This is a genomic window from Lysobacter sp. 1R34A, assembly GCF_051217035.1.
Taxonomy (GTDB): Bacteria; Pseudomonadota; Gammaproteobacteria; order Xanthomonadales; family Xanthomonadaceae; genus Lysobacter.
Genome location: NZ_JBPKJP010000018.1, coordinates 1 through 50,789, shown reverse-complemented (window position 1 = coordinate 50,789; position 50,789 = coordinate 1). Strand labels below are relative to the sequence as shown.

The following is a 50,789-nucleotide window of genomic DNA, read 5'->3' as shown; positions in this document are numbered from 1 at the left end:
GGCGCTGGTCGGGCGCGGCCGCGCCTGCGGAACCTGCCCGTGCAGGGCGCTGGCCGCGGCGTTCATCGTTTGACGCGCGCCGCCGTGGCCACCGCGGCGGCGGCGCGTTCGAGCGCGGCTTCGAGGTCGGCGATCAGGTCGTCGACGTGTTCGATGCCGATCGACAGGCGCAGCAGACCGTCGCTGATGCCGGCGGCGGTGCGCGCTTCCAGCGACATCGCGGCGTGGGTCATGGTCGCCGGATGGGCGATCAGGCTTTCGACGCCGCCCAGCGATTCGGCCAGGGTGAAACAACTCAGCCCTTCGACGAAGGCCCGCACCGCCTCCTCGCCGCCTTCGATCTCGACGCTCAGCATCGCGCCGAAGCCCTTCTGCTGGCGCGCGGCGAGCGCATGGCCGGGATGCGATTCCAGGCCCGGGTAATGCACGACGCGCACGGCCGGATGGTTGTCGAGCACGGTCGCGATGGCCCGGGTGTTTTCCTGGTGCACGCGCAGGCGCGCATCGAGGGTGCGCAGGCCGCGCAGGGTCAGGAAGGCATCGAACGGCGAGCCGGTCAGGCCGAGCGCATTGGCCCACCAGGTCAGCTGCTGGTGATGCTCCGCGCTCTTGGCGACCACCGCTCCGCCGACGACGTCGCTGTGGCCGTTGATGTACTTGGTCGTCGAATGCACGACCAGGTCCGCACCGAACGCGATCGGGCGCTGCAGCGCCGGCGACAGGAAGGTGTTGTCGACCACGGTCAGCGCGCCCTGGGCGTGTGCGGCCTCGATCACGAAGCGCAGGTCGGTGATGCGCAGCAGCGGGTTCGACGGAGTTTCGATCCAGACCACGGCCGGCTTGGTCGCCAGCGCTTCGGTCAGCGAGCGCGGGTCGGTCAGGTCGGCGGTGATCAGTTCGAACGCGCCTTTCGCCGCCAGCGCATTGAACAACCGCCAGCTGCCGCCGTAGCCGTCGTGCGGCACGACGATGCGGTCGCCGGGCTTGAGGAAGGCGTGCAGCACCAGGGTGATCGCCGACATGCCGGTCGAGGTGACGACGCCGCCGGCGCCGCCTTCGAGTTCGGCCAGGGCTTCGCCGAGCAAGTCGCGGGTCGGATTGCCGCTGCGGGTGTAGTCGTACTGGCGCTTGTCGTTGAAGCCGGCGAAGCTGAAGTTCGACGACAGCACGATCGGCGGCGTCACCGCGCCATAGGCGATGTCGCGGTCGATGCCGGCGCGCACCGCGGCGGTGCAGGTGCTGCGGATGCTGGTCGTGCTGGGGGTCGTGGTCACTGGTGCCGCTCCGTTGTTCTGAGTGCTCATGCGGCCGCCTGCGTACAGTCGGCCAGCGCTTCGCGCAGGATGGTGTCGATGTCGGATTCTTCTTTCAGGCACGCGTCGTGCCCGTAGATGGAGCGCAGTACGCGCAGGCGGGTTTCGCCGCGCAGGCGTTCGATGAGGTCGTAGGACTCGCTGAGCGGGATCAGGCGGTCCTCGCTGACCGCGACCACGGTGACCGGCACGCGGATCGTCGAGGGATCGATCTGCTGCAGGTCGATCGATTCGGACAGGCGCAGGAAGGCGGTGGCCGGCGTGCGCGCGACGTACTTGTTGCCGCAGTGGTCGAGGTAGTCCTCGGCGGCGACGCGGACGCGGCCGTCGCGCACCTCGGCGTTGCCGAAGCGTTCGGCGAACTCTTCCGGGGTGCGATAGCTCAGCACCGCCAGTTCGCGCGCCAACGCCAGGCCCTGGCTCTCGTCGCACTGCAGCGCACCGAGCGCGACCGCGCGGCGCTGCAGCGCGCGCCAGGCGGCGGCATAGGGATGGGCGCGGTGGGTGCCGCTGATCGAGACCAGCTCGCCCAGGCGCGCGGCATGCCGCGAGGCGAACTGCAGCCCGACCATGGCGCCGTAGGAATAGCCGATGAAGGCCTGCAGGCGTTCGATGCGCAGCGCGTCGAGCAAGGCGGCGATGGCGTCGGCCTGATCGGCCGGGTCGAGTGCGATGTCGAGGGTCCCGTCGGCGCCGATCCAGTCGAACGAGACCAGGTGGTGCCGGGCCGGATCGAGCGAACGGCCGGGCCCGACCTGGCTCTGCCACCAGCCTGGCTCGCCGAATTCGCGGCTCGGCGCCAGGTGGCGGTGCGCCGAAATGCCGCCGGCGACGAACAAAGCCGGCAGGCTGCGGTCGCCCTGGGTTTCGTAGCGCAAGGTCAGGCGGCGGCGGCCGGCGTGGCGCAGGTCCAGTTCGACCTCGATCTCGCCGCGGATGGCGGCGGCACGGCCGCTGCGCTCGAACACGTCGGGGGAAACGATCGCGGGCGAAGCGTAGGAAACGAAGCTGTCGCTGCGTTCGAACGTGGCGGCGGGGCTGTTGGCGAAGCTCATGGCGGTCATCCGAAGTGAACGGGCCACCGAGCTGCAAGTCGCAAGTGCGCCGGAAGCGCACTTCGCAACCATCTTCCGACCGACGCCATGAGGCGGGCCGCAGGAATTGGCACCTTCACGCAGCTTGCGCCGCGTTGGGTTGCCCCGGCTTCTAAGGGCCTGTCCCTCAGCCGGTCTCGATGGATGGCCTCAGTCTGCCGACCGGCGGCAGGCGTGTCAATCGCTTCATCCGCATATAGCGATTTATCATGTAGCCCCACTCGACCGTCACGGTGGCCACCCCGTTGCCACCGCCCGCGCATACACTTGGGATGATGAATAGCCGCCTCGTTGCCGCCGTCCTGGCCACCGTCCTGCTGTCGGCCTGCGCCACCCGCCCGGTCCTGGAATCGGAAACCCGCACGACCAGTGCCGGTCGGGCCGGAGTGCGGATCGTGCCCGAACGCTTCGTCTCGGCCGAAAGCCCCGAGGACGAACTCGATTCGCTGGCCACCTGGCCGACCGAGGACGGCGCCACCTGGCTGATCGCCAGCGCCAAGTCGACCCATCGCCTGGCGGTCTACGACGCCGGCAGCGGCCAGCGTCTGCGCACGGTCGGCGGCAAAGGCCAGGCGCTCGGCCAGTTCAAGCGCCCGAACGGGCTGACCGTGTTCGGCGACCATCTGTTCGTGGTCGAGCGCGACAACCACCGCGTCCAGGTACTGCGCCTGCCCGACTTCGTCCCGCTCGGCAGCTTCGGCGACGCCGAATTGCGCAGTCCCTATGGCGTGTGGATCAACGAGATCGCGCCCGGCGAACTCGAGGCCTACATCACCGACAGCTTCATGTACGGCGACAAGCACGACCGGGTGCCGGAGCTGAGCGAGCTCGACCAGCGCGTGCGCCGCTACAAGATCCATTTCGACGACGGCGATGCGATGCGCAGCGAATATGTCGGTTCGTTCGGCGACACCAGCGAGGAGGCCGCCCTGCGCGTGGTCGAGTCGATCGCCGGCGACCCCGCCAACGACCGCCTGCTGATCGCCGACGAGGACGCCCGCCGCCTCTCGACCTTGCGCGAATACACTCTGGCCGGCCGCTACACCGGCCGCCGCCTGCCCGACCGCAGCTTCGACGCCCAGGCCGAGGGCGTGGCCCTGTGGAGCTGCCCGAACGGCGCCGGCTACTGGATCGCCGTGGACCAGCTGATGCCGCGTACGATCTTCCACGTTTTCGACCGCGTCAGCCTGATGCCGCAGGGCAGCTTCAGCGGCGAGGTCACCGCCCACACCGACGGCATCGCCCTGCACGCCGCCGGCACGAGCGCATTCCCGACCGGCGCCTTGTACGCGGTGCACGACGATCGATCGGTGACTGCGTTCGACCTCGGCGACATCGCCCGCTCCCTGCAACTGCAGTCCGGCTGCCTGAATTGACCCTCCAGACCTAGCCACCGCCCAGACCTCGCTCACGCTGCACCGACGCCGCCCTACGAACCCGACCATGCCGCGCCTTACCGCCCTGATCGCCGCCTGTCTTTGCACCAGCCTGCTCGCCGTCCCGGCAGTGCAGGCCGCCAAGCTCTACCGCTGGACCGACCGCAGCGGCATCAGCCACTACGGCGATCGCCCGCCCGGGGCCGCGCCGCCCTCGGAAGTGCAGGTCATCCCGTTCCGTGCCGAACCCGGCGCGATCGCGCGCCTGCGCGTGCAGCAGGACGGCGACCGCTACCTGGCCTGGGCCGACAACAGCCTGTCCGGGCCGATCGAGGTCCGCCTGGATTTCACCCACAGCAACAACATCGCCGGCTCGCCATCGCTGCCCGCCTTCGCCACCGTGGGCGCTCGCGGCAGCGCCGTGGTCGCGGTGCTCAGCGCCCAGGACCCGACCCGCGGCGGCGACTTCGAGCTGAGCCTGCGCAGCACCCCGGGCGACCCGGCCGCGCGCGCGCAAAACGTGGACTACCTGCTGCCGCTGCAGCAGCAGCAATTCCGCATCGACCAGGGCTATGGCGGCCATTTCAGCCACACCGAACCCGAACACCGTTATGCGGTCGATTTCGCCGCCGACATCGGCACCCCGGTGCTGGCCGCACGCGACGGCTCGGTCATGCAGGTCGAGTCCGATTTCGACAAGGCCGGGCTCAACCTGGAAAAGTTCGGCGACCGCGCCAACTTCGTCCGCATCCTCCACGACGACGGCAGCATGGCCTTGTACGCCCACCTCAAGGCCGACGGCGGCGTGCTGGTGCGCACCGGCCAGCGCGTGCGCGCCGGCCAGCAGATCGGCCTGTCCGGCAACACCGGCTTCAGCACCGGCCCGCACCTGCATTTCGCCGTGCAGATCAACCGCGGCATGAAGCTGGAATCGATCCCGTTCCGCATGAGCGGCCCGCAAGGCCCGCTGCGCCTGAGCGGCGGCACGCGCTGAGGTCGGCCGGTTCTGGGCAGAGCGGCGCGAGCCGCGGCCACGTCCCTCGCCCGCAGCGACGCCACCTGCGGCAGCCCTGCGGTCGCGGCTCGCGCCGCTCGGCCCCGATAGTCCGCCCCGGCGATCCGGCCATCGCCCGGCGCCCGCCGGCCCAGGCGCGCCGCCCGGGTATACTTCCGCCCTTCCTCTTGCCTCCCGACGCGCCCCGGGCGCGCCGTTCCCATGTCCGAAGTCTCCCAAGAAGCCCTCCGCCGCCGCACGTTCGCGATCATTTCGCACCCCGACGCCGGCAAGACCACGTTGACCGAAAAGCTGTTGCTGTTCGGCGGCGCCATCCAGATGGCCGGCTCGGTCAAGGGCCGCAAGGCCGCGCGCCATGCCACCTCGGACTGGATGGCCCTGGAAAAGGAACGCGGCATCTCGGTCACCTCCTCGGTGATGCAGTTCCCCTACGAGGGCCGCATCGTCAACCTGCTCGACACCCCCGGCCACGCCGACTTCGGCGAGGACACTTACCGCGTGCTGACCGCGGTCGACTCGGCGCTGATGGTCATCGACGTCGCCAAGGGCGTCGAGGAACGCACGATCAAGCTGATGGAGGTCTGCCGCCTGCGCGACACGCCGATCATGAGCTTCATCAACAAGCTCGACCGCGAAGGCAAGAACCCGATCGAGCTGCTCGACGAAGTCGAATCGGTGCTCGGCATCCAGTGCGCGCCGATCACCTGGCCGATCGGCATGGGCCAGCGCCTCAAGGGCGTGGTCCACCTGCTCAGCGGCGAGGTGCACCTGTACGAACAAGGCCGCAACTTCACCCGCCAGGACTCGACCATCTACGCCTCGATCGACGACCCCGCGTTCGAAGCGCGCATCGGCGCGCCGATGCTGGCCGAACTGCGCGAGGAGCTGGAACTGGTCGAAGGCGCCTCGCATCCCTTCGACAAGGCCAAGTACCTGGCCGGCGAGCAGACCCCGGTGTTCTTCGGCTCGGCGGTCAACAACTTCGGCGTGCAGCTGCTGCTGGATTTCTTCATCGAGCACGCCCCCGCGCCGAAGCCTCGCGAGACCACCACCCGCGAAGTGCAGCCGACCGAAGACAAGCTCAGCGGCTTCGTGTTCAAGATCCAGGCCAACATGGACCCGCAGCACCGCGACCGGGTCGCCTTCATGCGCATCTGCTCGGGCAAGTTCAGCGCCGGCATGAAGGCCTTCCATGCCCGCACCGGCAAGGAGGTGAAGCTCGCCAATGCCCTGACCTTCATGGCCAGCGACCGCGAAATCGCCGAAAGCGCGTTCCCGGGCGACGTCATCGGCATCCACAACCACGGCACGATCTCGATCGGCGACAGCTTCAGCGAAGGCGAAGCGCTGTCGTTCACCGGCATCCCGAACTTCGCCCCGGAACTGTTCCGCCGCGCGCGCCTGCGCGATCCGCTCAAGCTCAAGCAGTTGCAGAAGGGCCTGGCGCAGTTGTCGGAGGAAGGCGCGACCCAGTTCTTCCGCCCGCTGATGAGCAACGACCTGATCCTCGGCGCGGTCGGCGTGCTGCAGTTCGACGTCGTCGCCTACCGCCTCAAGGACGAGTACGGCGTGGACGCGAGTTTCGAGCAGGTCGGCGTGGCGACCGCGCGCTGGATCCGCTGCAACGACGCCAAGAAGCTCGAAGAGTTCCGCGACAAGAACGCGCTGAACCTGTCGGTCGACGCCGCCGGGCAGTTGGTCTATCTGGCGCCGACTCGGGTCAACCTGCAACTGGCCCAGGAACGCGCGCCCGGCGTCGAATTCCTCGCCACCCGCGAACACGCGCACGCAGTGGCGCTGGATTGATGCAGGCGCTGCAGCGATGGTGGCGGCATTTGCCGAGCACGCGTTGCTGAGCAAGCGCAACGAAGTCGCCGCGCTCGACTGCAAGGACGCCTATCCGGTCAAGGCGGTGCTGGACATCCCTCGCCTGCGCAGCGGCAAGGCCCAGGCGGTGGCGCCGCTGCATGCCCTGCATCCGATCCACCGCATCGACCGCGACTCGGCGCTGCAGGCCACCCGCGCGCGGGCTCGGGCGCTGCGGGCGCGACGCGAGGACGTGCCTGCTCGCGGGGGCTGGACCTGACGATGTTGAACGACATCGTCCCTGCGGTCTCGCAGATCAAGTCGTGCGCGACGGCGAGCGCTGGTTCGCCTCCGAGGGCAACGGCCGCCTCTACGCGATGCGCGAGGCCCTCGGCGAAGACAGCGCGGTGTTGATCGAAGTCGAGGAATACCGATTCGACCGCCCGCACAAGATCCAGCGCCGGCTGCTGCGGGTGCGCCGCTTGAACTGACCCGGATAAGCGTCGACCGGCGCCGTGTGGATATCCGGCCCACGCATCGCGCCGTCGCTCGCTGTCGCCCTGTCCTGCGATCCGAGGCCCCTCACCGGACTGCGCCGTTCTTCGCGTTTCGCCGATGCTGCGCGGCAGCATCGACTAGGATCGGCCGGCCGGGCACTCGAGCCGGCATCAACCAGGAGGGGGACGTATGTATTACTTGGGCATCGTGTTGTGCCTGATCGGCGGTCTGTGGATCGTCGTCAACGCGTTTCGCAAGAGCATCTGGTGGGGACTCGGTTCGCTGCTGATCCCGTTCGTGGCGGTGATATTCGCGGTCATGAACTTCGCCCAGAACAAGATTCCGCTGATCATCTACATCGTCGGCATCGTCCTGCTGATCGTCGGCATGCCGTCGATGAGCCAGATGGCGGCCGTCCCGGCGGCCTGAGCCGCCGCCGCGATCCGGCCCGGGCCCCAACGCCTCGGCCGGGTCGCTCGCCCTGCGCCGGCCTCCAGGCTTGCGCCTCCTGCGGGCCGCGGGCGTTCTGGCCCCTCCCCGCGCCCGTGACCCGGGTCGCGAAACCGGACCGCCGGCACCTTACCGTCCCTGTCCTTTCATCCTGACTGCGGGCATTTGCCCCAGACCGCGCTAGGATGCCGGAACCATGCCACTCGCCCATGCCCCCGCTCACGGCGAACACTCGATCCGCGAAGAGATCGCCAACGCACTGACCCACGGTCTCGGCGCCACCGCGGCCTTGGCCGGCGGCGCCGTCATGATCACGCTGACCGCGATCTACGGCGACGCCTGGCAACTCGGCAGCGCGATCGTGTTCGGAATCAGCCTGCTGCTGCTGTATCTGGCCTCGACCCTGTACCACGCGATCCAGCATCCCGTGCTCAAGGGCCGGCTCAAGGTCTTCGACCACTGCGCGATCTATCTGTTGATCGCCGGCACCTACACGCCCTTCACCCTGATCGGCCTGCGCGGCCCATGGGGCTGGGGCCTGTTCGCGGCGATCTGGGGCCTGGCCTTCGCCGGCATCGTGTTCAAGCTGTTCTACACCGGCCGCTTCAAGCTGCTGTCGACGATGATCTACATCGCGATGGGCTGGCTGGTGCTGGTCGCGATCAAGCCGCTGCTCAACGCCCTCGATGCCTGGACCCTGAGCTGGCTGCTGGCCGGCGGCCTGTGCTACACGCTCGGCACGGTGTTCTATCACCGGCCCTCGCTGCGCTATTCGCACGCGATCTGGCACCTGTTCGTGGTCGCCGGCAGCATCTGCCATTACATCTCGGTGTTCGCCCAGGTCGTCCCCTCGCCGGCCTGAACACCGCACGCCGCGTCCACGGCGTATTCACCTTCGCTTTACCGGCCTGCCGCAATGGTGAGGGCATCGTAGCGAACAGGTCCCGCCGCGCGGGCCGATGGCGAACGCATCGCCGGCATGATCGGCCTCCGCGCTTGATGCAATGAGCGCGTCTCCCACTCCTCCCGTATCTGCGTCCTCCCCTGCCGATTCTTCGACTTGGCGGACGAGTCTGCGTCGCCATCCCTGGCGCGCCGCATTGGCGTTGCTGGCCCTCGGCATCGCCGCCTTGCTGTGGCTGTGGGACTGGAACTGGTTCAAGGGCCCGATCGAACGCCAGGTCGAGGCGCGCACCGGCCGACGCCTTGAGATCGCCGGCGACCTCGACGTCGATCTCGGGCGCGTGCCGGTGATCCGCGCCGACGGCTTGAGTTTCGCCAATGCCGACTGGGCCCAACAGCCGCTGATGGCTTCGGCGCAGCGCCTGGAACTGGCGGTCGAATTCTGGCCGCTGCTCAAGGGCGAAGTGCGCATCCCCGACATCCGCCTGACCCGTCCGCAGCTGAATCTGCAGACCGACCCCAAGCACGGCGGCAACTGGAAATTCGGGCGCGACGGCGGCGGCGAGCTGCCGGTGTTCCGCCGCATCTGGATCCACGACGGGCGCTTGCGTTTTCTCGACGCCGCCGGCAAGACCGACATTGACCTGGCCGTCGCCAGCCGCGAGGCGCGGCGCGAGGACGCCGCGCCGCCGGTCGAGGTCGAAGGCGGCGGGCGTTGGAAGAACAATCGCTTCACTCTCGAAGGCCGGGCCGAATCGCCGCTGGAGCTGCGCGACGCGCAACGTCCGTATCGGATGAACCTGCGCGCCGTGGCCGGCGCCACCCGCGCGCACGCCCGCGGCGAACTGGTCGACCCCTTCCATCTGGGCGACTTCGAGCTGCAGCTCGCCCTGGCCGGCAAGAACCTCGCCGACCTGTATCCGCTGCTCGGCATCGCGCTTCCGCCGACCCCGCCTTATGCGCTCGACGGGCGCCTGGGCCGCGACGGCGTGCGCTGGAACTACGACCGATTCACCGGCAAGGTCGGCGACAGCGATCTCGCCGGCAGTGCCAGCGTCGACACCAGCGGCGCGCGGCCGTATCTGCGCGCCGACCTGGTGTCCAAGCGCCTCGACATGGACGATCTGGCCGGCTTCGTCGGCGCGCCGCCGCAGACCGGGCGCGGCGAAAGCACCAACCCCGAACTTGCCGCCGAACATGCGCGCCTGGATGCCAGCGCGAAGCTGTTGCCGGACACGCCGTACCGGCTCGACAAACTGCGGGCGATGGATGCTGACGTGAAACTCAAGGCCGCTCGCATCAACGCGCCGGGCTGGCCGATCGAGGACATGCAGGCGCACCTGCTGCTCGAAAACGGCCTGTTGAAACTCGACCCGCTCAACTTCGGCGTCGCCGACGGCGACATCCGCTCGGTCGTCAGCATGGACGCACGCCGGTCGCCGATCCGCACCCGCGCCGAGATCACCGCGCGCAAACTGACCCTGGCCAAGCTGCTGCCCAAGGTGAAACTGGCCCAGGACGCGGTCGGCAAGGTCGGCGGCCGCATCGCCCTGACCGGCAACGGCAATTCGGTCGCGAGCATGCTCGCGACCAGTGACGGCGACGTCGCGGTCGGCATGGGCCAGGGCCAGATCAGCAACCTGCTGATGGAATTCGCCGGGCTCGACCTGGCCGAGATCCTCAAGTTCAAGCTGACCCACGACCGCAAGATCCCGATCCGTTGCGCCTTCGGCGATTTCGCCGTCGCCGACGGCGTCATGACCGCGCGTTCGCTGGCCTTCGACACCAGCGACACCATCCTGGTCGGCAGCGGCACCATCGACCTCGGCGACGAGCGACTCGACCTGCTGATCCGCCCGCGCCCGAAAGACCGCAGCCTGTTCGCCCTGCGCACCCCCCTGACCGTCACCGGCACCTTCAAGCAACCCAACGCCCGCCCCGACTTCAAGCGCCTGGGCCTGCGCGGCGCCGTCGCCGTGGCGCTGGGCAGCATCGCCCCGCCCGCCGCCCTGCTGGCCACGATCGAACTCGGCCCAGGCAAGGATGCCGGGTGCGCAGCGCACGTGGTGAATTGAAGGACGTGGGTTCTGACGCACCACCCGGCCAACCGCCTAAGGCTGCCGCTGTGCCAGTAACGGTTGCCGTGTCACCGTCGCTGTTACCCCTTCTGCCACATCCAGATTGACCGCAAGCGTCAAGTCACCGCCGTTGTGATTGTTGATGTCGCTGTCGCTGTGGTTTCGCTATCGCTGTTGTTGCGGTTGCTGGTGCCGTTGCCTTGCTGCGGTTGCGGTTGCCGTACGTAGCCTGGCGCTAGCGACGGCTAAAGAAGACCCGGAGGGCGGCGCGCAGGGATGCGCGCCGTTTTTCATCGGGACAGGGATGTCCCGTATGAAAAATCACTGCGGAAGCACCGCTCGTGCGGGCCCTTGATTCAAAACAAAGCATTTTTCTTTGGTTACCTTTCTTTTGTTGCTTTAGACAAAAGAAAGTAACCCGCCGCTTTAGTGGCGGAAGCTTTGGACTTGATCTTGATCTTGATCTTGATCTTTGATCATCGTTCGATGAACGACGCATCGCGAGACCGTCGCAGCGATGTCGCGGCTTGCGCCGCTCCTACCCTGGCGAAGGCACGCCGCTTCGACAAAGGACGACGGCCCTGCCATGTCTGCGCGTTCCGCGGTCGCGACTCACGTCGCTCCTACAAGGACACACCCGAAGACGACGCGACATTGGAACATGGCGGAGGCACGCCGCTTCGACAAAGGACGACGGCCTTGCCGTGTCTGCGCGTTCCGCGCTCGCGACTCACGTCGCTCCTACAGGGACACACCCGAAGACGACGCGACATTGGGACATGGCGGTCGCGGCTTGCGCCGCTCCTACCCTGGCGAAGGCACGCCGCTTCGACAAAGGACGACGGCCCTGCCGGGTCTGCGCGTTCCGCGGTCGCGACTCACGTCGCTCCTACAGGGATACACCCGAAGACGACGCGACATTGGGACATGGCGGTCGCGGCTTGCGCCGCTCCTACCCTGGCGAAGGCACGCCGCTTCGACAAAGGACGACGGCCCTGCCGTGTCTGCGCGTTCCGCGGTCGCGACTCACGTCGCTCCTACAGGGGCACACCCGAAGACGACGCGACATTGGGACATAGCGGTCGCGGCTTGCGCCGCTCCCACCCTGGCGAAGGCACGCCGCTTCGACAAAGGACGACGGCCCTGCCGTGTCTGCGCGTTCCGCGGTCGCGACTCACGTCGCTCCTACAGGGACACACCGAAGACGACGCGACATTGGAACATGGCGGTCGCGGCTTGCGCCGCTCCTACCTGGCGAAGGCACGCCGCTTCGACAAAGGACGACGGCCCTGCCGTGTCTGCGCGTTCCGCGCTCGGGACACACGTCGCTCCTACAGGGCAAGGTTTATGCGCCAGGCCGATGCGTTCGCTCTCGGACAGGAGCGACGCAAGTCGCGACCGCGCCGCCGCCTGCTGCGTTCTCCTACGTCTCGGCGCCCTACATCGTCACCCCCGCCCCCGGATGGGCCAGGTCGTACTCGAGGTGCACGTCCCAGGTATCCCCTGCGGGGTAGGTCCGCTTGAGGTCGTACTCGACTCGCCCGTCGGGAAAACGGCGCTCCGCGACCGGGCGGATCCGCTCCAGACAGGATTCGAAGCTCTGCGAGCCGGTGACCATGTTGTCGTGGCCGTCGAAGGAAATCTCGCGCAATACGATCTCACGCCCTTCACGGCAGCGTCCGCCTTCGGCCTTCGGGTCGCTCGGCCCTTCGATGCGCAGCAACAGATCGAAACGTTCGCCGCGATCCTCCTGCCCCAGGATCGCGACCCGGTCGATGCGCGGGGCCCGGCCAGCGAACACGTCGGCCGCTTCGATCGGAAAATCGAGCACCGCGGTCGCCACGTCGATGCGCTTGCCGTCGTCCGCGACCGATACCTTCGCCGGGCGCTGCGGCGGGGGCGCCGGCTTCGCAGCGACGGCCTTGGCCGGTGTTTGCGCGGCCCCGGCAGGCGGGTCGGACGAGGCGGCGCATCCGGCCATCGCTACCGCGACGACGAAGGCAAGGGACAGGCGCAAGACGGTGGCGCGGAATCGGCTCATGGTGATCCTTCACGGGAATGACGCAGGACGGCCATCATCCCATCGCGTGCCTGTTTCCTGCGAGAACGGATCGCCGCGCGTGTGCCGCCTGCGACGCCAGGCGGCGCGGCCTCGCCTGCCATGTCCTGACTGGCGCCGCTCTCATCGGCGCCGCTTTCATCGGCACCGCGCTCAACTGGCGATGTAACGCTGCAGCTGATCCAGTTCGACCTGCTGGTCCTCGATCACCGCCTTGACCAGGTCGCCGATCGAGACCACGCCGACGACCCGGCCCGATTCGACCACCGGCAAATGGCGGATGCGCCGGTCGGTCACCAGTTGCATGCAATGGTCGGCGCTGTCGCCGAGCCCGACCACCACCACTTCGGCGGTCATGATCGCGCGCACCGGGGTATCGGCAGAGGAGCGGCCCTGCAATACGATCTTGCGGGCGTAATCGCGCTCGGACAGGATCCCGGCCAACTGCGGGCCGTCCATCACCAGTACCGCGCCGATGCGTTTCTCGGCCATCAGCCGGATGGCGTCGATCACCGGCGCGTCGGGACCGATCGCATGGATCTCAGGCGCTTTCGCCTCCAACAGCTGTCTTACGGTGCGCATGACTGTCTCCTTCCGCGAGCTGGGGAAACCGTGTCTGGTCCGAGGATACTCCTGGCGCGGGCTGCCAGGTGTCGATGAGGTAAAGCGGGCGCTGTTTCGATTCCTCGTACAGCCGGCCCAGGTATTCGCCGATCAGGCCCAGTGCGATCAACTGCACACCACCCAGGAACAGGATCACCGCCATCATCGTCGGCCAACCCTGGACCTGGTCGCCGAACAGCAACGCTTTGAGCACCACCTTGGCGCCGAACGCGAACGCCACCAGCGCCGTCGCCAGGCCCAGGTACGTCGCCAGGCGCAGCGGCGCGGTCGAGAAGCTGGTGATGCCTTCGAGAGCCAGGTTCCACAGCCGCCACAGGTTGAACTTGCTGGCCCCGGCCACGCGCGCTTCGCGGTGATAGGGCAAGGCGATGCGGTTGTAGCCGACCCAGCCGAACAGGCCTTTCATGAAGCGGTGGCGTTCGCGCAATTGCCGCAGCGCGTCGAGCGCGCGCGGCGACAGCAGGCGGAAGTCGCCGGTGTCGGCCGGGATCGGGGTGCGCGAGAGCCGCCCGATCACCCGATAGAAAGCGTGCGCGGTGGCGCGCTTGAACCAACCCTCGCCCTCGCGCTCCAGGCGCGTACCGTAGACGTCGTCGTAGCCTTCGCGCCACTTGGCGACGAACTGCGGGATCAGTTCCGGCGGATCCTGGCCGTCGGCATCGAGGATCAGGGCGGCGCCCTGCTCGACCCGGTCCAGGCCCGCGGTCAAGGCCGCTTCCTTGCCGAAATTGCGCGACAGCCGCAGCAAGGAGACCCGCGGATCGGCCGCGGCGATGCCTTGCAGGATTTCCCAGGTGCGGTCGCGGCTGCCATCGTCGATGTACAGCACTCGCCCGTCGACGCCTTGCGCGGCCAGCGCATCCAGGGCCGCGGCGATGCGCGGCTGCAGCAGCGGCAAGCTCGGCGCCTCGTCGAAGGCGGCCAGGACGACGGTGATTAGATCGCGATTCATGCCCGACATAGTAGCGGCGACGCCGGCCGCGCCGATGTGATCGCCGCTCGGCGCCGCGAGCTCTGGCCGTGCCGCGGTGGCGGCGCCCGTCCCGGCCTGTTGGCCCGAATCGCCTGGCCCGCCCCGCCCCGGCTCAGTCGATCTGCTTCAGATACCCGTTGCCGCCGATCGAGCGCATCTGCCGCTGGATCGCGCCGGCGCGGCGCTGCACGTAAGGGCCGGGCCGGGAAATGCTGTAGCGCTTGGGATTCGGCAGCACCGCGGCCATGCGCGCGGCCTCGGCCGCGCCGAGCTGGCGCGCGTCCTTGCGGTAATAGGTGCGCGCCGCCGCCTGGGCGCCGTACACGCCGTCGCCGAACTCGGCGAAGTTGGCGTACATCTCGATGATCCGGTGCTTGGACCACATCGATTCGATCAGCAGGGTGTACCAGGCCTCGACGCCCTTGCGGATCCAACTGCGGCCGCTCCACAGGAACAGGTTCTTCGCGGTCTGCTGGCTGATCGTGCTGCCGCCGCGGACCTTGCGGCCGCGCGCATTGTTCTTGCGCGCCTTCTCGATCGCCTTGAGGTCGAAGCCGAAATGCTCGGCGAAATTCTGGTCTTCCGAGGCCACCAGCGCGACCGGCACGTTCGAGGACATCTCTTCGAGGTCGCGCCAATCGTGGGCAAGACGAAAGCCGAAATCGCCCGAGCCCCAGGCTTCGAGCTGGCGGATCATCATGAACGCCGAGAACGGCGGGTCGACGAAGCGCAGGGTCGCGACCTGCAGCACCGAGGCCAGCACGAACAGGAACGGCAGGGCGATCAGCCAGCGCAGCCAGCGGCGCAGACGCCGCGGGCGCGGCGCCGGCGCGGCCGGCTCGCCTGCGGCGGGCGAGGACACACGCTCGGTCAAGCCTTGCACCGCATCGCCTCCGTCCCCACTCTTGCCCCGTGGCCGCGCGAGCGCCCATATGCCGGCACTGCTGAAATTCGCTCCGAACGCATCGGCATGCTTTCCCTCCCCCCTTCACAGGACCCCGCGCATTATCCGCGATGCGGCGTCCCGCATTCGCATAACCGCACGATCCGCGCGACCGAGAGTACGACGATGACCGAAGCCCGCCCCGCCGCCCAGCCCGACGACCGCGACCGCCTGACCCGCTTTTTGATCGAAGGGGCCGGCGTCCGCGGCGTGCGCGTCCATCTGCACGATACCTGGCGGCAGATCCGCGAACGCTCCGACTACCCGGCCGCCGCGGCCGAGCTGCTCGGCGAGGCGGCCGCGGCTGCGGCGTTGTTCACCGGCCACGCCAAGGTCGACGGCCGGCTGTCGGTGCAACTGCGCGGCAACGGCGCGCTGCGCACCTTGTTCGCCGAATGCACCGCCGCCGGCACCCTGCGCGGCATCGCCCAGCTCGACGAGGATGCCGGCGAGGTATCGCGCGACCTGCGGACCATGGGGCCGGACGCGATGCTCGCCATCACCATCGAGAACCCGGGCCTGCACGGCCGCGAACCGGTCCGCTACCAGGGCCTGGTCGGGTTGGAGTCCGATTCGCTGGCCGGCGCGTTCGAGGGGTATTTCCGCCAGTCCGAGCAGCTGCCGACCCGCTTGCTGCTGGCCGCCGACGAACGGCAGGCCGCCGGCCTGATGCTGCAGAAGCTGCCCGGCGACGAAGGCGACGACGACGGCTGGTTACGGGCCGGCGCCCTGTTCGACACCCTCAGCGCCGCCGAATTGCTCGAGCTGCCGACCGACACCCTGCTGACCCGGCTGTTCCACGAGGACGGCATCCAGTTGCTCGGCGGCAAGCCGCTGGGCTTCGCCTGCTCGTGCTCCCGGGAGCGGGTCGAGGCCATGCTGGTCTCGCTCGGCCGGGAAGAAGCCGAGGCCGCCGCGGCCGACGGCGAGGCCGAGATCCGCTGCGAGTTCTGCGGCCAGCGCTATGGTTTCGACCGCAACCAAATTGCCGGCCTGTTTGCCGCCGCAGCCCACGAAATAGAGGCTCCGGACCGGCTACAGTGAGGGCTCATCGGTCGGATTTGAGACATCGTCCCGATTGTTAAATAAACATAAACCGGCTATAGTCGGGCGGCAAGAAATGGGGAACTTGGCCGGCTTCACTCGGTCATAACGACGGTCTGCACACCTAAAGAATCCATGCTCAAGCACCTGCGCCAATTGCCGCTCGTCCTGTCGCTCGCCTTCGGCGTGGCTGCGGGCGCGCATGCGCAGGCGCTGCCGGGCAAGCGTGCAGAGCCCACCTATCTGCCGGTCTGGAACCAGAACAACGGCAAGCTGGAATACCTGCTGCAGTTGGAGCCCGCCAGCAACCAGGTGGCCGGCGCACGCTGGAAAGCCGGCAGCAACACCTTCGATGCGGCGCTCGGCCTGGAAGCCGGCGACGGCCTCGGCCTGGTCTGCGATCGCAAGACCGGCTTGGCCGGCGTGGTCGGCAATCTCGCCAATCACTGCCTGCTCGCCAGCCTCGACGACGACGACGCGCGCAACGACAGTCGCCAGGTGACCGCGGGTGCCAGCATCAGCCGTCCCGGTGGACGTGTCGGCGTCTCCGTCGGTACCGGCCGCGATACCATGCCGGCCTGGCTGAGCCCGAACAGCCGCCCCAGCCGGGTCGAACAGAACACTCTGACCGTGTACGGCCAGAAAGACATCGGCAGCGGTTATGCGCTGGTCTCGATCGGCGGCACCCGGGCGCGCGCGCGCCTGATCCCGGCCGGCGAAATGCCGGGGCTCGCCGATCGCTGGAGCAGCAAGAGCCTGACCCTCGGTGCCGGCATCGGCAACTTCGGCGCCAACATCATCGGCCGCGTCGTCGACACCCCGGGCCCGGGCCAATGGGAAGGCCTTGGCGTCGGTTTGACCTGGCGCACTCCGTGGAGCGGCCAGCTCACCGTCGGCGCTGAAAACGTCGTCACGCGCGGCAAGAATCCGTTTGCCCCGGGCAACGGCGAAAAGGACGAAGGCACGGTGCCCTACGTCCGTTACGAGCAGGATCTCTGATCGGATTTCGGTCCGGAACGCTCGATCCACCCGGGGCGATGCCCCACGGCCTGACCTCTTAGACGCTTGAAGCCTGGCCATGACGGCTGCGAGGCTCGCACCCTGCTGCGCATCGGCTGCGTCGACCATGCGGCCGACGCCGTTTTGCACGCCCGTGACAGCAGAATCGATTGCCCGGGATCGGCTTTTCGAGCCTCGGGCCTCGATTGATCGGCATCGGCCTCACCCCCGGCCGCGCCCGGCGCCCGGCCCTTGCCCCGCTTCAGGCGGCCGCTCAGCTAGCTGAATAGGCACATTAGCCGAGCGTGACGGCCGCCCCCAGAAAAAGTACGCGAAAGTACGGTGGAGACTGGCTCACAGCCCCCGCGCCGCATACGTCACAAATAGACGCTTAACGACACTTTAATTTTTCCGAAGGCGCGGTTAGGATCGGCGAACCTTGCCGGCCTTGGCGTCTGATTTGACTCCTCCGGCGGGATACACGGGTACACCAGACCGATTCGGAGAGAGAGAATGACTTTTAAAACCACCAAGCTCCGCGACGCGATCACCTTCGCGCTCGCAGTGGGCTCGACGGCCCTCGTAGGCGCCGCCGGCGCGCAGGAAGCGAGCGCCCCCGCCCAGAAGGAAGCGACCACCCTCGACCGCATCGAGGTCACTGGTTCGCGCATCCGTAGCGTCGACGTCGAAACCGCACAGCCCGTCCTCTCGATCAGCCGTCAGCAAATCGAGAAGCAGGGCTTCAAGTCTGTGGCCGACATCCTGCAGAACGTGACCGCAGCCGGCACCCCGGCCATCACCCGTTCGCAGCCGCTGTCCTCCGGCGAACAAGTCGGCGGTACCTTCATCAGCCTGCGCGACCTGGGCTCGCAGCGCACCTTGATCCTGATCAACGGTCGCCGCCTCGGCATCAGCACCACCGGCCAGCAGGACGTGTCCTCGATCCCGGCTTCGGTCGTCGAGCGCATCGAAATCCTCAAGGACGGCGCGTCCTCGATCTACGGCTCCGACGCGATGGCCGGCGTGGTGAACATCATCACCCGCACCAACTTCGAAGGCGCCCAGGCCAACGCTTACTTCGGCCAGTACGGCGAAGGCGACGGCACCAAGGAAACCTACGACTTCATGATCGGCTTCGCCGGCGACCGCGGTTCGCTGACCGCCGCCATCGAATACTCGAAGGAAGACGAAGTGTGGGCCAAGGATCGCGAGTTCTCGCGTTATCCGCAGGGCGCCACCCACCCGAACCGCGGCTGGACTCCGGTCAGCCAGTGGGGCGGCATCACCGGCATTTCGGGCGGTACCCGCGTACTGAATCCGGGCGCCGATCCGCGCTTCTACAGCAACTACCACATCGCCGACGCCACCTCGGCGGCGACGGCGGACGACATCGCGGACGCAGACGTCAGCAACTCCAACCTGCAGATGCACTTGATCAATCCGATCGAGCGCAAGTCGATCTTCGTCGACGGCCTGCTGAACATCACCGACAACGTCCGCTTCCGCACCAACTTCGCCTACAACAACCGCATCGCGACCCGCCAGATCGCCGGTTATCCGTACCAGTCGACCGCGTTCAACGGCGCCGCCGGCACCCCGATCCAGCGCACCAGCTACTTCGCGCCGGTCGGCACTCCGGGCACCGCTCCGATCTCGTTCCTGCGTCGTACCTGGGAAGTGCCGCGTACCACCGAGAGCGATCTGGACACCTTCCGCTTCGTTGGTTCGATCGAAGGTACCTTCAGCCTCGGCGACAAGTTCTACGACTGGGATGCGGGCTATCTCTACAACGAGAACAAGCTCGTCCAGACCAGCAACGGCAACCTGAGCATTCCGCGCGTGTTGCAGGCCGTGGGTCCGTCGTTCCTCAACCCGACCACCGGTCGCGTCGAGTGCGGCACCCTGGGCGCCGCCAACAACCCGCAGTACGGCTCGGGCGTCGGCCAGTGCATGCCGTGGAACCCGCTGCTGCGCCAGGGCCAGGCCGGCCAGGGCAGCCTGGACAATCCGGAGCTGCAGCGTTTCCTGATGCCGGAAGGCCACGCCACCGGCCGCACCAAGACCACCAGCTACTTCGCCAACCTGACCGGTCCGATCGTGACCTTGCCGGCCGGCGACCTGGCATTCGCGGTGGGTTACGAATACCGCAAGGAAGAAGGCGGCTTCTCGCCCGACGCGCAGGACCAGACCGGCAGCACCACCAACCTCGCCGGCGGCCCGACCTCGGGCAGCTACGACGTCAATGAAGTCTATGCCGAATTGAACGTGCCGATCCTGGCCGACATGGCCGGCGCGAGGGAGCTCAGCGTCAGCCTGGCTTCGCGTTATTCGGACTTCAACACCTTCGGCAACACCACCAACAGCAAGTTCGGCTTCAAGTGGAAGCCGATCGATTCGCTGCTGGTCCGCGGCACCTGGGCCGAAGGCTTCCGCGCTCCGACCATCAACGATCTGTACGGCGGCGGTTCGCAGACCTTCGACACCTTCGCAGATCCTTGCGATACCCGCTTCGGTTCGGCCTCCTCGGATCCGGCCGTGCTGGCTCGCTGCGAGGCTTACCGCGTCGCCAATGGCGGTACCTACAACTCGGCGACTTACCGCCAGCAGGCTCAGGGCGGCGTGCCGACCACGGGCGTCACCGCGCAGACTCCGACGCCGTTCTTCTCGGGCTCCAACGATCAGCTGTCTCCGGAAACCTCGACCTCCAAGACCTTGGGATTGGTGTGGAGCCCGGGCTTCCTGGACGGCCTGAACGTGAGCCTCGACTGGTGGTGGATCAAGATCGAGAACACGATCGTCGCCGATACCGCCACGCAGATCCTCAACGACTGCTTCGGCCGCGGAGTCACGGAGCGCTGCACCAGCGCCTTCTTCACCCGCGATCCGAACAGCGGCATCGTCAACCAGCTGCGGCGCTCGCCGATCAATGCCGGTTTCGTTGAAGCCGAAGGTTTCGACTTCGAAGCCAGCTACCGTTTCGAGACCCAGATCGGCAAGTTCGATGTCAGCTGGCAGAACACCTACGTCAGCAAGAACATCTTCAAGTCGACCACGAACCCGAACGACGTTCCGCAGCCGACCGTGGGCATCAGCTCGGGCCAGGACATCAACTTCCGCATCCGTTCGAATCTGAACGTCATGTGGGAGAAGGGTCCGTGGGGCATCACCTACGGCGCACGCTACTACTCCGGCGTCAAGGAGCAGTGCCTGAGCAACACGCAGTACCCGAGCGAGTGTGACACCCCGGATCAGCGCGCTCCCTGGTACGCCGGCCGTCGCGACTACAACAAGCTCGGCTCCAACACCTTCCATGACGTGCAGTTCCGTTTCGAGGCCCCGTGGAACGCCACGGTCGCGATCGGCGCCAACAACGTCTTCAACCACCTCGGTCCGCAGATGTACAGCCAGCCGAACTCGAACTTCGCCTACAGCGGCACGTTCGACATCGGTCGCTTCGTGTACATGAAGTACCAGCAGCGCTTCTAAGCAACACGCGTTGCCGCAACACCGGAACGGCCTCCTTCGGGAGGCCGTTTTCTTTTGCGCGGTCGAAAACCCGCGTCGCAGCGGCTTTTGCGACAAAAAAGCACTTAACAACACTTTAATTACTCGGCCAAGCCGTCTACTATCGGGCGGGCTTTGCCAATTTAGGCCTTTATGTATGCGCCGTTTGGCTAGCCCCTTTGCTTGGGACCCGTTCGTTCAGGACAGACTTGGAGAGAGAGATGACCCTGAAGACCACCAAACTGCGCGACGCGATCGTATTCGCGTTGTGCGTGGGCGCGACCAGCCTGGCCGGTACCGGCCTCGCCTCCGCCCAGGACGCCGCGGCACCCGCCGCAGCGCCCGCCGAAGACGCCACCACCCTGGATCGCATCCAGGTCACCGGTAGCCGCATTTCGATTCCCGGCCTGACCACCAACAGCCCGGTCATGACCGTCGATCGCGAAGAGATCGACCGCAACCAGCCGGTCACCGCCGAAGACTTCCTCAAGATTCTGCCGGGCGCGACGCCGGCTATCGGCCCGGGCGTGAACAACGGCGCCAATGGCGGCGCCACCGTCAACCTGCGCGGCCTCGGCGACAACCGCACCCTGGTGCTGATGGACGGCCGTCGCGTCGTTCCGTTCAACCTGTTCGGTGTAGTCGATACCAATGTCATCCCGGTCGCGTTGATCGAGAGCGTCGACCTGGTCACCGGCGGCGCGTCGGCCGTGTACGGCGCCGACGCCGTCTCGGGCGTGGTCAACTTCGTCCTCAAGCGCAATTTCGAAGGCGTCGAGGTCAACACCAGCTACGGCCAGTCGAGCAAGCAGGACGCCGACCGCCGCCGCACCGATGTCACTCTCGGTGTCAACCTGGACGACGGCCGCGGCAACGTGGTCATCAGCGTCGGCAAGAGTGATAACGACCCGCTGCTGCAGGGTGCCCGCGATTTCTCCGAGTTCAACATCGATTCGACCGACGGCATGCCGGGCGGCTCCGGCACCTCGATCCCAACCAAAGCCGGCGCTCTGGGCCAAATCAATCCCGCCACCGGCCGTTTCGACGGCATCAGTACTCCGTTCAACTTCAACCCCTACAACTTCAACCAGACCGCGCTGGATCGTTGGCAGGCCACCGCACTCGGCCGCTACGAGATCAACGAGCATGCCGAGGCTTATACCCAGCTGCTCTACACGCGTTCGAACGTGTTCTCGCAGATCGCCCCGGGCGGCCTGTTCGGCGGCCGTTTCGACCTGGGTATCGGCAACCCGCTGATTCCGGAACCTGCCCGTCAGCAGTTGTGCGCTGAGTACGGCGTCACCGGGGGTCCCTGCCAAGTGGGCAGCGCAGGCGTCGTAAGCACGACCCTGAACCGCCGCACCACTGAGCTCGGCACCCGCTCGACCGACTTCCAGAACAAGGTCTTCCAGGCCACCCTGGGTCTGCGCGGCAACATCACCGACAACTGGCGCTACGACGCCTACTGGTCGCACGGCGAAGCCGATCAGCTGACCGTGTCGGCCGGCTTCCTGTCCAAGGCCCGCACCCAGCAGGCCCTGCTGTCGACCGACGGCGTCAACTGCGTTGATCCCAGCAACGGATGTGTTCCCCTGAACCTGTGGGGCGTGGAAGGCACGATCAGCAAGGATGCGAAGAAGTTCCTCGAAGTGCTGACCTTCGCCACCCAGCGCGTCGAACAGGAAGTCTGGTCCGGCTCGGTCAACGGCGACCTGGGCGACAACTTCAAGAGCCCGCTGGCCGATTACCCGATCGGTCTCGCATTCGGCCTGGAAGGACGCAAGGTCGAAGCGATGAACAAGGCCGACGCAGCCTCGCGCGATCCTGTCGAAGTGCAGGGTTCGGGCGGCGCCAATCCGGACGTCGAAGGCAACCTGAAACTGCGTGAAGCATACGTCGAAGTTATCGCGCCGCTCATCAGCGGCAGGCCGGGCGCCTATGCCCTGAACTTCGAAGCCGGCTATCGCCACTCCGAATTCAAGTCCGGGCAGACCGACGTCGATTACGGCAGCTACAAGTACGGCCTGGAATGGGCTCCGATCGAGTCGCTGCGATTCCGTGGCATGTTCCAGCGCGCGACCCGCGCCCCGAACATCAACGAACTGTTCCAGCCTGTCTTCACTCAGCTCGACAATTCGGTGGAAGACCCCTGCCAGGAAGACTTCATCAACGCGGCCGAGGCGAATACCCCGGGCACGCTCTCCAATCTGTGCTTGCTGACCGGCGTCCCGTTGAGTGAATTCGGCAGAGTCGAGGCCCCGAGCGCGGGACAGGGCAATATCTATGCCGGCGGCAACCCAGTGCTGGGCCCGGAGAAGGCCGACACCCAGACCCTGGGCTTGGTGTGGCAGCCGATGGAAGATTTGTCGATCACCCTGGATTACTGGAAGATCGACATCAAGGACGCGATCACCCGTCCGGTCATGGACGACGTGTTCTTCGGTTGCTACGACAAGACCATTAATCCGACGCTGAGCGTTGCTCATCCGTTCTGTCAGCTGATGCTAGGCGGACGCGATGTGGCCGACGGTTCGGTCAACGGCGAGGCGCGTGGCCCGTTCCTCGACCGTTCGAACAATGGACGTATCACCACCGATGGCTGGGACCTGGGCGTTCGCTACGGCATCCCGCTGAACGACAATTGGGGCCGCCTGGACTTCGCGCTCGACCTGACCAAGACCGACTCGTACAAGTACAAGGGCCATCCGCTGGCCATCGAACGTGAGTGCGTTGGCCTGTATGGCATTTCCTGCAATACGATCGCCGGCATTATTTACGACTACAAATCGAACCTGCGTGCGGTCTGGTCGATCAACGACTTCGAGCTCGGCCTAAATTGGCGTCATTTGAGCTCGATCGATGTCGAGCCGGGCAAAGTGACGTTCGATCCGAGGTTCACCTCGATCAAGTCCTACAACTACTTCGACCTGACCATGGCGTATGAATTGCCTTGGAACGCTCGCGTTAACTTGACGATCAACAACATTGCCGACAAGAAGCCGCCGATGGTGGGCAGTAACATCGGCAACACTTCGTTCAATAGCGGCAACACGTTCCCGCAGTACTACGACACCCTGGGCCGCTACTTCACCCTGGGCCTGACGATGCGCTTCTAATAAAAAGCATCATCCGAGTCGAATTGAGGCGGGCTTCGGCCCGCCTTTTTTTGTGGGCGGTCGGAAGCGGCGGGGATGTGTTCTGGCGTTGTCTGGGCCTGCCCCGGTCCTTGCCGTAATCCGACTGCGTCAGCGGATGGAAGCTTTGCGCTTGAGGTGCCTCTCTGTCCTACGGCCGGATGCGCCGGCGCACGACAGGATGCGGTCGCGACTTGCGTCGCTCCTACCCTGACGGGCTGCCGTCGGCATCGGCGCGAGATTGATGGGTCGCGGTCGCGGCTTACGCCGCTCCTGCAGGGGATGGACTCGCAACACGGCGTTATACGCCCCCTCTCTGTAGGAGCGACGTGAGTCGCGACCGCGAATGCGCAGAGATGACGGGGCCGTCGCCATTCGTTGAAGCGGCGTGCTTTCGCCAGGGTAGGAGCGGCGTAAGCCGCGACATCGCTGCGTCAGTCTTGCGGCGCCTCTCTCGTCTAAAAGATCAAGATCAAACCCAAAGCTTCCGCCACTAAAGCGGCGGGTTACTTTCTTTTGTCTAAAGCAACAAAAGAAAGGTAACCAAAGAAGTTGCTTTTCCTTGAATCAAGGGCCCGCACGATCGATGCCGACGCGGGGCTTTTTCATACGGGACATCCCTGTCCCGATGAAAAACGGCGCGCATCCCTGCGGGCCGCCCTCCGGGTCTTCTATGGCCTTCGCGAATGCCTGGCTACGCACAGCAACAACCACCACCAAGCCAAGGCCAGCGCCGGGATCGGGGTCTGGGTCGGGGTCGGCGTCAGAACTGAAGCTAGGACTAGAAACTGCGGATAGGTAAGGCCTGAAGCTGGAACAGCGGCCCAGCCGGAACCTACAACGACCCCAACGCCCTACCCTGCGGCGGCGCCCCTCAACCCGCCAGAAAATCCCGGTGCGCGCGCATCATCGCGTCGACCATGTCGCGTTCGGCCAGCGACAGCAGCGGGTTCCATACGTCGAAGATCAGCACCACGCGCAGTTCGTCGCTGTCGTTGCGCGCTTCGTGTTCGATCGAGTCGTCGAAGATCAGCACTTCGCCGACCTTCCATTCGCGCCGCTCGAAACCGACCCGGTAACTGCAGCGCTCGGGCACGATCAGCGGCAGGTGCACGACCAGGCGCGCGTTGGTCTCGCCATGATGCGGCGGGATGTGAGTGTGCGGCGCCAGCGCAGAGAACATCGCGTTCGGGCAAACGTCGGCGATCTGGGCCATCTCCACCGCTTCCAGCGCGGCGCGGGTCTGCGGACACAGCGCCAGGTGTTCGTGCACCGGCTGGGCGTAGCTCCACAGCTTGTAGGTGCTCCAGCGCCGCGAGTGGTTGAGTTCCTGCCACTGGTTGACCGGATCGCCGGGCTGGTACTCGATGTAGGGCGTGAACTCGGCCTGCTCGTTGCGCAGCACCTCGCGCATTTCGCGCTGGATCTCGTAGGTGCGCGCTTCCAGTTCGCGCACCCAGGGAAACTGCGCGCGGTCGTGGAACGGGATCGCCGGCAGCCGCGGTATGCACAGCTGGTTGCAGTCGGAGTGATAGGGCTTGCTGCGCCCGACCATGATCGAGGCGGCCTCGTCCCAGCGGCCGAGCACGCCGGCCTCGAGCGCGGCGCGCGGGCCGCCGACGCGGTGGGCGAGAAATTCGCTGAATTCGTCGGAGTGTTGCTGGACCTTGCTCTTGGCATGGAGCAATTGGGTCTTCAGCATGTCCGGCCAATGCGGCTCCGGCGGCGCGACGGTCAGCGCATTGCGATAGGCCTGGGCCGCCGCCCGCGCCTTGCCGGTGCGTTCGAGAAACGCCGCCTTGGCCAGCAGCCCGGCCAGGAAATACGGATCGGCCACGAGCGCGGCGCTGATCGCCTCCCACTCGGCGGCAACATCGCCGCGTTCGCGCTGGACCATGCCGATCGAGAGCAGGATCATCGGGTCGTTCGGCGCGGCGCGATGCGCGGCCTGCAGCAGCTCGACCGCGCCGCGGGTGTCGCCGCGCTGCAGGGCGTGGATGCCGAGGCTGTACAGCGCCTGCGGATGCTGCGGCGCGAGGTTGCGTACCTGGCTCCACAGCGCTTCGGCTTCCTGCCAGCGGCCTGCGCGCGAGGCCAGGCCGGCGGCCTGGACCAGTTGACTGACCTGTTCGTTCAAGACCGCTTCCCTCGCCGGACGGATCTGCGATCGCGCCCGGGGCGCGATCGACACTGCATCGATGGCGCGCCGGGCGCGCCTAGGCGAGGAACATACACCGGCGGCGTTGCGCCGCCCAGAGCGGCCGCGGTTGCGGCCTGCGCGCCGGGCCAGCCCCCCGCGCGCCTGCGGTAATCAGTTCAGCTCCAGGGCCGCGTCGCCGGAGAAGGTCTCGATCTTGATCGACCCACTGCCGCTGCCGTAGCGGTGCTCGAAGCTCGAACCCGGGCCGTGCTTCGGCCGGACGATCTGCACGTCGGGCGCGCTGAGGTCGCCGCTGAAACTCTGTCCGCGCACGCTCGCCGACAGCGCGCGCGGCAGCGACAGGCGGACGTCGCCGCTGACCGTTTCCAGCGAAATCTCGCCGCCGTCGGCCAGGGCGCCAGCCACGCGCAGGTCGCCGGACACCGAATTGCCCGACAGCTTGGTCAGGCGCGACTCGCGGGTGGTCACGTCGACCTTTCCGGACACCGTCTCGATGTCGACCTCGCCGTTGAGCCGTCCGCGCAGGCTGAGGTCGCCGCTGACCGTCTGGGCCGAAACCTTCGGGCTGTTGAGGGTCAGGCGCAGGTCGCCGCTGACGCTTTCGATCTCAGCTTCGCGAGGGGCCGCGGCGACGACCACGTCGCCGCTGACGCTGTCGATGCTGAGGTCGCGCGGCGCGACGCCGTTGACGTCGACGGTGGCCGAGACCGCATCGATCTCGAGCTTGGCCTGCAGCGGCACCATCAGGCGCAGCTCGGTCGGCTCGCTGTTGTCGCCACCGACCAGGAAGCCCATGCCGCTGCCGCGGTTGGGATAGCGGACCTTGATCGACAGGTGCTCGCGGTCGCCTTCGATCTCGAGCTTCTCGACGCCTTCACCGAGGCTGCCCTCGATCTTGACCTCGGAGCGGTCCCAGGCGCGGACCTGGATGAGGCCTTTGACGTTGTCGATCTCGATGCTGCCCAGGGGGTTGAGCGGACGGGTCTGATTGATCGGCGTCGCGGCGCAGGCCGGCAACGCCGCGACCAGCGCCCACGCCAGCAGGGCGAGTACGGGAACGGCATGGCGGCGATTGCGGAGAGCGCTGCGGTACTGGGGGTGAGCGGTGGTCATCGTGGCGTCCTCCGTGGATCAGGTGTAGACCACGCGCTGTGCGAGCGCGAGGCGACGGGCATAGGTGCGGCGCAGTTGCTCGAGCAACAGCCGCGAATCGGGGTCGTGGGCGAGCGCATCGAGGATCAGCGCGGCATTGCGGTCGAGTTCGTCGAACGCCGGCTGCATCGCCTTCGCCCGCTCGGTGGCCGGGCCGATCTCGCGGATCGCCGCCTGGTATTGCCGGGTCATGCCGTCGGCTTCGCGTTGCATCAGGCTCGCAGGCGCGCTGGGCTGAGCGGCGACCGACGGCGACGACCCGGGCTCGGCGCGGTACTGCCCGGCGATGCCGATCGCCAATGCCGCCACGCTGGCCGCCAGCGCGAGCGGCGCCATCCAACGGTGGCGGGTCCGTTCGCGCGGGCGCAGCGCGGTCACCGGCGCGCCGGCTTGCCTCCCGTCGGCGGCGGCCGGCGTTTGCGCGGCGACCGACGGTGCCTGCTCGACCAGACGCGCGGCGATGGCGGGCCACAGATCGCGGGTCGGCGGCGCATCCCGGCGCAGCGCACGCAACTGCCAGCGCAAGGCGTCGGGCAGCTCGCCTTCCGGAGTGTTCGCTTCGGGGATTCGGTTGTGGTCGCTCATGCCTGCTCTCCAAGGCGCGTCCGCAGCAGACTGCGGGCGCGATGCAACTGTGCTTTGGAACTGCCGACCGCCATGCCGAGTTCGGCGGCGATCTCCTCATGCTTCCAGCCTTCGACGTCGTACAGCACCAGCACGGCACGGGCGCGGGGCGGCAGGGTAGCGACGGCGCGCTCGAGATCCATCGACAAGGCCATCACATGGCCGGCCGAGTCGGCGCTGCCGATCAGTTCGAACGCCTCCTCGTCGCTGTCCTCGAACGGCCGGCTGCGCCGTCCGCGCAGCTCCATCAGGGCGGTGTTGACCGCCAGCCGGTGCAGCCAGGTGCCGAACGCCGATTCGAAGCGGAAGTTCGGCAGCGCCTGCCAGGCGCGGACGAAGGCTTCCTGGGTAAGGTCCTCGGCGCGGGCGCCGTGGTAACCGACCAGCCGGGCGATCACGCCGTGGACCCGGCCGGCGTGGCGGCGATACAGCGCTTCGAAGGCGGCGACGCCGCCGGCCGCGGCGGCGGCGACCAAGGCCCGGTCGTCGTCGACTTCGATCGGGGCTGCGGTGTCTGGCATGTGGTCGTTCACGGCGGTCAGCATACTGAGTCCGATGCGGGGTCGGGGCTCAGGGTTTAAGGGCAGGCGGTGGATCGGGAAGAGTGGAGAGGAACGAGAGGGGTCGCGACCGGCCCGCTCCCTCGCCCGGCGGAAGCTCGCCGGCGGGGAAGCCGATACGAGGCAGGAACTAGAGATCAGGAACGAGAGGTGTCGCGACCGGCCCCTCTCCAGCCCCGGCGTAGGTCGCCGGCGACTGGGCCGGAAACGAAAGAGGAACGAGCCCCGTGCAGGCCCGACTGCGGCCCACTCGTTACTCGTTCCTCTCCACTCGTTCCTAAAAAGCTACAGCTCAGCCCTTGAGCACCGCCGCGATCCGCTGCTGCTCGTCGTGCAGGGCCTGCGGCATGCGCGGGCCGTATTCGCGCAGGTACTCGCCGATGCTGTCGAACTCGGCGGTCCAACCGGCGTGGTCGAAGCCGAACAGCTTGGCGTAGGCCTCGTCGCTGAGGCTCACTCCGGCCAGGTTGAGGTCCTGCGCATCCGGCAGGTAGCCGATCGGCGTCTCGGTGGCGCCGGCTTCGCCCTTGACCCGGCCGATCATCCACTCGATCACGCGCAGGTTGTCGCCGAAGCCCGGCCACAGGAATTTGCCGTCGTCGCCCTTGCGGAACCAGTTGACGTGGAAGATCTTCGGCAGCTGCGCGCCGTCGCGGTCGAACGACAGCCAGTGGCTGAAGTAGTCGGCGAAGTTGTAGCCGCAGAACGGCTTCATCGCCATCGGGTCGCGGCGCATCACGCCGACCGCGCCGGTCGCGGCGGCGGTGGTTTCCGAGCCCATCGCGGCGCCGACCAGCACGCCGTGGGTCCAGTCGCGCGCCTCGAACACCAGCGGCACCAGCGAGGCGCGGCGACCGCCGAACACGATCGCCGAGATCGGCACGCCGGCGGGGTTCTCCGCTTCCGGGGAGTAGCTCGGGCACTGCTTGGCCGACACGGTGAAGCGGGCGTTCGGATGCGCGGCCGGGCCCTTGGCGGCATCGTAGGCGTTGCCGCGCCAGTCGGTGACCGGAGTCCGCCCATCGTCGAGCCCCTCCCACCACGGCTGGCCGTCGGCGGTCACGCCGACGTTGGTGAAGATGGTGTTGCTCTGGATCGACTTGAGCGCGTTCGGGTTCGACTTGGCCGAGGTGCCCGGGGCGACGCCGAAATAACCGGCTTCGGGATTGATCGCGTACAAGCGGCCGTCGGCGCCGGGGCGCATCCAGCAGATGTCGTCGCCGACCGTCCACACCTTCCAGCCGGCGTGGCGGTAGCCTTCCGGCGGAATCAGCATGGCCAGGTTGGTCTTGCCGCAGGCCGACGGGAACGCGGCGGCGACGTAATGGGTCTCGCCGAGCGGGTTCTCGATGCCGACGATCAGCATGTGCTCGGCGAGCCAGCCTTCGTTGCGCGCTTGGTGCGAAGCGATGCGCAGCGCGTGGCACTTCTTGCCGAGCAGGGCGTTGCCGCCGTAGCCCGAACCGAACGATTTGATCGCCAGCTCGTCGGGAAAATGCATGATGAAACGGCGTTCGGGATCGAGCTCGCCGATCGAGTGCAGGCCGCGCACGAAGCTGCCTTCGCGCTCGATGCGGGCCAGCGCCTGTGCGCCCATGCGGGTCATCACGCGCATGTTGGCGACCACGTACGGCGAGTCGGTGATTTCCACGCCGCAACGTGCCAGCGGCGAGTCGATCGGGCCCATGCAGTACGGAATCACGTACAGGGTGCGGCCGCGCATGCAGCCGTCGAACAGCGCGTCCATCTTGGCGTGCGCCTGCGCCGGCGCCATCCAGTGATTGTTCGGGCCGGCGTCTTCGCGATCGTTGGTGCAGACGAAGGTCAGGTGCTCGACCCGGGCCACGTCGTCGGGATGCGAGCGGTGCAGATAGCTGCCCGGGTGCGTGTCCTGGTTCAGCGTTTCGAGGGTGCCGTCGGCCAGCATCTGCGCGACCAGGGCGTCGTATTCGGCATCGCTGCCGTCGCACCAGTGGATCTTGTCGGGACGGGTCAGCGCGGCGACTTGCGCGACCCATTCGTTGAGTGCGACCAGCAGGCTGCCCGCGCTCCCCGGCACGGCAGTCGCGGGGGCGGCGTCTTTCAAATTGGCATTCACGGCATTGCTCTCCAGCCGGGGGAACGGGAAAAAAAGCGAATCAAGCGGAAACAAGGCTCATGACGAAGGAATCAGCGTGGCCATCATGTGCTCGACATAGGCCTCGAATTCGTCGTGTTGCATGCGGGTCTGGTGCAACTGCAGGTTCAGTTGCAGGAAGCCGACATAGGCGGCGTAGAGCAGGCGCGCGCGATGTTGGGCATCGGTACGGCTGAGGCCGGCCTGGCGGAAGGACGCGGTGAGGTAATCGAGGCGGCGTTCGGAGACGCGCCCGATCACCGGCTGCACGGCGGGATGGTCCAGCGCCTTGAGCAACTCGGAATAGATGATGTGCGACTTGACCTCGTGGGCGACGAGGTGGAACAGCGAACGCAGGCGCTGGCGCGGATCGGGAATCGGCTCGAGCTGGCCGAACACGGTTTCCTGTTCGACTTTTTCCCAGCGCTCCAGCGCGGCGACGAGCAAGGCATCGCGCGAAGGGAAGTGCCAGTAGAAGCTGCCCTTGGTGACGCCGAGCCGGCGCGCGAGCGGTTCGACCGCCACTGCCGCGACGCCTTGTTCGGCGATCAGGTCGAGGGCCGCCTGGGCCCAGTCGTCGGCGCTGAGGCGGCCGCTGCGCTCAGGCTTGGCCTCCGGCTTGGCGTCGGCGGCCGAGACGGCGGGCGGGGTGTCGAGCTTCGGCTCGGACTTGTTCGAGGCAGGCTGGTTCATGGATGACAAGTTTAACCATACGCCACGGTCGGGAACAGTACGCAGTGCAGCAAAAAGCGACCGGCTTGGGTATTCGGGATTCGGGATCGGTACAGCAAGAGCCCGGATTTGCCCCGCAAGAAATCGACTCTGCCATCAGGCGCGTCCTGTAATCCCGAGTCTCCGATCCGAACCCCGGCTCCTCGGTTGACAGCTCGAAACGGCGATTCCATACTCGGCCGTATGTTAAGCGTTTGATGCCAGCGTTTGAATGCCGATGGTCTGCCGACCTGGAGAGCATCGGTTTCCGCATTGACGTCACACGTGCCCCATTAGCTTGAGTCTTAGCCGCATCCTCCGGAGCGCCGCCATGAGTATCGCGATCCCCTTCCTTGCCTTCCTTCTGGTCGGCGCCATCGCCGCCTATCACCGCCTGCGCCTGCCGGTCTGGGCCGCGCTGACCGCGACGGTGCTGGTGGGCTGTTATCTGCTGGGCGCCAACCCGGTCGCGACCATCCTCGCCGCGGCCCTGGTCGCGCTGATCGCGGTGCCGCTGCTGGTGCCGGCGATCCGCCTGCCGTTGATCACCAAGCCGCTGCTCGGCTTCTACACCAAGATCCTGCCGCCGCTGTCGGAAACCGAACGCACCGCGCTCGAAGCCGGCACGGTCGGGTTCGAAGGCGAGCTGTTCTCGGGCAAGCCCGACTGGCAGCAGTTGCTGTCGCAGCCCAAGCCGGTGCTGAGCGCCGAGGAACAAGCCTTCCTCGACGGCCCGGTCGAAGAGCTGTGCAAGATGACCAACGATTGGCAGATCACCCACGTCGATGCCGATCTGTCGCCGGAGCTTTGGGGCTACATCAAGAAGAACAAGTTCTTCGGCCTCAACATCCCGAAAGAATACGGCGGCCTGGGCTTCACCGCGCTGGCCAACCACAAGGTGATCCAGAAGCTCGCCTCGGTCTCCAGCGTGGTCAGCTCGACCGTCGGCGTGCCGAACTCGCTCGGCCCGGCCGAGTTGCTGATGCACTACGGCACCCAGGAACAGAAAGATCACTACCTGCCGCGCCTCGCCGACGGCCGCGAGGTCCCCTGCTTCGGCCTGACCGGTCCCTGGGCCGGTTCGGACGCGACCTCGATCCCGGACTTCGGCATCGTCACCATGGGCGACTGGAACGGCGCGCGCGTGGTCGGCGTCAAGCTGACCTTCGACAAGCGCTACATCACCCTGGCCCCGGTCGCGACCCTGATCGGCCTGGCCTTCCGCATGTACGACCCGGACGGCCTGATCGGCGACAAGCGCGACATCGGCATCACCCTGGCGCTGCTGCCGCGCGACACCGCCGGCGTCGAAGTCGGCCGTCGCCACTTCCCGCTCAACTGCACCTTCCAGAACGGCCCGATCCGCGGCAAGGACGTCTTCATTCCGCTGAGCCAGCTCATCGGCGGCGAAGCCTACGCCGGCAAGGGCTGGCAGATGTTGGTCGAATGCCTCTCGATCGGCCGCTCGATCACCCTGCCCTCCTCGGGCAGCGGCGGCGCCAAGATGGGCGCCATCGTCACCGGCGCCTACGCCCGCATCCGCAAGCAGTTCGGCCTGTCGGTCGGCCGCTTCGAAGGCGTCGAGGAAGCGCTGGCGCGCATCGCCGGCCACGCCTTCGCGGTCAGCGCGCTGTCCCAGGCCACTGCCGCGGCGGTCGCGCGCGGCGAAAACCCGGCGGTGCCGTCGACCATCGCCAAGTACCACTGCACCGAGATGGCCCGCGAAGTCGCCAAGGACGTCATGGACATCCACGGCGGCAAGGGCATCATCCTCGGGCCGAAGAATTACGCCGGCCGCAACTGGCAGGCGCTGCCGATCATGATCACGGTGGAAGGCGCGAACATCATGACGCGCTCGCTGATGATCTTCGGCCAGGGCGCGATCCTGTGCCACCCGTGGGTGCTCAAGGAAATGAAGGCGGCGATGCTGCCCGACGAAACCGAGCGCCTGCGCGAATTCGACAAGAACCTGTTCGGCCACATCGGCTTCGCCATCTCCAACGCGGTGCGCAGCTGGTGGTACGGCCTGACCGCGGCGCGCATCGGCGCGGCCCCGGGCGACGCCTACACCCGCCGCTACTACCGCAAGCTCAACCGTTATTCGGCGACCTTGGCGGTGATGGCCGATACCTCGATGCTGCTGCTCGGCGGCAAGCTCAAGTTCAAGGAGTCGCTGTCGGGCCGCCTCGGCGACGTGCTGAGCCAGCTCTACATCGCCAGCAGCATGCTCAAGCGTTACGAAGACCAGGGCCGTCCGGCCGGCGACCAGCCGCTGCTGGCCTGGGCCTTCCACGATGCCGTGCACAAGATCGAACTGGCACTGTCGGGCGCGCTGCGCAACTTCCCGATCCGTCCGGTCGGCTGGCTGCTGTGGGCGCTGATCTTCCCCTGGGGCCGCCGCGCCCAGGCGCCGAGCGACCGCCTCGGCCACCGCGCCGCGTCCTTGTTGATGTCGCCGAACGATGCGCGCGACCGCCTCGCCGAGGGTCTGTTCATCACCCCCTGCGAGAACAACCCGGCCGGCCGCATCAACAGCTATCTGCAGAAGGTCATCCTGGCCGAACCGGTCGAGCGCAAGTTCCTCAAGGCGCTCAAGAACAGCGACATCGAAGCGCTGGACTTCCCGAGCCAGCTCGACGAGGGGGTGCGCGAAGGTTGGATCACCGCCGAGGAACGCAAGCAACTGGAAGAGCTGCGCGAGATGACCATCGACGCGATCAGCGTCGACGACTTCGACGCCGCCGAGCTGCGTTCGGCCGGCTACAAGGCGCAGCACGAAGCCGACCACGGCGACGCCCGCGCCGCGGCCTGACCCGGCGACCGCGCATGCGATACGACGCTTGAACGAAACGGCGGGCCCTCGGGTCCGCCGTTTTGGTTTCGGGCATCCGACACTCGGCTTTCGATGCCCTCCCCGCATTGCGCCTGCTGCTGCCGTCATCCCCGCGGAGGCGGGATCCAGAGACTTCGGAGCGATGTCGCGGTAAAGCCCCCCTGGGTCTCCGCCTGCGCGGGGATGACGGTCCAAAAGCACCCCTCGCACTCAACCATCAACGACGGCCACCGCCCATGAGCACCGACGTCCTGTCCCTGTACAAGAAGATGACCCGCTGGCCGGCCGGCCACTGGCTGTTCTCGCGCGCCATCTGCTGGAACGCGCCCTACTTCGCCAGCATCTCGCCGCGCTTCGAGTCGCTCGAGTCCGGCCGCTGCAGCGCGACCATGCGTCATCGCCGCAAGGTCACCAACCACCTCGGCACCGTCCACGCGATCGCCATGTGCAACCTCGCCGAACTCACCGGTGGCGTCATGACCGACGTCAGCATCCCGCGCTCGATGCGCTGGATCCCGGTCGGCATGAGCGTGGAATACCTCAAGAAGGCAGTCGGCCAGGTACGCGCCGTCGCCACCCCGGCGGCGCCCATCGTCGAGTCGGCGAGCGCCTATGATCTGCCGGTCGACGTCGTCGTTACCGACCCCGCCGGCGATGCGGTGTTCCGCGCCCGCATCGACATGCGCGTCTCGCCCAAACCCAAGCGCAGCTGATTCGCGCTCCCCGCACAGCCTACAGCCGGTGCCCGGCGTAGCATCCCACCGAAAACAATCCGCATCGGGAGCCCCCCTCATGAGCGCAAATGCCTGGATTTGGCTCGGCGGCCTGCACAGCCTGGCCTTCGCCGTCTTCCACATGGCGTTCTGGAAACTGTTCGGCTGGCGCCGCAGCCTGCAGAGCGCCACCGTCGCCGACCGCGCGATCCTGCAGATTCTCAATCTGCGCCTGATCTACGTCCTGCTCGGCATCGCCACCCTGTGCTTCTTCTATACCGACGAACTGCTGAGCACCGCGCTGGGCCGCGCGGTGCTGGGCGGCATGTCGTTGTTCTGGGTCGGCCGCACCATCGAGCAGTTCGTGTTCCTGCGGATCAACCGGCCGATGATTCATGTGTTGACTGCGCTGTTCGTGCTGGGCGCTGCGATCTTCGTTATGCCTTTGTTGCTGGCGACGTGCTTGCACACTGAGTGCGAGTGACGATTCCGTAGCTTCAACACATTCAATATCGTCGCGCATACGACAGTCGATACTGCGTTCTGGGGATAACAATCTTCGCCGAGGAGCGCAGAAAGGAGCCTTGCGCACAATCGCAAGTCAACTCCGCCTCAAGCGTCGTTGACGCTATGCCTGGCTGCTGTTCTTGTCCTCCACATATTCGATCGCCCCTTTCCAATGCGCGGATTCCAGCACATCGACGTCCCGCATGGCCATGCGCAACAACTCCCTTTGCTTGCTCAAAAATGAATTCAACGCGTCGCGCGGCGCATCAATATGCACAAAAGTATCCAGGTTTCCCTCCAGCCACTGAAGGTACTCTCTAAACACTTTATCTTCCTGCGCAACCATTTCCCTCGAAGCATCCCAAATGTCTTGCGCCAGTTCGAGATAATTAAAATCGAGCATACATTTATCTATTTTTCTCATCACATCATCAAGCACTCCATCTCGCTCGCTCATTATTTTTTCCGCCATACGGATTGACTGCGACGACTATCTTACCGTTCTGCTCCGTAACGACCTGGGTGGTTCCGGACCGGCGAAAACGGGGTCAGAGCTACTTTTCAACTGGCTGCCGGCGGCACCTACCCGTTTTGGCTTTCTGATATGAGCGACCGTCATGATGTGGCCCGCGCGATTCGCCCAGGCGAACCGGCGTGGCGCCTCCCGCTCAACTTGTGCAATCCACTGCTTCGACCGGTTCAGGCCGCTCGCCGGCCGACATGAGCACGACACCCACCAGCACCGACACCCCCACGATCGCCGCGGCGGCATAGCCGAGGCCGCCGACGCCGATCGCGTCGATGACCCGGCCGCCGACGATGGCGCCGACGCCGATGCCGAGGTTGGCGCCGGAGATGTTCAAGGACGCGGCGAACGCCGGCGCCTCGGGCGCGGACTTCATCACCCGCACGTGACTGACCGGGAACAAGGCGGCCTGGGTCACGCCCCACAGCGCCAGGGTCGCGGCGAACAGCGGCAGCGAGTGGATCGACGGCACCACCAGCACCAGGCCGAGCGCCATCGGCACGCTGAAGATCATCGAGGCGGCGAGCGGGTTGCGGTCGACGATGCGGCCGCCAAGGGTGTTGCCGATCAGGCCGACCGCGCCGAACGCCATCAGCGCCCAGCCGACCACCGAACCGTTGAAGCCGGCCAGGCGCTCGAACATGTCGGCCAGGTAGGTGTAGGCGGTGAACATGCCGGTGAACAGCAGCACCGACAGCAGCACGTGCCCGCTCACGCGCGGATCGCGCAGCACCCGGAACTGCTGGCTCAGCTTCACCTGCGGCTTGTCCATGCGGCTGTCCGGCAGGAACACGAACAGCAGGGTCGCCTTCAACAAGGAAGCGATCGACAGCGCGACGAAAGCCGCGCGCCAGCCGAAGGCGTCGGCGATCAGGGTGCCGGTCGGCACGCCGATCACGGTGGCGCAGATCACGCCGAAGGAAATCACCGAGATCGCGCGGCCGGCGCGTTCCTGGCCGGCCAGGTCGACCGCGGTTTCGCTGGCCAGCGCCCAGAACACCGGCACGCCCAGCGCCGGAATCAGGCGCGCGAACGCCATCACCCCGAGATTCGGCGCCATCGCCGCGACCGCGTTCGAGGCCGCAAACAACAGCAGCACCACGATGAACAAACGCTTGCGCTCGAAGCGCGAGAAGTACGCGGTCAGGAACGGGCCGCTGGCGGCGACCGCGAAGGCGAACAAGGTCACCAGCAGGCCGGCCTGCGACACGCTGACGCCAAGATCGCGCGCCAGCGACGGCAACAGGCCGACCAGGATGAATTCGGTCGTCAGCACGGTGAAACCGGCCGCCGACAGTAATAGGAGAGGCAGTAGCACGACGGACTCCAGGGACGGACACGCCGCGGCCGGAACGATCGGGCCGGGGTGGAAGATGAGGGAAGAATCGCGGCGCGCCGATGCGGCGCATGCGGTCAATCTAGAAAATCGCGAAGGGCGGATAAACCGCATCGCGATGATTTCATCGTTCCGGACGGCGAACGATGGGCGCAGGCCGCGCCGCTGCGCGGGTTGGCGAATTTACCGCGATTCGGGACTGTCCATCCCGGATCGCGGTCTAGTCGGTGAGCGCGCGATGCGGCAGGCTGTACGGTCTGCGTCGCACGCTCGGCACGACCGCCGTCACGCCGTGCCATCGCATCCTCACGCGGCCTGGAACTTCACCGTCCTAGGCTCGATGGCCTACTCGACGAGAGGGTAAGGCCATGGCGAAGATCCTGGTGCTGTATTACTCGGCTTACGGCCACATCGAGACGATGGCGCAGGCCGTCGCCGAAGGCGCCCGCGAGGCCGGCGCGCAGGTCGACATCAAGCGCGTGCCCGAACTGGTGCCGGACGAGATCGCGCGCAAGTCGCACTACAAGCTCGACCAGCAGGCGCCGATCGCCAAGATCGCCGAACTGGCCGACTACGACGCGATCATCGTCGGCACCGGCACGCGCTTCGGCCGCATGTCGTCGCAGATGGCGAATTTTCTCGACCAAGCCGGCGGCCTGTGGGCCTCGGGCGTGTTGCACGGCAAGGTCGGCGCCGCCTTCACCTCGACCGCGACCCAGCACGGCGGCCAGGAGACCACCTTGTTCTCGATCATCACCAACCTGCTGCATTTCGGCATGGTGATCGTCGGCCTCAATTACGGCTTTCCGGGGCAGACGCGCCTGGACGAGGTCACCGGCGGTGCGCCTTACGGCAGCACCACCATCGCCGGCAGCGATGGCTCGCGCCAGCCCAGCGACAACGAACTCGATGCGGCGCGCTACCAGGGCCGCGAGGTCGCCGAGGTCGCGAAGAAACTGCACGGTTGAGCGGCGGCGCCGGCCACGCGCCGGCAGTGGGACGTAATTGGCGGCTGCTTTGTACAGCGCCTACGTCATCGTCGACGAACAACCCCTGCCCTTGCCGCCGCACAGCCTCAGCGAGCTCGCCGACGACGGCGTGCTCGATCGTGGAGAACGGGACGGCCTGGGCGCGGACGAGCGCGAAGGCCAGGACATCGACGAGTTCGTCGTGCTCGACGAAGCCCGCTTGCTCAAGCGGCTCGCCGCGGGCGACTCGATCCTGCGCCGCCGAGGCCGTGGATGCAGGAGCCTGCCTTAGCAGGGCCTGCATGGTCAGGGCCGGCTCTACCGGGTGCGGACAGCGAACGCGCTCAGTGCAGCCACACCGCCAAAAAGCCCAGCAGAGCCGGCAGCGCCTGGATGAAGAAGATCTTGCGGCTAACCGTGGCCGCACCGTAGACGCCGGCGATCACGACGCAGGCCAGGAAGAACAGCGCGACGTCCTGCCGCGTGCATATCAGCGACCAGATCAGGCCGGCGGCGAGGAAGCCGTTGTACAGGCCCTGGTTCGCGGCCAGCACTTTCGACTGCTCGGCCTTCTCCAGGCTCTGCCGGAACACCTTGAGCCCCAGCGGCCGGGTCCACAGGAACATCTCCAGCACCATGAAATACAGGTGCAGCAGCGCGACCACGACGATCAGGGCGACGGCGGTCCAGTGCATCGGCTGGCTCCTAGGTATGGCGGGTATCGGGGCTCCAGGATACGAGAGTTGGGGAGTGAGGAGTGAGAGGTGAGGGGTGAGGGGAGGAACTAGTAATTAGGAACTAGGGATTAGGAACGAGTAAAGCCTCGGGCTTCCGGCTTTCGCTCATTTCTCACTCTTCCGTGTTCACTACTCCGCTCTCACTCCTCCGCACTCACTTCTCCTGCTCCTGCCCCCTCCCTTTCGCCGCCTCCGCACTCGCGTGCCAGGCCTTCAACACCTCGGCCTCGCGTTGCGGCGCGATTCCGGCCTTGGGCTTGGCGCGGCGTTCGGCCGGCAGGCCCTGCCAATATGCGAGCGTGTCGCGCACGGTCTCGGCCAGCGGCCGATAGCTCAGACCGGCCGCGCGCGCCCTCGCCACCGAGGTGCGGCCGAAGCCGGCGTATTCGCCCCGCGCCGGAATCCACGCCGGCATGTCCTGCCAGGGCGACACTTTCTGCGTTTCGAGGAAGTCCGCCGGCACCCAGGTGACCGTCGACTTCGCCTTGGCCGCGCGCTGCGATTCGGCCAGCACCGCGCCCATGGTCAGCGCGCCCGGCGCGCCGTCGGCGTTATAAATACCGAAATGGCCGCGTTCGATCGTCCCCAGCAAGAAGGCCGCCAGGTCGCGCACGTCGATGAACTGGGTCGGGTCTTCGGCACTGCCCGGCGCCAGAATCTCGCCGCCGCGGTCGGCGCGCGCCGGCCAGTAAGTGAAACGGTCGGTGGTGTCGCCGGGGCCGACGATCAGGCCCGGCCGGACCACGGTGGTGCGCTTGGGCAGTTCGCGCTCGGCGGCCTGCTCGCACAAGGCCTTGAGGCCGCCGTAGGTTTCGCCGGTGACCTCGGTGACGTTCGGATCGGCCAGCACCGCAAGCGGCGAATTCTCGTCGCTGGGTACGTCGTTCTTGGCGTAGACCGAAATCGTCGACACCAGCACGTACTGCTTGACCCGCGGCGCGAGCAACTTGGCCGAGCGCGTCACGTCCGCCGGCAGATACGCCGAGGTGTCGAGCACCGCGTCCCACCGGCGCTCGCCTTCCAGCGCCTTCATGTCGGTCTTGCGATCGCCGTGCAATTGCTCGATATCGCTGAACTGCTCGCCGGAGAACTTGCCGGGATTGGTTTTGCCGCGATTGAACAGGGTCAGGGTGTGGCCGTGCTTGCGCGCGATTTCGACGAAGTGCGGGCCCAGAAAGCCGGTACCGCCGAGCACCAGCAACTTCAACGGCGCCGGTTTGCGCAGGCTGCGCCCGAACGAGGGCAAGGCGAGCAGGCCGGCGCCGGCGGCGCCCGCGGCCAGGAAATCGCGACGACTGGTTTTCATGCTTCACCTCGTAGAGATCGGATGTCGGTGGGAAGATTCGAGGCCGCCCCCGGCAGGCCGCGTTGGGCGCGCACGATGCTCCAGGCGCTCACGGTCATGCCGGCGGCGGCGAGCACGCCGGCGGCGAACACCGCCTGGGTGCCGAACACGGCCAGGCCCTTGTGGATCCAGACGAAAGCCAGGTCGGTGCCGCGGAACACCGCGGTGTCGATCACCGCCTTGCCCTTGTAGCGCGAGGGCCGGTCGACGCGGGTGTACAAGGTCTCGCGCGCGGGCTTGGCCAGGGCGAATTCGCCTGCGCGCTGCAGCACCTGCACGATCGCGACCATCACCGGCAACGGCGAGGCCAGCAGCACGCCGAAACCGAGCAGCAGGGTCAGGCCCGGCATCAACAAGGCCGGAGCGACGCCGTGGCGATTCAACAGCCAGCGGGTCAGCAGCAACTGGGTCAGGATCGCGAGCAGGTTGACCGCGCTGTCGATGCGGGCGAAGTAACGCGTAGCGGCCTCGGCGCTCGGATAGAACTCGCGTGCGATCGCCGCCTGCTGGTTGTAGAGCAGGGTCGCCGCGCCGACGCTGAAGAACAGGGTGACCGCCATCGCCCGCAGCACCGGCCGCTGCCAGACCAGCCGCAGGCCGGCCCAGATCGAGCCGCCCATCGCGCCCTCGCCGCTGGCGAGCCCGTGCTCGCGCTCGCGCCGGATCGCCCACGGCCGTAGCCGCACGATGCACAGCACGCAGACCGACAGGAACGCCACCGAGACCAGCAGCAGATTGGCCACGCCGAGCGGTTGCACCAGCCATTGGGTCAGGATCGGACCGAGCACCGCCCCGGCGGTGCCGCCGGCGCCGATATAGCCGTACAGGCGACGCGCCTGCGCGTCGTCGAACACGTCGGCCATGTAACTCCAGAACACCGTTACCGCGAACAGGTTGAACACCGCGGTCCAGACGAAGAACACCATGCCCCGCCCCGGCACCCCGGCATTGAAGGCCCAGTGGAAGGCCAGCAGGCAGGCGATGAACAGCACGTACACCACCGGCAGGAACACCCGCCGCGGAAACCGCGCGACCAGGGCGCCGTAGACCGGCTGCAAGGCCAACATCGTCACGAAAGTGCAGGTGAACAACAGCTGCAGCACGAAGTCTTTCAGCTCCAGGCCGTGCGCCTGCGCCCAGGCGATCATCGCCTGCGGAAACACCGTAGCCGCATCGGCCGAGGCGCCCATCGCATCGCGCACCGGGCGCAGCACGTAATAGCCGCAGAGCAGGCAGAAGAAATACAGCAGCGACCACCACAGTGGCGCATTCGCCGCGGCTTTCGGCGCAGCCTTCATCGCGCGCTCCCATGCGGCGCACGCGGCATCGCGACATAACGAGCGGCGCCGCGCCGGTCGGCGTTCGAGCGATGCACACCGGACCGGGCAGGATTGCGTCGGTCGGCCCTGCACTGAGCCGCGCCGCGCCGAGCCGCGTCGTACCGATCCGCACCGCGCATGCTGCGCCTCCTGATTCGCCCTCGCCCACCTTATCCAGCGCGGCGCCGGGCCGGCCTCTGCGGATGGTCACACCCACTTCTGGCCTACGGTCGGCGGCGGCACAGCGACCGAGTCGCGCGAACCTGCGCTCCTCAGCGCGATTGGGCGCCGGCTTCCGCAGCCGCCCGACCGATGCCCGTACTCGCCGGGCGCGCCGCCGCCCGCAGGGTCAAGCGCGAAATCTCCGGCGGCACGCCGAAACGCACCGGCAGGATGCTGGTGCCGATGCCGGTCGAGACGAACAGGGACTTGCCGTGTTCGATCAGATAGCCGCCGGCGTAGCGCTGGTCGGCGGGCAGCACCGGGGTGCCTATCCACGGCAGGCGCACCTGGCCGCCGTGGGTGTGCCCGGCCACGGTCAGCGAGGCGCGCGGCGGGATGTCGGGAAACAGATCGGGGTTGTGGGTCAGGGCCAGCACCGGCGCATCGTCGGTGACGCCGGCGAAGGCGCGGTCGATGTCGTGAGCGGCCTCCCATTTGTCGCCGATGCCGACCATCCACACCCGGCAAGCGCCGAGCTGCACCGCCTGCGCCTGGTCTTCGAGCACGATCACGCCGGCCGATTCCAACGCGGCGCGCACCCGTACGCCGTCCTTCCACCAGTCGTGGTTGCCGAGCACCGCGTAGACCGGCTTGCGCCGGGTCAGGGGCCGCAAGTGCGGCGCCATCTGCTCGGCCGACACATAGGTGCCGCCGAGCACGCTGAGGATCACATAGTCCCCGGCCATCATCACCGCCTGTGCGTCGCTCGCGACCAGCCGCTCGACGATGCGGTCGAGCCGGTCGAGGCCGTTGTGCGGCGAGCCGGTGTGCAGGTCGGCGATGACGTCGACGCGCAGGCCTTCGCAGTCGCGCGACCAGTGCGGCAGACGAAACGCGTAGTCGCGCTCGACCAGCTGCCGCGGCTCCCAGAAAAAGCCCCAGGCGAAACATCCGAGCCCGCACAGCACCACGCCGACGAACAGGCGCTGCAGCCACAACTGTCGCGGCCAGGGCCGCCAACCGCGTTTCATGCCTTGGAACTCTCCTGGGTTTCGGACGCGCCGCCGCGCTGCACCCAGCGCGCGACGTTCCAGCCGATCAAGCCGGCGCCGGCGGCGACCGCGGCGCTGATGCCGGCCAGGCCGGCGACGCCGACACCAACGCTGCGCAGGCCGACCATCGTGGTCGCCACGGCGACGTCGCCGAAACGCCAGGCGGCGGTGTCGACCGCGTTCTTGCCCTTATAGCGCAGGGTGCGCGCGGCGCTGCTGAACAGACTTTCGCGGGCCGGACCGACCATGCCGTAGGCGAGCCCGCGGCTGATCACCAGCGCCATCGCCACCGCCGGCATCGGCAGCAGCATCGCCGCCAGGCCCTGCGGCAGCATCGCGACCAGCGCGCCGTAGCCAGGGAACAATTGGGTCAGCGGCGCGTGCGGGTCGGCGACCAGCGCGACCAGCGACAGGATCGACACCGTCACCACCGACCACACCCCGATCACCACCGCCGCGCCGCGCCGCGCCAGCAGCCACGGCGTCAGCAGCAACTGCGCCGCCAGCGCGATCATGTTGGTCATCAGGTCCAGATCGGCGGCGAAGCGCGTGCGTGCGACCGCGTCGACAAAGGTCGCCTTCGAGTAGTCCACCACCAAGCCGTAGTTGACCGTGCCGATCCAGTCGCCGAGCAACAGCAGGACCGCCATCGAGCGCATGAACGGATTGGCGAACACCTGCTTGAGGCCGTCGAGCATGCCGCCGCCGATCGCCGATTCGTGCGAGGCTTCGAAGCGGCGGGTGCCGTGGATGCGCGCCCAGTGCCCGAGCAGGGCCACGAACACCAGCGCTAGGCCGAGCAGGCCGGCCGAGACCATCAACAGCGGCGCCACCCCGATCGCCCCGACCAGCAGCCGGGTCAGCGCCGGCCCCGCCAGCGAACCGAGCGTGCCGGCGACCGCGATCAGCGGGAACAGGCGCCGAGCCTGGCCTTCGCTCCAGATGTCGGTCATGAAGCTCCAGAACACCGACACCACGAACAGATTGAAGACGCTGATCCAGACGAAGAACACGGTACCGAGCGCGCGCGGGCTGAGCACGCCATGGGCGCCGAACAAGGGCACGAAGCCGATCAGGCAGGCGATGAAGAAGCCGTACACCAGCGGCACCACGATCCGGCGCGGGTAGCGCGAGACCAGGGCCGAGAACACCGGCGTCAGCGCCAGAGTCGCCAGGAAGGTCGCCGCGTAGAACCAGGGCAATTGGGTCGAGCCGACCGCGCCGCTGAGCTGGTCGCGGACCGGGCGGATCACGTAATAGGCGGTCAGCACGCAGAAGAAGTACGCCAGCGAGAACGCGACCGCGCGCCACTCCCCGCTGTGGACGCGCCCGGTCTGCAGGCTGGCGCCTTGGACTGCCGACATTCCGTCGCTCCATTGGGACTGCCGGCGGTGCCGACGATGGTGCGGGTCGACGGCGCGCCGCCGGGCCGGGCCCGGTCTGGTCTGGTCGCCGCTGGCGGCGCCGTGAAGCGCCCGCCCCGCTCGTTGCCGGCACGGTAGCCCAAGGCGTCGCGCACCGCCAGCGCCGCGTCCGGCGGCATCGGCGTCGCGATTGGGAGCATATGCTCTAGTTTTGGCGCTTACGTTCGCCGCACGGTAAAGCGACCGATGCAGAGCAGCCCGAGAATGCCCCAAGAGTTCGACTACATCATCGTCGGCGCCGGTTCGGCCGGCTGCGTGCTGGCCAACCGCCTCAGCGAAGATCCCGACGCCCGGGTGCTGTTGATCGAAGCCGGTCCGCGCGACCGCCACCCCTTCATCCATATGCCCGCCGGGCTGGCCAAGCTGGTCGGCAAGAAAGGCGTGAACTGGAATTACGACACCGCGCCGGAAGCGCAGCTCAATCAGCGGGTGCTGTGGTGGCCGCGCGGCAAGGTGCTCGGCGGTTCCAGCTCGATCAACGCCATGTGCTACATCCGCGGCGTGCCCGGCGACTACGACGGCTGGGCCGCGGCCGGCGCCAGCGGCTGGAGCTGGAACGACGTGCTGCCCTATTTCCGCCGTTCCGAGCGCAACAGCCGGGGCGACAGCCCGCTGCACGGCAGCCTGGGGCCGCTCTACGTCTCCGACCTGCGCTATACCAATCCGCTGTCGGGCGTGTTCATCGAAGCCGGGCAACAGGCCGGCTTCGCCGCGAACCCGGACTTCAACGGCCCGCAGCAGGAAGGCTTCGGCCTGTACCAGGTGACCCAGAAGAACGGCGCGCGCTGTTCGAGCGCGGTCGCCTACCTCGACCCGGCGCGCGAACGCCACAACCTGCACGTCGTCACCGGCGCCCTGGTCAGCCGCATCACCATCGAACGCGGCCGCGCCACCGGCGTGACCTACAGCGTCGGCGGCCGCGCCTATCACCAGCACGCCGCGCGCGAAGTGCTGTTGAGCGGCGGCGCGATCAATTCGCCGCAGTTGCTGATGCTGTCGGGCATCGGCCCGGCCGAAGAGCTGCGCCGTCACGGCATCGAGGTGCTGCACGACGCGCCGCAGGTCGGGCAGAACCTGCAGGATCATCTCGACATCTGCACCCTGCAGCACTCGACCCGGCGGGTGACCTACGACCGCCTCAGCGACCTGCGCATCGCCTTCGACTATTACCTGCGCGGCCACAGCGGCCCGGGCAGCAGCAACATCGCCGAAGCCGGCGCCTTCGTGCGCTCGCCGCTGGCGCCCGACCAGCGCCCCGACATCCAGATGCATTTCGTGCCGGCGATGCTCGACGACCACGGCCGTCATCGCCTGCCCGGCGACGGCTACACCGCCCACGCCTGCTTCCTGCGTCCGCGCAGCCGCGGCCGCATCGGCCTGGCCAGCGCCAGCGCCGGCGACAAGGCGCGCATCGAAGCCAATTACCTGAGCGACCCGGAAGGCTTCGACCTGAAGATGATGCTCGAGTGCGCGAAGCTCTCGCGCACCGTGTTCGCGCAGAAGGCCTTCGACCCGTATCGCGGCGCGCCGATCTTCCCGGCCCGCGACGACCTCAGCGATGCCGAGCTGGTCGAGTTCGTCCGCGCCAAGGCCGAGAGCGTCTACCACCCGGTCGGCACCTGCCGCATGGGCGACGACCCGGCCTCGGTGGTCGACTCGCAACTGCGCGTGCGCGGGGTGGCGGGCTTGCGCGTGGTCGACGCCTCGGTCATGCCGAGCCTGATCGGCGGCAACACCAATGCGCCGACGATGATGATCGCCGAGCGCGCCTCGGACCTGATCAGCGGGCGGATCTGAGCCGGGCGGGCGCGCCCGGCCGAGCGCCGATCGAGCAGCGATCGGGCCGCCGCGACGCGAGCGCGGCGGCCTGCAACCGGACCGCCGCGGCCGTCGGTCGCCTGCTCGGGCGATTACTGAACCAGGTCCGCGCTGGCCCATTCATTCGGGCCATTAATGCCTGAAAAATCAGAATCCTGAATGCGCTTGTTGTCCAATTCCCTGAGATCGGCGCTAGAATCGTTGCAACCCGGCTCACGCAGGCGCTGCGACCGATGAAACACGACAAGCATCCGGGCTCGCCCCGGCGGTCACTCAATCCCTGGCGCCTGGGCACGCTCGCTGCCCTGTTGACCTTGACCCTGGGTTCGACCGCACAAACCTCGCTGCGCTGGCAGAGTCCGCAACCGCAGGCGCCGGTCGCGCGCGCGCAAGGCGTCGACGGCACGCTCGCGCCGGGCCAACGCCTGATGCCGGCGCAGAATCCGAACGGCCGCGCGCTGCCGCTCGCCGCCGGTTTCGACATCCGCCAGTTCGAGGCGATGGCGCAACAACTGGTCGCCGACCAGCGCATTCCCGGCATGGCCATGGCGGTCGTGCACAACGGCCAGGTGCTGAGCGCGCGCGGCTACGGCATCACCGACGTACGCAACGCCGAGCCGATCGACGGCCACACCGTGTTCCGCCTGGCCTCGTTGTCGAAGAGCTTCGCCGGCACCCTGACCGGCCTGCTCGTCAACGACGGCACCCTGCGCTGGGACAGCAAGCTGGTCGACTACATGCCCAGCTTCCAGTTGGTCGATCCGAGCGCGGCGCGCCAGATCACCGTCGCCGACCTGCTGAGCCATCGCGTCGGCCTGACCCACAACACCTACGACCGCGACCTGGAGAACTACGCCGACTACCGCGTGCTGACCCAGAAGCTGGCGTATGCGCCGATGACCTGCCAGCCGGGCACCTGCTACGGCTACCAGAACATCGCCTTCAGCCTGATCGGCGACGTCGTGTTCGCCGCGACCGGCGACTTCTACAGCCAGGAAGTGCAGCGCCGCCTGTTCAAGCCGCTCGGCATGAACGACGCCAGCCTCGGCCTGGAAGGCATCACCGCCAGCGCGCGCTGGGCCAAGCCGCACGTGCGCGGCCGCGGCAGCTGGGTGTCGCTGACGCCGAAGCCGACCTATTACCAGTTGCCGCCGGCCGCCGGCGTCAACGCCAGCGCCAGCGACATGGCGCAGTGGCTGATCGCCCAGACCGGCCACCGCCCCGACGTGCTGCCGCTGCCCCTGCTGGCGACCTTGCACCAGCCCCTGGTCGACACGCCGACCGAGATCCGCGGTTCGAGCTGGCGCCGCCAGCGCCTGAGTTCGGCCGGCTACGCGCTCGGCTGGCGCGTCTACGACTACGCCGGCCATCGCATGGTGTTCCATGCCGGCGCCGTGCAGGGCTATCGCGGCGTGGTGGCGCTGCTGCCCGAACGCGACCTCGGCATCGCCCTGCTGTGGAATAGCGAAAGCGGTCTGCCGACCGGCCTGCTGCCGACTATGCTCGATCGCGCGATCGGCCTGCCGCCGGAACGTTGGCTCGACGTCGGCTTCGACGACCCGGGCCTGTACGCGGCCGAATCCAACCCGGCCCAGCCGCGCGATCCCAACGGCAGCAACGCGCAGAAAGCGACCGCCGCACCGCGCTGAGGCGGGCGCCACGCCGGCTCGACCGGTGGACGGAAACCGGACGGGCCGCGGCATTGCCGCGGCCCGTTTCGTTTGAACTGGGGTCCCGCTGGATTCAAGCGGGACGACCGGCCGGGTTTCAATCCGCCGACGCGGTCCGATACGGCCGCTGCGCAATCCCCTCGCCGCGCAGCGCGGCATCCCGTCAGCGCGGCTGTTCTTCGAGCACCCGCTTGAGCTTGGCCAGGCCCTTGTCGTAATCCTTGCCGACCATCCTGTCGAGAACCAGGCCGAACCAGCGCGAGACCAGGTTGTTGCCGTGCGCGCTGTCGAGCGACCAGGTCACGCGGGTGCCGTCGCCTTCGGCCTTGAGGTCGAAGGTGCCGACCGCCTGAGTGCCGTCGAAGTCGAGCGCGTTGACGACCTTCTGCTGCGGCACCGACTCGGCGATGCGTTGACTGCCCTTGCCGACCTTCGCGCCTTCCCAGGCCAGCGAGGCGCCGACGCCGGACTCGGGCCCGCTGAAGACGTACTTCGCGGTCGGCTCCAGTTCGTACCACGGCGACCACTCGTTGAAGCGCTTGTAGGAATCGAGCATGGCGTGGACCTCGCCGGGCGGCCGATCGACCACGATGGATCGTTCGACATGAGTCTTGTCGGGCAACAGGAAGCCTCCGGCCACGAACACCAGAGCGAGCAGTACGACGAGATACAGCAATCCCTTCAGCAAGGCTTTCATGGCGCTCCCCCGGGCTTAGGACCAGGCCCGATCCTAACCGCTGTCGCGACGGCCCGAAGCGGCGGCCGCGGGTTCGCCGACGAGAGGCGCGCGGGATCGGAAGTCGGGACTCGGGACTCGGGACTCGGGACTCGGGACTTGGGACTTGGGACTTGGGACTTGGGAGTCGGGAGTCGGGAGTCGGGAGTCTGATGGAGGGCTGGTGGCGCCCGAGCCGGCCTGTCGTGGCTCGCCCGGGAGGGCAGCCGTCATCGCTAGTCCGGACGGCTGGAGCGGGACCGCCGCACCGCCCTCACGGCCTGATTCCGCGAAGGCCGACTCCAGAGAGTCATAAGGCATGGCGCTGAACTCTTCTGCGGCCCGGCCAGCGCGAGCAGCGCTCTGGCGTCCATGGATGCGCGAGGCGGTGGCTGGAAGTCTTTCGCTCACCCAGCCCTCGCGCACAGCGCTCGGGCGTTCGCAAAGGCGCGAGCCGGTGGCTGGGAGCCTATCGCCCGCCCGGCCCTCGCGCACAGCGCTCGGGCGTTCGCAAAGGCGCGAGCCAGTGGCTGGGAGTCTTTGCTCGCCCGGCCCTCGCGCACAGCGCTCGGGCGTTCGCAAAGGCGCGAGCCAGTGGCTGGGAGTCTTTCGCTCGCCCGGCCCTCGCGCACAGCGCTCGGGCGTTCGCAAAGGCGCGAGCCGATGGCGGGGAGCCTTTCGCTCGCCCGGCCCTCGCGCACAGCGCTCGGGCGTTCGCAAAGGCGCGAGCCAGTGGCTCGCGAGCGCCTTTGCTCACCCCATAAAAAAACTCTCTCCCCGCCTGGGCTGCGGGGAGAGAGCTTGATTACGGCTTAATCGGGGTTTTTCTTATTTAGATCAGCGGAGCCGGGGTGGCCGGCAACGCAGCTGCAGCCTTGGACTTGCGGGCCTTCTTGGCAGCCTTCTTCGGGGCCTTCTTGGCGGCCTTCTTAGCAGTCTTCTTGGTCGCCTTCTTGGCGGTCTTCTTGGTGGCCTTCTTAGCCGCCTTCTTGGCGGTCTTCTTGGCGGCCTTCTTCACAGCCTTCTTGGCGGTCTTCTTGGTCGCCTTCTTGGCTGCCTTCTTGGCGGTCTTCTTAGCAGTCTTCTTGGTCGCCTTCTTCGCAGTCTTCTTGGCCGTCTTCTTGGTGGCCTTGCGTGCGGTCTTCTTGGCGGCCTTCTTCACGGTCTTCTTGGCTGCCTTCTTGGCGGTCTTCTTGGTGGCCTTCTTGGCAACCTTCTTCGCGCCAGTTTTCTTGACAGCCTTCTTCGTCGCCTTCTTGGCGGCGGACTTCTTAGCAGCTTTCTTAACGGCCATGTGATGGCTCCTCGTCAGTGGTGATCAGGGATTGATCAGTGGTGGTGCGGTAAGCCCAGTGGAAAGGGACTCTGTGAAGACAGAGCCGCGGGAGTCGGACCCGCGTGCAACCGCCGACGCGCACTGCGCGCCGGAACGGATCGGGGATCGCATCCGGCCGCAGGCGCGGCGGGACCGATGGCGCGTCCGCCCGGAAGGCGGACGGAGGGGGCCGCAAAGGGGCGCGGCCAAACAAAAACCCGGCCCGCCGAACGCGAACCAGGTTGCATGGAACAGGACGCCAACGATGTCATCTGGGTTTTGGATGTCATCGGCGAAGAGAGTGCGGTCAACATTTCTGCAGAGGAAGCGAATCCTGCGTCCACCGTTTTGACTGTCCGGGCGGAGGTCCGTTTTGTGCTGCATGTTGTCGCGCTGGGTTTTCTCACTCTCGTCTGCAGGAAACGTCTGCTGGGCGAAACCTAATCACGCTTTTTCATACTGTCAACAACCGAGCCTATTTTTTTTCAGGTCCGCCCGCCCCGGCGGCGGCGGCGTCGGTCGCGCGCTCGTTCGTCGAATACGCGCGCACGCATCCGGTCGATTCGCGACGGGTTTCTTTCGACATCGCTGAAACCCAAGCGTGGCGCGGGTTTCGGCGATGCGATGTTTTTTCGCGCGGAGTTTTTTCGATAACGCGCACGGTCGCGCAAGGCTGTCGAAGGCGATCTTCGAAGGCGAATCCGGAAGAAAAAATTCCGCTCCGCGGCGGCCGCCGATTTCGCGTCGCACAAGCCGAATTGCGCGAAACTGCGCGAACCGTTTTCGGCCTCGAGCGGCGCTCGGCCACCGTTCGACGGAACGAGAAGCGCGCCGACGCGACGACGCGCTCGGTCGAACGACGGCGAACGACGGCGACGGACGACGTCGCCGAGCATGTGTGTCTGCGCCTCGGCGGCGCCGACGAACGGCAACGCCGGCACGCGCGGCGACGACCGTCCGTCTGCCGGAGTCGCCGCGCTCGCGCCTCGACGCGGCACGAACGCGGCGAACTGGAAAGCGTTTTCCGAAGCCGGCGAAGACCGTCCCCGTCAGCGCGCCCGGCGTTCGCCGACGCTGTCGCCCGCCTGCCTCGGAGATTCGCCGGCACGCAAAAAACCGCTTGTTTTCTGCACTGCGGCGCCGAGCGCGCCGTTCGCGCGCGCCTCCGCGCGTCGCATCGCGGAGCGCCGCACCGGTCGCGTCTGGCTCGCC

General features: G+C 67.2%; 42 protein-coding genes and 1 riboswitch. Of the genes, 20 read left to right on the top strand and 22 right to left on the bottom strand.

What is annotated here, in order from left to right:
* Positions 1–62: 62 nt before the first annotated feature.
* Together ACSAMQ_RS07340 and metX are read right to left on the bottom strand one after the other, a co-directional pair.
* On the bottom strand, positions 63–1,274 hold the full coding sequence (locus ACSAMQ_RS07340) for an O-succinylhomoserine (thiol)-lyase (RefSeq protein ID WP_435395037.1): 1,212 nt from the start codon (positions 1,272–1,274) through the stop codon (positions 63–65).
* 26 nt (positions 1,275–1,300) lie between these two features.
* Positions 1,301–2,368: a homoserine O-succinyltransferase MetX gene (gene metX, locus ACSAMQ_RS07335; protein ID WP_435395036.1), complete on the bottom strand. Its 1,068-nt coding sequence runs from the start codon at positions 2,366–2,368 to the stop codon at positions 1,301–1,303.
* A gap of 65 nt (positions 2,369–2,433) precedes the next feature.
* Positions 2,434–2,554: riboswitch (SAM riboswitch) on the bottom strand.
* A 128-nt stretch (positions 2,555–2,682) separates the two neighbouring features.
* Here metX and ACSAMQ_RS07330 point away from each other — a divergent pair.
* From ACSAMQ_RS07330 to ACSAMQ_RS07295, 8 genes are all read left to right on the top strand, one after another.
* A complete protein-coding gene (locus ACSAMQ_RS07330) occupies positions 2,683–3,783 on the top strand; it encodes a phytase (protein WP_435395035.1) in 1,101 nt (366 codons plus the stop codon).
* 67 nt (positions 3,784–3,850) lie between these two features.
* Positions 3,851–4,777 (top strand): peptidoglycan DD-metalloendopeptidase family protein, encoded by a 927-nt coding sequence (locus ACSAMQ_RS07325; protein ID WP_435395034.1) that lies wholly within the window; start codon positions 3,851–3,853, stop codon positions 4,775–4,777.
* Positions 4,778–4,999: 222 nt separating this feature from the next.
* Positions 5,000–6,604: a peptide chain release factor 3 gene (locus ACSAMQ_RS07320; protein ID WP_435395033.1), complete on the top strand. Its 1,605-nt coding sequence runs from the start codon at positions 5,000–5,002 to the stop codon at positions 6,602–6,604.
* A 16-nt stretch (positions 6,605–6,620) separates the two neighbouring features.
* Entirely contained in the window at positions 6,621–6,884 is a 264-nt protein-coding gene (locus ACSAMQ_RS07315; protein WP_435395032.1) for a hypothetical protein, read from the top strand.
* A gap of 43 nt (positions 6,885–6,927) precedes the next feature.
* Positions 6,928–7,095: a hypothetical protein gene (locus ACSAMQ_RS07310; RefSeq protein ID WP_435395031.1), complete on the top strand. Its 168-nt coding sequence runs from the start codon at positions 6,928–6,930 to the stop codon at positions 7,093–7,095.
* A 196-nt stretch (positions 7,096–7,291) separates the two neighbouring features.
* Complete coding sequence (locus ACSAMQ_RS07305) at positions 7,292–7,531, top strand: hypothetical protein (protein ID WP_435395030.1); 240 nt, start codon at positions 7,292–7,294, stop codon at positions 7,529–7,531.
* 217 nt (positions 7,532–7,748) lie between these two features.
* Positions 7,749–8,414 carry a PAQR family membrane homeostasis protein TrhA gene (trhA, locus tag ACSAMQ_RS07300; RefSeq protein ID WP_435395029.1) on the top strand — a complete coding sequence of 222 codons (666 nt, stop codon included), beginning with the start codon at positions 7,749–7,751 and terminating at the stop codon, positions 8,412–8,414.
* Positions 8,415–8,556: 142 nt separating this feature from the next.
* On the top strand, positions 8,557–10,530 hold the full coding sequence (locus tag ACSAMQ_RS07295) for an AsmA family protein (protein ID WP_435395028.1): 1,974 nt from the start codon (positions 8,557–8,559) through the stop codon (positions 10,528–10,530).
* Positions 10,531–11,971: 1,441 nt separating this feature from the next.
* Here ACSAMQ_RS07295 and ACSAMQ_RS07290 read toward each other — a convergent pair.
* The 4 genes from ACSAMQ_RS07290 to mtgA form a co-directional block, all read right to left on the bottom strand.
* On the bottom strand, positions 11,972–12,574 hold the full coding sequence (locus tag ACSAMQ_RS07290) for a hypothetical protein (protein ID WP_435395027.1): 603 nt from the start codon (positions 12,572–12,574) through the stop codon (positions 11,972–11,974).
* A 171-nt stretch (positions 12,575–12,745) separates the two neighbouring features.
* Positions 12,746–13,174 (bottom strand): CBS domain-containing protein, encoded by a 429-nt coding sequence (locus ACSAMQ_RS07285; RefSeq protein ID WP_435395026.1) that lies wholly within the window; start codon positions 13,172–13,174, stop codon positions 12,746–12,748.
* Complete coding sequence (locus tag ACSAMQ_RS07280) at positions 13,134–14,168, bottom strand: glycosyltransferase family 2 protein (RefSeq protein ID WP_435395025.1); 1,035 nt, start codon at positions 14,166–14,168, stop codon at positions 13,134–13,136. The genes ACSAMQ_RS07285 and ACSAMQ_RS07280 overlap by 41 nt, the downstream gene beginning before the upstream one ends.
* Positions 14,169–14,301: 133 nt before the next feature.
* Positions 14,302–15,051, bottom strand: coding sequence for a monofunctional biosynthetic peptidoglycan transglycosylase (gene mtgA / locus ACSAMQ_RS07275; RefSeq protein ID WP_435395038.1), 750 nt, complete (start codon positions 15,049–15,051; stop codon positions 14,302–14,304).
* A gap of 207 nt (positions 15,052–15,258) precedes the next feature.
* Here mtgA and ACSAMQ_RS07270 point away from each other — a divergent pair, with 207 nt between their 5' ends.
* From ACSAMQ_RS07270 to ACSAMQ_RS07255, 4 genes are all read left to right on the top strand, one after another.
* Positions 15,259–16,176: an Hsp33 family molecular chaperone HslO gene (locus ACSAMQ_RS07270; protein ID WP_435395024.1), complete on the top strand. Its 918-nt coding sequence runs from the start codon at positions 15,259–15,261 to the stop codon at positions 16,174–16,176.
* Positions 16,177–16,311: 135 nt separating this feature from the next.
* Positions 16,312–17,175, top strand: a complete 864-nt coding sequence (locus ACSAMQ_RS07265) for a hypothetical protein (protein ID WP_435395023.1) — start codon at positions 16,312–16,314, stop codon at positions 17,173–17,175.
* A 513-nt stretch (positions 17,176–17,688) separates the two neighbouring features.
* Complete coding sequence (locus ACSAMQ_RS07260) at positions 17,689–20,661, top strand: TonB-dependent receptor plug domain-containing protein (RefSeq protein WP_435395022.1); 2,973 nt, start codon at positions 17,689–17,691, stop codon at positions 20,659–20,661.
* A 239-nt stretch (positions 20,662–20,900) separates the two neighbouring features.
* A complete protein-coding gene (locus ACSAMQ_RS07255; RefSeq protein WP_435395021.1) occupies positions 20,901–23,795 on the top strand; it encodes a TonB-dependent receptor domain-containing protein in 2,895 nt (964 codons plus the stop codon).
* A gap of 892 nt (positions 23,796–24,687) precedes the next feature.
* On the opposite strand, the gene ACSAMQ_RS07250 is transcribed toward ACSAMQ_RS07255, so the two are convergent.
* The 6 genes from ACSAMQ_RS07250 to ACSAMQ_RS07225 form a co-directional block, all read right to left on the bottom strand.
* A complete protein-coding gene (locus ACSAMQ_RS07250; protein ID WP_435395020.1) occupies positions 24,688–25,950 on the bottom strand; it encodes an aspartyl/asparaginyl beta-hydroxylase domain-containing protein in 1,263 nt (420 codons plus the stop codon).
* Between the two features lie 174 nt (positions 25,951–26,124).
* The gene (locus tag ACSAMQ_RS07245) at positions 26,125–27,087 is read right to left on the bottom strand and encodes a DUF4097 family beta strand repeat-containing protein (protein ID WP_435395019.1); all 963 of its coding nucleotides are present in this window, start codon (positions 27,085–27,087) and stop codon (positions 26,125–26,127) included.
* An 18-nt stretch (positions 27,088–27,105) separates the two neighbouring features.
* Positions 27,106–27,711: a hypothetical protein gene (locus ACSAMQ_RS07240; protein ID WP_435395018.1), complete on the bottom strand. Its 606-nt coding sequence runs from the start codon at positions 27,709–27,711 to the stop codon at positions 27,106–27,108.
* A complete protein-coding gene (locus ACSAMQ_RS07235) occupies positions 27,708–28,271 on the bottom strand; it encodes an RNA polymerase sigma factor (RefSeq protein WP_435395017.1) in 564 nt (187 codons plus the stop codon). Before ACSAMQ_RS07235 ends, ACSAMQ_RS07240 begins: the two co-directional genes overlap by 4 nt.
* A gap of 331 nt (positions 28,272–28,602) precedes the next feature.
* Positions 28,603–30,408, bottom strand: a complete 1,806-nt coding sequence (locus tag ACSAMQ_RS07230; RefSeq protein WP_435395016.1) for a phosphoenolpyruvate carboxykinase (GTP) — start codon at positions 30,406–30,408, stop codon at positions 28,603–28,605.
* Between the two features lie 57 nt (positions 30,409–30,465).
* On the bottom strand, positions 30,466–31,119 hold the full coding sequence (locus ACSAMQ_RS07225) for a TetR/AcrR family transcriptional regulator (RefSeq protein WP_435395015.1): 654 nt from the start codon (positions 31,117–31,119) through the stop codon (positions 30,466–30,468).
* Between the two features lie 349 nt (positions 31,120–31,468).
* Here ACSAMQ_RS07225 and ACSAMQ_RS07220 point away from each other — a divergent pair, with 349 nt between their 5' ends.
* The 3 genes from ACSAMQ_RS07220 (at position 31,469) to ACSAMQ_RS07210 (ending at position 35,167) form a co-directional block, all read left to right on the top strand.
* Entirely contained in the window at positions 31,469–33,949 is a 2,481-nt protein-coding gene (locus tag ACSAMQ_RS07220; RefSeq protein WP_435395014.1) for an acyl-CoA dehydrogenase, read from the top strand.
* Between the two features lie 257 nt (positions 33,950–34,206).
* The gene (locus ACSAMQ_RS07215) at positions 34,207–34,683 is read left to right on the top strand and encodes a hotdog fold domain-containing protein (RefSeq protein ID WP_435395013.1); all 477 of its coding nucleotides are present in this window, start codon (positions 34,207–34,209) and stop codon (positions 34,681–34,683) included.
* A gap of 79 nt (positions 34,684–34,762) precedes the next feature.
* On the top strand, positions 34,763–35,167 hold the full coding sequence (locus ACSAMQ_RS07210; RefSeq protein ID WP_435395012.1) for a hypothetical protein: 405 nt from the start codon (positions 34,763–34,765) through the stop codon (positions 35,165–35,167).
* A 144-nt stretch (positions 35,168–35,311) separates the two neighbouring features.
* Here ACSAMQ_RS07210 and ACSAMQ_RS07205 read toward each other — a convergent pair whose 3' ends face one another.
* Both ACSAMQ_RS07205 and ACSAMQ_RS07200 read right to left on the bottom strand, forming a co-directional pair.
* Positions 35,312–35,647 (bottom strand): hypothetical protein, encoded by a 336-nt coding sequence (locus ACSAMQ_RS07205; protein WP_435395011.1) that lies wholly within the window; start codon positions 35,645–35,647, stop codon positions 35,312–35,314.
* A 211-nt stretch (positions 35,648–35,858) separates the two neighbouring features.
* Positions 35,859–37,034, bottom strand: a complete 1,176-nt coding sequence (locus ACSAMQ_RS07200) for an MFS transporter (protein WP_435395010.1) — start codon at positions 37,032–37,034, stop codon at positions 35,859–35,861.
* Positions 37,035–37,420: 386 nt separating this feature from the next.
* Here ACSAMQ_RS07200 and wrbA point away from each other — a divergent pair, with 386 nt between their 5' ends.
* Positions 37,421–38,020: an NAD(P)H:quinone oxidoreductase gene (gene wrbA, locus ACSAMQ_RS07195; RefSeq protein ID WP_435395009.1), complete on the top strand. Its 600-nt coding sequence runs from the start codon at positions 37,421–37,423 to the stop codon at positions 38,018–38,020.
* Positions 38,021–38,057: 37 nt separating this feature from the next.
* A complete protein-coding gene (locus ACSAMQ_RS07190; RefSeq protein WP_435395008.1) occupies positions 38,058–38,312 on the top strand; it encodes a hypothetical protein in 255 nt (84 codons plus the stop codon).
* A 52-nt stretch (positions 38,313–38,364) separates the two neighbouring features.
* On the opposite strand, the gene ACSAMQ_RS07185 is transcribed toward ACSAMQ_RS07190, so the two are convergent.
* From ACSAMQ_RS07185 to ACSAMQ_RS07165, 5 genes are all read right to left on the bottom strand, one after another.
* Positions 38,365–38,715 (bottom strand): DUF1304 domain-containing protein, encoded by a 351-nt coding sequence (locus tag ACSAMQ_RS07185; RefSeq protein WP_435395007.1) that lies wholly within the window; start codon positions 38,713–38,715, stop codon positions 38,365–38,367.
* Between the two features lie 196 nt (positions 38,716–38,911).
* Positions 38,912–40,063, bottom strand: coding sequence for an NAD-dependent epimerase/dehydratase family protein (locus ACSAMQ_RS07180; protein ID WP_435395006.1), 1,152 nt, complete (start codon positions 40,061–40,063; stop codon positions 38,912–38,914).
* Entirely contained in the window at positions 40,060–41,400 is a 1,341-nt protein-coding gene (locus ACSAMQ_RS07175; protein ID WP_435395005.1) for an NTP/NDP exchange transporter, read from the bottom strand. Before ACSAMQ_RS07175 ends, ACSAMQ_RS07180 begins: the two co-directional genes overlap by 4 nt.
* 293 nt (positions 41,401–41,693) lie before the next feature.
* Positions 41,694–42,614, bottom strand: coding sequence for a metallophosphoesterase (locus ACSAMQ_RS07170; protein ID WP_435395004.1), 921 nt, complete (start codon positions 42,612–42,614; stop codon positions 41,694–41,696).
* Positions 42,611–43,999: an NTP/NDP exchange transporter gene (locus ACSAMQ_RS07165; protein ID WP_435395003.1), complete on the bottom strand. Its 1,389-nt coding sequence runs from the start codon at positions 43,997–43,999 to the stop codon at positions 42,611–42,613. The genes ACSAMQ_RS07170 and ACSAMQ_RS07165 overlap by 4 nt, the downstream gene beginning before the upstream one ends.
* Positions 44,000–44,263: 264 nt before the next feature.
* Between ACSAMQ_RS07165 and ACSAMQ_RS07160 the strand changes: the two genes are divergently transcribed.
* Positions 44,264–45,856, top strand: coding sequence for a GMC family oxidoreductase (locus tag ACSAMQ_RS07160; protein WP_435395002.1), 1,593 nt, complete (start codon positions 44,264–44,266; stop codon positions 45,854–45,856).
* Positions 45,857–46,110: 254 nt separating this feature from the next.
* Positions 46,111–47,526: a serine hydrolase domain-containing protein gene (locus ACSAMQ_RS07155; protein WP_435395001.1), complete on the top strand. Its 1,416-nt coding sequence runs from the start codon at positions 46,111–46,113 to the stop codon at positions 47,524–47,526.
* A 184-nt stretch (positions 47,527–47,710) separates the two neighbouring features.
* Here the strand turns inward: ACSAMQ_RS07155 and ACSAMQ_RS07150 are convergent, their stop codons facing one another.
* Positions 47,711–48,244: an SRPBCC family protein gene (locus ACSAMQ_RS07150; protein WP_435395000.1), complete on the bottom strand. Its 534-nt coding sequence runs from the start codon at positions 48,242–48,244 to the stop codon at positions 47,711–47,713.
* A gap of 850 nt (positions 48,245–49,094) precedes the next feature.
* Positions 49,095–49,556, bottom strand: a complete 462-nt coding sequence (locus tag ACSAMQ_RS07145) for a hypothetical protein (protein WP_435394999.1) — start codon at positions 49,554–49,556, stop codon at positions 49,095–49,097.
* A 267-nt stretch (positions 49,557–49,823) separates the two neighbouring features.
* On the opposite strand from ACSAMQ_RS07145, the gene ACSAMQ_RS07140 reads away from it, so the two are divergent.
* Positions 49,824–50,021, top strand: a complete 198-nt coding sequence (locus ACSAMQ_RS07140; RefSeq protein WP_057917171.1) for a hypothetical protein — start codon at positions 49,824–49,826, stop codon at positions 50,019–50,021.
* Between the two features lie 41 nt (positions 50,022–50,062).
* Here ACSAMQ_RS07140 and ACSAMQ_RS07135 read toward each other — a convergent pair whose 3' ends face one another.
* Positions 50,063–50,509, bottom strand: a complete 447-nt coding sequence (locus ACSAMQ_RS07135; RefSeq protein WP_435394998.1) for a hypothetical protein — start codon at positions 50,507–50,509, stop codon at positions 50,063–50,065.
* Between the last annotated feature and the right edge of the window lie 280 nt (positions 50,510–50,789).

What these genes read in the sequence shown, in the direction of transcription:
- ACSAMQ_RS07150 (WP_435395000.1), bottom strand. Translation starts at nt 48,244, where the DNA reads ATGAAAGCCTTGCTGAAGGGATTGCTGTATCTCGTCGTACTGCTCGCT.
- ACSAMQ_RS07255 (WP_435395021.1), top strand. Translation starts at nt 20,901, where the DNA reads ATGACCCTGAAGACCACCAAACTGCGCGACGCGATCGTATTCGCGTTG.
- ACSAMQ_RS07165 (WP_435395003.1), bottom strand. Translation starts at nt 43,999, where the DNA reads ATGTCGGCAGTCCAAGGCGCCAGCCTGCAGACCGGGCGCGTCCACAGC.
- metX (WP_435395036.1), bottom strand. Translation starts at nt 2,368, where the DNA reads ATGAGCTTCGCCAACAGCCCCGCCGCCACGTTCGAACGCAGCGACAGC.
- ACSAMQ_RS07315 (WP_435395032.1), top strand. Translation starts at nt 6,621, where the DNA reads ATGGTGGCGGCATTTGCCGAGCACGCGTTGCTGAGCAAGCGCAACGAA.
- ACSAMQ_RS07305 (WP_435395030.1), top strand. Translation starts at nt 7,292, where the DNA reads ATGTATTACTTGGGCATCGTGTTGTGCCTGATCGGCGGTCTGTGGATC.
- ACSAMQ_RS07295 (WP_435395028.1), top strand. Translation starts at nt 8,557, where the DNA reads ATGAGCGCGTCTCCCACTCCTCCCGTATCTGCGTCCTCCCCTGCCGAT.
- ACSAMQ_RS07160 (WP_435395002.1), top strand. Translation starts at nt 44,264, where the DNA reads ATGCCCCAAGAGTTCGACTACATCATCGTCGGCGCCGGTTCGGCCGGC.
- ACSAMQ_RS07220 (WP_435395014.1), top strand. Translation starts at nt 31,469, where the DNA reads ATGAGTATCGCGATCCCCTTCCTTGCCTTCCTTCTGGTCGGCGCCATC.
- ACSAMQ_RS07215 (WP_435395013.1), top strand. Translation starts at nt 34,207, where the DNA reads ATGAGCACCGACGTCCTGTCCCTGTACAAGAAGATGACCCGCTGGCCG.
- ACSAMQ_RS07175 (WP_435395005.1), bottom strand. Translation starts at nt 41,400, where the DNA reads ATGAAGGCTGCGCCGAAAGCCGCGGCGAATGCGCCACTGTGGTGGTCG.
- ACSAMQ_RS07320 (WP_435395033.1), top strand. Translation starts at nt 5,000, where the DNA reads ATGTCCGAAGTCTCCCAAGAAGCCCTCCGCCGCCGCACGTTCGCGATC.
- ACSAMQ_RS07145 (WP_435394999.1), bottom strand. Translation starts at nt 49,556, where the DNA reads ATGGCCGTTAAGAAAGCTGCTAAGAAGTCCGCCGCCAAGAAGGCGACG.
- ACSAMQ_RS07225 (WP_435395015.1), bottom strand. Translation starts at nt 31,119, where the DNA reads ATGAACCAGCCTGCCTCGAACAAGTCCGAGCCGAAGCTCGACACCCCG.
- ACSAMQ_RS07140 (WP_057917171.1), top strand. Translation starts at nt 49,824, where the DNA reads ATGGAACAGGACGCCAACGATGTCATCTGGGTTTTGGATGTCATCGGC.
- ACSAMQ_RS07170 (WP_435395004.1), bottom strand. Translation starts at nt 42,614, where the DNA reads ATGAAACGCGGTTGGCGGCCCTGGCCGCGACAGTTGTGGCTGCAGCGC.
- ACSAMQ_RS07235 (WP_435395017.1), bottom strand. Translation starts at nt 28,271, where the DNA reads ATGCCAGACACCGCAGCCCCGATCGAAGTCGACGACGACCGGGCCTTG.
- wrbA (WP_435395009.1), top strand. Translation starts at nt 37,421, where the DNA reads ATGGCGAAGATCCTGGTGCTGTATTACTCGGCTTACGGCCACATCGAG.
- ACSAMQ_RS07290 (WP_435395027.1), bottom strand. Translation starts at nt 12,574, where the DNA reads ATGAGCCGATTCCGCGCCACCGTCTTGCGCCTGTCCCTTGCCTTCGTC.
- ACSAMQ_RS07185 (WP_435395007.1), bottom strand. Translation starts at nt 38,715, where the DNA reads ATGCACTGGACCGCCGTCGCCCTGATCGTCGTGGTCGCGCTGCTGCAC.
- ACSAMQ_RS07265 (WP_435395023.1), top strand. Translation starts at nt 16,312, where the DNA reads ATGCTCAAGCACCTGCGCCAATTGCCGCTCGTCCTGTCGCTCGCCTTC.
- ACSAMQ_RS07155 (WP_435395001.1), top strand. Translation starts at nt 46,111, where the DNA reads ATGAAACACGACAAGCATCCGGGCTCGCCCCGGCGGTCACTCAATCCC.
- ACSAMQ_RS07260 (WP_435395022.1), top strand. Translation starts at nt 17,689, where the DNA reads ATGACTTTTAAAACCACCAAGCTCCGCGACGCGATCACCTTCGCGCTC.
- ACSAMQ_RS07240 (WP_435395018.1), bottom strand. Translation starts at nt 27,711, where the DNA reads ATGAGCGACCACAACCGAATCCCCGAAGCGAACACTCCGGAAGGCGAG.
- ACSAMQ_RS07285 (WP_435395026.1), bottom strand. Translation starts at nt 13,174, where the DNA reads ATGCGCACCGTAAGACAGCTGTTGGAGGCGAAAGCGCCTGAGATCCAT.
- ACSAMQ_RS07325 (WP_435395034.1), top strand. Translation starts at nt 3,851, where the DNA reads ATGCCGCGCCTTACCGCCCTGATCGCCGCCTGTCTTTGCACCAGCCTG.
- ACSAMQ_RS07330 (WP_435395035.1), top strand. Translation starts at nt 2,683, where the DNA reads ATGAATAGCCGCCTCGTTGCCGCCGTCCTGGCCACCGTCCTGCTGTCG.
- ACSAMQ_RS07270 (WP_435395024.1), top strand. Translation starts at nt 15,259, where the DNA reads ATGACCGAAGCCCGCCCCGCCGCCCAGCCCGACGACCGCGACCGCCTG.
- ACSAMQ_RS07205 (WP_435395011.1), bottom strand. Translation starts at nt 35,647, where the DNA reads ATGAGCGAGCGAGATGGAGTGCTTGATGATGTGATGAGAAAAATAGAT.
- ACSAMQ_RS07180 (WP_435395006.1), bottom strand. Translation starts at nt 40,063, where the DNA reads ATGAAAACCAGTCGTCGCGATTTCCTGGCCGCGGGCGCCGCCGGCGCC.
- ACSAMQ_RS07280 (WP_435395025.1), bottom strand. Translation starts at nt 14,168, where the DNA reads ATGAATCGCGATCTAATCACCGTCGTCCTGGCCGCCTTCGACGAGGCG.
- ACSAMQ_RS07210 (WP_435395012.1), top strand. Translation starts at nt 34,763, where the DNA reads ATGAGCGCAAATGCCTGGATTTGGCTCGGCGGCCTGCACAGCCTGGCC.
- ACSAMQ_RS07245 (WP_435395019.1), bottom strand. Translation starts at nt 27,087, where the DNA reads ATGACCACCGCTCACCCCCAGTACCGCAGCGCTCTCCGCAATCGCCGC.
- trhA (WP_435395029.1), top strand. Translation starts at nt 7,749, where the DNA reads ATGCCACTCGCCCATGCCCCCGCTCACGGCGAACACTCGATCCGCGAA.